Source organism: Nostoc sp. UCD121 (assembly GCF_014222285.1).
Lineage (GTDB): Bacteria > Cyanobacteriota > Cyanobacteriia > Cyanobacteriales > Nostocaceae > Nostoc.
In genome coordinates this window covers 1-57,671 of record NZ_JACKZS010000023.1, presented here as the reverse complement: position 1 = coordinate 57,671, position 57,671 = coordinate 1, and the positions used below count along the sequence as shown (strand labels likewise).

At 42.0% G+C, this 57,671-nt stretch carries 52 protein-coding genes and 3 pseudogenes; 42 read left to right on the top strand and 13 right to left on the bottom strand.

All coding sequences use genetic code 11. From position 1 onward, the window contains the following. The first annotated feature begins 306 nt into the window (after positions 1–306). From GNF10_RS07820 to GNF10_RS07805, 4 genes are all read left to right on the top strand, one after another. Positions 307–876: a photosystem I assembly protein Ycf4 gene (locus GNF10_RS07820; protein WP_185581327.1), complete on the top strand. Its 570-nt coding sequence runs from the start codon at positions 307–309 to the stop codon at positions 874–876. A gap of 128 nt (positions 877–1,004) precedes the next feature. Continuing rightward, a complete protein-coding gene (locus GNF10_RS07815; protein ID WP_185581326.1) occupies positions 1,005–1,790 on the top strand; it encodes a peptidylprolyl isomerase in 786 nt (261 codons plus the stop codon). Between the two features lie 82 nt (positions 1,791–1,872). Continuing rightward, positions 1,873–3,012: a beta-ketoacyl-ACP synthase gene (locus GNF10_RS07810; protein ID WP_185581325.1), complete on the top strand. Its 1,140-nt coding sequence runs from the start codon at positions 1,873–1,875 to the stop codon at positions 3,010–3,012. A 145-nt stretch (positions 3,013–3,157) separates the two neighbouring features. Beyond that, positions 3,158–4,447 carry a Glu/Leu/Phe/Val dehydrogenase gene (locus tag GNF10_RS07805; protein ID WP_185581324.1) on the top strand — a complete coding sequence of 430 codons (1,290 nt, stop codon included), beginning with the start codon at positions 3,158–3,160 and terminating at the stop codon, positions 4,445–4,447. A 170-nt stretch (positions 4,448–4,617) separates the two neighbouring features. On the opposite strand, the gene GNF10_RS07800 is transcribed toward GNF10_RS07805, so the two are convergent. Further along, a complete protein-coding gene (locus tag GNF10_RS07800; protein WP_185581323.1) occupies positions 4,618–5,739 on the bottom strand; it encodes a Gfo/Idh/MocA family protein in 1,122 nt (373 codons plus the stop codon). A 99-nt stretch (positions 5,740–5,838) separates the two neighbouring features. After that, a complete protein-coding gene (locus GNF10_RS07795; RefSeq protein ID WP_185581322.1) occupies positions 5,839–6,327 on the bottom strand; it encodes a hemerythrin domain-containing protein in 489 nt (162 codons plus the stop codon). A gap of 177 nt (positions 6,328–6,504) precedes the next feature. Between GNF10_RS07795 and GNF10_RS38410 the strand changes: the two genes are divergently transcribed. The 9 genes and pseudogenes from GNF10_RS38410 to minE all read left to right on the top strand — a co-directional run bounded on the left by GNF10_RS38410 (position 6,505) and on the right by minE (position 12,635). Next, on the top strand, positions 6,505–6,636 hold the full coding sequence (locus tag GNF10_RS38410; protein ID WP_260446284.1) for a hypothetical protein: 132 nt from the start codon (positions 6,505–6,507) through the stop codon (positions 6,634–6,636). Positions 6,637–6,720: 84 nt separating this feature from the next. Next, positions 6,721–6,888: a hypothetical protein gene (locus GNF10_RS07790; RefSeq protein ID WP_185592009.1), complete on the top strand. Its 168-nt coding sequence runs from the start codon at positions 6,721–6,723 to the stop codon at positions 6,886–6,888. 127 nt (positions 6,889–7,015) lie between these two features. Continuing rightward, a pseudogene (locus GNF10_RS07785) lies at positions 7,016–7,499 on the top strand (DUF29 domain-containing protein). Between the two features lie 187 nt (positions 7,500–7,686). Continuing rightward, positions 7,687–8,349: a hypothetical protein gene (locus tag GNF10_RS07780; RefSeq protein ID WP_185581021.1), complete on the top strand. Its 663-nt coding sequence runs from the start codon at positions 7,687–7,689 to the stop codon at positions 8,347–8,349. 4 nt (positions 8,350–8,353) lie between these two features. Then, on the top strand, positions 8,354–8,506 hold the full coding sequence (locus GNF10_RS07775) for a hypothetical protein (RefSeq protein ID WP_185592007.1): 153 nt from the start codon (positions 8,354–8,356) through the stop codon (positions 8,504–8,506). Between the two features lie 44 nt (positions 8,507–8,550). Beyond that, entirely contained in the window at positions 8,551–9,873 is a 1,323-nt protein-coding gene (locus tag GNF10_RS07770) for a four-carbon acid sugar kinase family protein (RefSeq protein ID WP_185581022.1), read from the top strand. A 254-nt stretch (positions 9,874–10,127) separates the two neighbouring features. Continuing rightward, positions 10,128–11,216 carry a septum site-determining protein MinC gene (gene minC, locus GNF10_RS07765; RefSeq protein WP_185581023.1) on the top strand — a complete coding sequence of 363 codons (1,089 nt, stop codon included), beginning with the start codon at positions 10,128–10,130 and terminating at the stop codon, positions 11,214–11,216. A gap of 285 nt (positions 11,217–11,501) precedes the next feature. Beyond that, a complete protein-coding gene (gene minD / locus GNF10_RS07760) occupies positions 11,502–12,308 on the top strand; it encodes a septum site-determining protein MinD (protein WP_012410009.1) in 807 nt (268 codons plus the stop codon). 36 nt (positions 12,309–12,344) lie between these two features. Next, positions 12,345–12,635 carry a cell division topological specificity factor MinE gene (gene minE / locus GNF10_RS07755; protein ID WP_012410010.1) on the top strand — a complete coding sequence of 97 codons (291 nt, stop codon included), beginning with the start codon at positions 12,345–12,347 and terminating at the stop codon, positions 12,633–12,635. Positions 12,636–12,836: 201 nt separating this feature from the next. Here minE and GNF10_RS07750 read toward each other — a convergent pair whose 3' ends face one another. Further along, positions 12,837–14,159 (bottom strand): hypothetical protein, encoded by a 1,323-nt coding sequence (locus GNF10_RS07750; protein WP_185581024.1) that lies wholly within the window; start codon positions 14,157–14,159, stop codon positions 12,837–12,839. 859 nt (positions 14,160–15,018) lie between these two features. Between GNF10_RS07750 and fmt the strand changes: the two genes are divergently transcribed. After that, complete coding sequence (gene fmt / locus GNF10_RS07745) at positions 15,019–16,020, top strand: methionyl-tRNA formyltransferase (RefSeq protein ID WP_185581025.1); 1,002 nt, start codon at positions 15,019–15,021, stop codon at positions 16,018–16,020. A gap of 49 nt (positions 16,021–16,069) precedes the next feature. Here the strand turns inward: fmt and GNF10_RS07740 are convergent, their stop codons facing one another. Both GNF10_RS07740 and GNF10_RS07735 read right to left on the bottom strand, forming a co-directional pair. Next, positions 16,070–16,435 carry a DUF6464 family protein gene (locus tag GNF10_RS07740; RefSeq protein WP_179073908.1) on the bottom strand — a complete coding sequence of 122 codons (366 nt, stop codon included), beginning with the start codon at positions 16,433–16,435 and terminating at the stop codon, positions 16,070–16,072. 106 nt (positions 16,436–16,541) lie between these two features. Next, positions 16,542–18,053 carry an FAD-dependent oxidoreductase gene (locus tag GNF10_RS07735; RefSeq protein ID WP_185581026.1) on the bottom strand — a complete coding sequence of 504 codons (1,512 nt, stop codon included), beginning with the start codon at positions 18,051–18,053 and terminating at the stop codon, positions 16,542–16,544. Positions 18,054–18,234: 181 nt separating this feature from the next. On the opposite strand from GNF10_RS07735, the gene GNF10_RS07730 reads away from it, so the two are divergent. Continuing rightward, on the top strand, positions 18,235–19,137 hold the full coding sequence (locus GNF10_RS07730; RefSeq protein WP_185581027.1) for a class I SAM-dependent methyltransferase: 903 nt from the start codon (positions 18,235–18,237) through the stop codon (positions 19,135–19,137). Positions 19,138–19,396: 259 nt separating this feature from the next. On the opposite strand, the gene GNF10_RS07725 is transcribed toward GNF10_RS07730, so the two are convergent. After that, positions 19,397–20,497 (bottom strand): calcium-binding protein, encoded by a 1,101-nt coding sequence (locus GNF10_RS07725; RefSeq protein ID WP_185581028.1) that lies wholly within the window; start codon positions 20,495–20,497, stop codon positions 19,397–19,399. Between the two features lie 283 nt (positions 20,498–20,780). Here GNF10_RS07725 and modB point away from each other — a divergent pair, with 283 nt between their 5' ends. Further along, the gene (modB, locus tag GNF10_RS07720) at positions 20,781–22,604 is read left to right on the top strand and encodes a molybdate ABC transporter permease subunit (protein WP_185581029.1); all 1,824 of its coding nucleotides are present in this window, start codon (positions 20,781–20,783) and stop codon (positions 22,602–22,604) included. A 121-nt stretch (positions 22,605–22,725) separates the two neighbouring features. Here the strand turns inward: modB and GNF10_RS07715 are convergent, their stop codons facing one another. After that, a complete protein-coding gene (locus GNF10_RS07715; protein WP_185581030.1) occupies positions 22,726–23,097 on the bottom strand; it encodes a four-helix bundle copper-binding protein in 372 nt (123 codons plus the stop codon). A gap of 650 nt (positions 23,098–23,747) precedes the next feature. Further along, complete coding sequence (locus tag GNF10_RS07710; RefSeq protein WP_185581714.1) at positions 23,748–24,812, bottom strand: YheT family hydrolase; 1,065 nt, start codon at positions 24,810–24,812, stop codon at positions 23,748–23,750. A 156-nt stretch (positions 24,813–24,968) separates the two neighbouring features. Between GNF10_RS07710 and GNF10_RS07705 the strand changes: the two genes are divergently transcribed. The 13 genes and pseudogenes from GNF10_RS07705 (at position 24,969) to GNF10_RS07645 (ending at position 35,134) form a co-directional block, all read left to right on the top strand. Then, positions 24,969–25,712, top strand: coding sequence for a response regulator transcription factor (locus tag GNF10_RS07705; RefSeq protein WP_094331110.1), 744 nt, complete (start codon positions 24,969–24,971; stop codon positions 25,710–25,712). Positions 25,713–27,104: 1,392 nt separating this feature from the next. Next, positions 27,105–27,326, top strand: a pseudogene (locus GNF10_RS07700) (SulP family inorganic anion transporter); the annotation flags it as partial. 125 nt (positions 27,327–27,451) lie between these two features. Next, positions 27,452–28,579 carry a sodium-dependent bicarbonate transport family permease gene (locus GNF10_RS07695; RefSeq protein ID WP_185585628.1) on the top strand — a complete coding sequence of 376 codons (1,128 nt, stop codon included), beginning with the start codon at positions 27,452–27,454 and terminating at the stop codon, positions 28,577–28,579. An 85-nt stretch (positions 28,580–28,664) separates the two neighbouring features. Then, the gene (locus GNF10_RS07690) at positions 28,665–28,997 is read left to right on the top strand and encodes a hypothetical protein (RefSeq protein WP_109011849.1); all 333 of its coding nucleotides are present in this window, start codon (positions 28,665–28,667) and stop codon (positions 28,995–28,997) included. Between the two features lie 18 nt (positions 28,998–29,015). Further along, positions 29,016–29,150 (top strand): annotated as a pseudogene (locus GNF10_RS07685) (SulP family inorganic anion transporter); the annotation flags it as partial. A 248-nt stretch (positions 29,151–29,398) separates the two neighbouring features. Then, the gene (locus GNF10_RS07680; protein ID WP_185585627.1) at positions 29,399–30,814 is read left to right on the top strand and encodes a cation:proton antiporter; all 1,416 of its coding nucleotides are present in this window, start codon (positions 29,399–29,401) and stop codon (positions 30,812–30,814) included. A 424-nt stretch (positions 30,815–31,238) separates the two neighbouring features. Continuing rightward, positions 31,239–31,574 (top strand): cation:proton antiporter subunit C, encoded by a 336-nt coding sequence (locus GNF10_RS07675; protein ID WP_185585626.1) that lies wholly within the window; start codon positions 31,239–31,241, stop codon positions 31,572–31,574. Beyond that, positions 31,571–33,010 carry a cation:proton antiporter gene (locus GNF10_RS07670; RefSeq protein WP_185585625.1) on the top strand — a complete coding sequence of 480 codons (1,440 nt, stop codon included), beginning with the start codon at positions 31,571–31,573 and terminating at the stop codon, positions 33,008–33,010. The genes GNF10_RS07675 and GNF10_RS07670 overlap by 4 nt, the downstream gene beginning before the upstream one ends. Then, on the top strand, positions 32,995–33,384 hold the full coding sequence (locus tag GNF10_RS07665; protein ID WP_185585624.1) for a Na+/H+ antiporter subunit E: 390 nt from the start codon (positions 32,995–32,997) through the stop codon (positions 33,382–33,384). The genes GNF10_RS07670 and GNF10_RS07665 overlap by 16 nt, the downstream gene beginning before the upstream one ends. Then, positions 33,381–33,638, top strand: a complete 258-nt coding sequence (locus tag GNF10_RS07660; protein ID WP_185585623.1) for a hypothetical protein — start codon at positions 33,381–33,383, stop codon at positions 33,636–33,638. The genes GNF10_RS07665 and GNF10_RS07660 overlap by 4 nt, the downstream gene beginning before the upstream one ends. Next, positions 33,635–33,913, top strand: coding sequence for a monovalent cation/H(+) antiporter subunit G (locus GNF10_RS07655; RefSeq protein WP_185585622.1), 279 nt, complete (start codon positions 33,635–33,637; stop codon positions 33,911–33,913). The genes GNF10_RS07660 and GNF10_RS07655 overlap by 4 nt, the downstream gene beginning before the upstream one ends. Beyond that, positions 33,906–34,475 carry a DUF4040 domain-containing protein gene (locus tag GNF10_RS07650; protein ID WP_185585629.1) on the top strand — a complete coding sequence of 190 codons (570 nt, stop codon included), beginning with the start codon at positions 33,906–33,908 and terminating at the stop codon, positions 34,473–34,475. The genes GNF10_RS07655 and GNF10_RS07650 overlap by 8 nt, the downstream gene beginning before the upstream one ends. After that, positions 34,472–35,134: a Na(+)/H(+) antiporter subunit B gene (locus tag GNF10_RS07645; RefSeq protein WP_185585621.1), complete on the top strand. Its 663-nt coding sequence runs from the start codon at positions 34,472–34,474 to the stop codon at positions 35,132–35,134. The genes GNF10_RS07650 and GNF10_RS07645 overlap by 4 nt, the downstream gene beginning before the upstream one ends. 222 nt (positions 35,135–35,356) lie before the next feature. Here the strand turns inward: GNF10_RS07645 and GNF10_RS07640 are convergent, their stop codons facing one another. Further along, positions 35,357–36,148: an S-adenosyl-l-methionine hydroxide adenosyltransferase family protein gene (locus GNF10_RS07640; RefSeq protein WP_185585620.1), complete on the bottom strand. Its 792-nt coding sequence runs from the start codon at positions 36,146–36,148 to the stop codon at positions 35,357–35,359. A 285-nt stretch (positions 36,149–36,433) separates the two neighbouring features. On the opposite strand from GNF10_RS07640, the gene GNF10_RS07635 reads away from it, so the two are divergent. From GNF10_RS07635 to GNF10_RS07625, 3 genes are all read left to right on the top strand, one after another. Next, positions 36,434–37,339, top strand: a complete 906-nt coding sequence (locus tag GNF10_RS07635) for a hypothetical protein (protein WP_185585619.1) — start codon at positions 36,434–36,436, stop codon at positions 37,337–37,339. A gap of 14 nt (positions 37,340–37,353) precedes the next feature. After that, the gene (locus GNF10_RS07630; protein WP_185585618.1) at positions 37,354–39,300 is read left to right on the top strand and encodes an Hsp70 family protein; all 1,947 of its coding nucleotides are present in this window, start codon (positions 37,354–37,356) and stop codon (positions 39,298–39,300) included. 283 nt (positions 39,301–39,583) lie between these two features. After that, positions 39,584–40,408, top strand: coding sequence for a zinc-dependent peptidase (locus tag GNF10_RS07625; RefSeq protein ID WP_185585617.1), 825 nt, complete (start codon positions 39,584–39,586; stop codon positions 40,406–40,408). A gap of 171 nt (positions 40,409–40,579) precedes the next feature. Here the strand turns inward: GNF10_RS07625 and GNF10_RS07620 are convergent, their stop codons facing one another. Next, on the bottom strand, positions 40,580–41,035 hold the full coding sequence (locus tag GNF10_RS07620; RefSeq protein WP_185585616.1) for an EVE domain-containing protein: 456 nt from the start codon (positions 41,033–41,035) through the stop codon (positions 40,580–40,582). Between the two features lie 134 nt (positions 41,036–41,169). After that, on the bottom strand, positions 41,170–41,814 hold the full coding sequence (locus GNF10_RS07615) for a class I SAM-dependent methyltransferase (RefSeq protein WP_185585615.1): 645 nt from the start codon (positions 41,812–41,814) through the stop codon (positions 41,170–41,172). A 137-nt stretch (positions 41,815–41,951) separates the two neighbouring features. Between GNF10_RS07615 and GNF10_RS07610 the strand changes: the two genes are divergently transcribed. The 6 genes from GNF10_RS07610 to GNF10_RS07585 all read left to right on the top strand — a co-directional run bounded on the left by GNF10_RS07610 (position 41,952) and on the right by GNF10_RS07585 (position 49,398). Further along, positions 41,952–43,610, top strand: coding sequence for a glycosyltransferase family 39 protein (locus GNF10_RS07610; RefSeq protein ID WP_185585614.1), 1,659 nt, complete (start codon positions 41,952–41,954; stop codon positions 43,608–43,610). A 74-nt stretch (positions 43,611–43,684) separates the two neighbouring features. Then, on the top strand, positions 43,685–44,152 hold the full coding sequence (locus GNF10_RS07605) for a MarR family winged helix-turn-helix transcriptional regulator (protein ID WP_185585613.1): 468 nt from the start codon (positions 43,685–43,687) through the stop codon (positions 44,150–44,152). Positions 44,153–44,309: 157 nt separating this feature from the next. After that, a complete protein-coding gene (locus GNF10_RS07600; protein ID WP_185585612.1) occupies positions 44,310–45,758 on the top strand; it encodes an HlyD family secretion protein in 1,449 nt (482 codons plus the stop codon). A 119-nt stretch (positions 45,759–45,877) separates the two neighbouring features. Further along, positions 45,878–47,137 (top strand): MFS transporter, encoded by a 1,260-nt coding sequence (locus tag GNF10_RS07595; protein ID WP_185585611.1) that lies wholly within the window; start codon positions 45,878–45,880, stop codon positions 47,135–47,137. Positions 47,138–47,205: 68 nt separating this feature from the next. After that, positions 47,206–48,786, top strand: coding sequence for a DHA2 family efflux MFS transporter permease subunit (locus GNF10_RS07590; RefSeq protein WP_185585610.1), 1,581 nt, complete (start codon positions 47,206–47,208; stop codon positions 48,784–48,786). Between the two features lie 48 nt (positions 48,787–48,834). Then, positions 48,835–49,398, top strand: a complete 564-nt coding sequence (locus tag GNF10_RS07585) for a Uma2 family endonuclease (protein ID WP_185585609.1) — start codon at positions 48,835–48,837, stop codon at positions 49,396–49,398. 34 nt (positions 49,399–49,432) lie between these two features. On the opposite strand, the gene GNF10_RS07580 is transcribed toward GNF10_RS07585, so the two are convergent. Beyond that, the gene (locus tag GNF10_RS07580; protein ID WP_185585608.1) at positions 49,433–50,659 is read right to left on the bottom strand and encodes a lipopolysaccharide assembly protein LapB; all 1,227 of its coding nucleotides are present in this window, start codon (positions 50,657–50,659) and stop codon (positions 49,433–49,435) included. A gap of 797 nt (positions 50,660–51,456) precedes the next feature. Between GNF10_RS07580 and GNF10_RS07575 the strand changes: the two genes are divergently transcribed. The 4 genes from GNF10_RS07575 to GNF10_RS07560 are packed head-to-tail and all read left to right on the top strand — an operon-like array spanning position 51,457 to position 56,938. Next, the gene (locus GNF10_RS07575; RefSeq protein WP_260445941.1) at positions 51,457–52,950 is read left to right on the top strand and encodes a CHASE3 domain-containing protein; all 1,494 of its coding nucleotides are present in this window, start codon (positions 51,457–51,459) and stop codon (positions 52,948–52,950) included. A 20-nt stretch (positions 52,951–52,970) separates the two neighbouring features. Next, entirely contained in the window at positions 52,971–53,399 is a 429-nt protein-coding gene (locus GNF10_RS07570) for a response regulator (RefSeq protein ID WP_185580748.1), read from the top strand. A gap of 5 nt (positions 53,400–53,404) precedes the next feature. Beyond that, positions 53,405–54,448: a sensor histidine kinase gene (locus GNF10_RS07565; protein ID WP_260445940.1), complete on the top strand. Its 1,044-nt coding sequence runs from the start codon at positions 53,405–53,407 to the stop codon at positions 54,446–54,448. A gap of 21 nt (positions 54,449–54,469) precedes the next feature. Beyond that, entirely contained in the window at positions 54,470–56,938 is a 2,469-nt protein-coding gene (locus GNF10_RS07560; RefSeq protein ID WP_185580747.1) for an EAL domain-containing protein, read from the top strand. 187 nt (positions 56,939–57,125) lie between these two features. On the opposite strand, the gene GNF10_RS07555 is transcribed toward GNF10_RS07560, so the two are convergent. Continuing rightward, positions 57,126–57,590 (bottom strand): hypothetical protein, encoded by a 465-nt coding sequence (locus GNF10_RS07555; protein ID WP_185580746.1) that lies wholly within the window; start codon positions 57,588–57,590, stop codon positions 57,126–57,128. Positions 57,591–57,671: the final 81 nt, after the last annotated feature.

Below are 57,671 nucleotides of genomic sequence, written 5' to 3'. Positions count from 1 at the left end.
TCTGCCTTTCTTCGGTAACTCATTCCCAGGAGTTCAAAAAGAGGCAGGGGAAGGGAAGAAAGAATTTTTATCCGCCAGTGAGTAAAGAAATCAGATAACGTCCCCTCACAAATAAATTATATGGGTCGCAGGAGGCAGGAGCGTATCTGAGTTTTTGTCAACAATGTTTGGTAAAATAATCAAGCAGCAGACCCTCTAAAGTGTTCTTTAGTTGAATGACTAGCCTTCAATTTAGTCAAGTTCTGTCTAGTAGCATTCAGTGTGCGAGTATTTCACAGCGAGTATCTCACAGGCAATTGTAGTTCAATGACGACATCAACAACGATTAACAAAGGCGATCGCCTCCTGCATCAAAATGTTCTCGGTTCTCGTCGGTTCAGTAACTACTGGTGGGCAACTATCGTTACCTTGGGAGCAAGCGGCTTTTTACTGGCTGGGATATCTAGCTACTTAAAAGTTAATTTACTCATAGTTTCCGATCCAACTAAACTAGTATTTGTCCCCCAAGGATTGGTGATGGGGTTATATGGTACTGCTGGCTTGCTATTAGCCACATACCTATGGCTAGTGATTTTATGGGATGTGGGTGGCGGCTACAACGAATTTAATCAGGAAACTGGCACAATCAAAATCTTCCGTTGGGGTTTTCCCGGCAAAAACCGCCAAATTGAGATTGATAGCCGCATAGAAGATGTGCAATCTGTACGAATAGCCGTTAAGGAAGGTCTTAATCCTCTTCGCGCACTTTATCTACGCATTAAGGGGCGGCGAGATATTCCCTTAACACGGGTTGGACAACCCTTATCTTTAAGAGAGTTGGAAACAGAAGGTGCGAAGTTAGCCCGCTTTTTGGGAGTATCGTTAGAAGGGCTTTAAGAGATTAGGGTAGAGGATAAAGGTTACAGGGTACAGATTATTCAGTATCACCTGTTAACTGTCACCTCTCCTCTAATCCCAATTCCCCTGAAAACGATAAGATACTCTGGTTAAATCAGTAACTGGCAATGCGGTTAAAAATTTCACAATTTTTGCTTTCTCTTGTGCTTATCAGTGCTGTGATGCTTGGAGGATGTTCAACACAGCAGGTAGCTTCTAATACCTCTCCTCCAACCTCGACAGCTACCTCGACTACCCAGACGACTACTGAAGCAACATCTGTATCTCAAACTAGTAGTGAGAGTATTCCTGGAATAACTGGTTTACCACGTCTTGAAGGCAAGGCTACTGTGGTAATGACGGTTAAAGGTTCGCCCATTACTATCGAAGTAGACGGCACTGATGCCCCCATTACAGCTGGTAACTTTGTAGATTTAGTTCAAAAGGGTGTTTACGATGGTTTAGCTTTCCATCGAGTTGTACGCGAACCCCAACCGTTTGTAGTTCAAGGGGGCGATCCCCAAAGCAAAGACCCGAAAGTTCCAGCAGATCAGCTGGGAACCGGTAGCTATATTGACTCAAAAACGGGTAATGCTCGCTATATACCTTTAGAAGTTAAGCCAAAAGGTTCGGATACTCCGCTTTACAATAAACCATTTGATGCTACTGCTCAACCCGTTAAATTGCCCCATAAACAGGGTGCAGTAGCGATGGCGCGATCGCAAGCACCAGATTCGGCTTCTGCTCAGTTTTACTTTGCGTTGGCGGATCTAGCCTTCTTGGATGGTAACTACGCCGTGTTTGGCAATGTCACTCAAGGCTTGGATGTAGTGAACAAAATTCAGCAAGGCGATCGCATTGACTCTGCTAAAGTCACCCAAGGGGCTGAAAATCTGAAAATAGCAGGGCAGTAGGAAGAGAGCAGGGGGAGCAGGGGAGGCACAGGAAGCAGGGGGAGAATAACTCCTAACTTTTAACTCCTAACTCCTAAATTTAGTGAAAGTTCTTGTCACTGGTATTGGTCTTGTTTCCGCCTTGGGTGGAAGTTTAGAGGATAGTTGGAAAAATCTGATCGCAGGTAAATCTGGAATTAGGTTACATCAGCCATTTCCAGAAATAAAACCACTTCCTCTAGGTTTAATTGCTCAACAACCATCTGAGTTGACAATGTTAACTCAGATGGTTGTTGCTTCTGCTTTGCAAGATGCTGGGTTAGTTCCACCTTTAGCTGATTGTGCTGTAGTCATTGGATCGAGCCGCTCTTATCAAGCATCTTGGGAGAGGTTGGCGCGGCAAATGTATAAAGATGCGAAAAATTTGCCCGTTTCTGATTTTGGAAATTGGTTAGAGATATTACCTCATATCAATGCGATCGCCGCTGCAAGACAAATCGGTGCAACAGGTATGGTTTTGGCACCGATGGCAGCTTGTGCAACTGGAATTTGGTCTATCGCCCAAGCAGCTTTACTTATACAAACTGGGCAATGTCAACAGGCTATCGCAGGCGCAGTAGAAGCACCGATTACACCCCTAACTTTAGCTGGGTTTCAGCAAATGGGTGCTTTGGCGAAAACTGGGGCTTATCCCTTTGATTTGCAGCGAGAAGGCTTAGTTTTGGGCGAAGGCGCAGCTGTGTTTGTCTTAGAATCCGCAGAGTTGGCAAAGCAGCGTCAAGCAAAAGTTTATGGTGAAATTCTCGGTTTCGGCTTAACTAACGACGCATATCATAGTAATTCACCGGAACCAGAAGGGAAAAGTGCGATCGCAGCTATCAAAAAATGTCTAGAACGTAGTTGTCTGACACCAAGCGATATTGATTACATTCATGCTCATGGCACAGCAACCCAGCTAAATGATCAGATGGAGAGTATGGTAATCCGGCGTTTGTTTCCCCAAGGCGTGGCAGTTAGTTCGACCAAAGGAAGCACAGGTCATACATTAGGAGCATCAGGAGCATTAGGCGTAGCTTTTTCTCTCATGGCATTAAAGCATCAAATATTACCGCCTTGTGTAGGATTGCAGCAGCCGGAATTTGATTTAGAAATCGTTACAGCAACACGTCTAAGTAAAATTAGGCAGGTTTTATGTTTGAGTTTTGGCTTTGGTGGACAGAATGTAGCGATCGCATTAGCTTAGTCGCCATAAAACTTTTTATATAGCAGAATATAAAATATAAAACTGTAACAAAAACTACAAAATTTCCCGTTTTCCCAAAAAAAGGATAAGCTAGTTACAGAATGATATCCGGTTCCTAAAGATACCGTGATTAGGAGAAAATTTTATGATTTCAAAATCACTACTACCGCTAGAACCTGCTTCTCCAGCGCATATATGTCCATTTGACCAAGCCTGTAGTTACTTAGAAGCGGCAGCTAAAGAATTAAATTTAAATCAGGGTTTGCTGGAAATCCTCAGCCACCCGCGTAAGGTTGTCACAGTTTCCATTCCTGTGAAACTAGATAATGGCGAAATACAGGTTCTCGCTGGACATCGTGTACAGCACTCCGATGTTTTAGGCCCCTACAAAGGCGGAATTCGTTACCATCCGGCTGTGACATTGCGCGAAGTATCGGCTTTGGCAATGCTGATGACCTGGAAATGTGCATTATTAGGTATTCCTTATGGTGGTGGGAAGGGTGGCATTCCTATAGATCCAAAACGCTACAGCGTTGGCGAATTAGAGCGAATCAGCCGTCGTTATATCAGCGAGTTGATTAAAGATATTGGGCCTTCCGTAGATATCCCTGCGCCAGACATGGGTACTTCTGCCCGTGAAATGGCTTGGATGATGGACACTTACTCTGTAAATGTTGGTCATGCTGTACCAGGAGTTGTGACTGGTAAACCGCTTTCCATTGGTGGTTCGCTGGGACGGGAAATGGCAACTGGACGTGGCACGATGATTATTGTGCGTGAGGCGCTAGCAGATCAAGGTAAATCCTTAGTAGGAGTGCGAGTAGCTATTCAGGGTTTTGGTAATGTCGGTGGTGCCGCAGCTGAATTACTCCATCAAGCAGGCGCGAAAATTATTGCTGTTTCAACAGGTGCTGGAGGAATATTTTCTGAAGCTGGTCTTGATATTCCCGCATTGAAAATCTACGCTGCTGAAAATCGCAAGAGTATTTTAGGTTTCCCACAATCTGTACCAATTAGCAATGCAGATTTATTAACTTTACCCTGCGATGTCTTAATACCAGCAGCTTTAGAAAACCAGATAACTGGAGAAAATGTGAATCAGGTGCAAGCGCAAATTGTCGCAGAAGCAGCTAACGGGCCAGTTACTCTTGAGGCTAACTTGGCCTTAGAAGCGCGGGGTGTGACAGTACTACCAGACATCTTGGCAAATGCTGGTGGTGTGGTAGTCAGTTATTTGGAGTGGGTACAGGGCCTTTCTTATGTATTTTGGGATGAGGAACGTGTCAACCGCGAAATGGAGCATTTGATGGTGCAAGCCTACCGCAAGGTAATTCAGCAGTCTAATAAGCGGCAAATTTCTTTAAGATTAGCAGCTTACACTTTAGGGGTGGGTAGAGTTGCCCAGGCGCTGACTGATAGAGGTCTTTATCCTTAATATTTAGGAAGATACAAAGTTTTAAATTGAATAGACCAGATGTGTAGGGGTGTAAGATTATATTGTGCCCCTACAATTACATCGCGATCGCTGCAATATAACTTCATTCAAGATACATGGTTAAGAGCGTAGAGCTAGCTTTACGCTCTTAACAATGTATCTATTATTATTTACGACTCACCAGAAGGGGAAGCAGCATGAATTAATTCTGGCTTCTTCTCAGCAGGAGGAAGTTCAATAGCTTGGGTTGAATTAGGGCGTTCATGGCGATTACGAGTTTCTATCTGCACAGGTTTACCCATCTCAATTGACTGGTAAAGTGCTTGAATGATAGAAACATCAATCAACCCTTCTGTCCCAGATGGTTCTGGGTCTTTATCTTGCAGAATACAATCAGAGAAGTAGGTAAATTCAGCTGCTAGTTGGTCATGATCCTCAAAGGTACGCTCTTGAGTTTCACCATTAATTGTCAGGTAATGCTTGATTTCTCCCTGCCAAGGATAGGCAGGTTTTACTCGCAAATCTCCTTTAGTACCTACAACCTGGTAGGTTGAAACATTTGCCCCTCCAAAACTACAGATAAATGTTGCCAATCGCTCGTTAGGAAAACGCAAAGTGACACTAGTCATTTCTTCCACTTCGCTGAAACGTTGTTCTCCCTTGTTGGCAGCTACAGCAAATACTTCAATTGGTTCATCTTGAAATAGATAACGTACAGCATTAATGCAGTAAATGCCGATATCATAGAGCGTGCCACCACCAGTTATATTTCGTAAACGAATATTGCCTTCTTCTACTTGTTGACTAAAAACCGAATTGAAAATACGTGGTTCACCAATTTGCTTCGAGCGGATAATCTCGACTGCTTGTAAATTTGCTTCTTCTAAATGTAAGCGATAGGCAATCATCAGCTTCACATTATTATCATTGGCAGCTTTAATCATTGCCTCGCATTCTTCTTCTGTCACTGCCATTGGCTTTTCACACAATACATGAATTGCCTGATTAGCAGCCCTCACAGTGTAGTCACAATGTAAATGATTGGGTAACGCAATATAAACTGCATCAATCTCGCCGCTTGCCAAACAGTCCTCATACTCCTCATAGGAGTAAGTATGCTCTATTCCATACTTTTTACTCAGTTCTTCGCTTTTAGTGGGGTCATCTGAAACCAGTGCCACTAATTCTGAGTTTTCGGCGTGGCCAAAGGAAGGCAAGGCAGCTTCTTGGGCAAACCAACCTAAACCAACAACCGCGTAACGAATTTTGCGTTTACCATTTGTAGAAGTCATTTTTCTTCTCTCTGAATAAAGGAATATTTTGTTTAATGAACCAATTACGTTGGAATTAGGGCTAATTGGTTATACAAGTACTGAGAATAAAATACGTTCCTACATTGCTAATGCAGCTTCTACATTTGACACCAACTTATCTTTAGTTTCCTGAAACTCCTGACCCAATTCAGTTAGCTCTTTATCACTCATACATTCGCGCACAGCATTAAAAATTTCGCTTTCTTCTTCTTGTACATGATGCTCTAATGTTTCCTTCAATTCGAGCATTTTTTCTTTAAACTCAGGATTGGTAGGTTTAAGCGCCTTAATCTCTTCTAAAATAAATGAAACTTCTTCATGCTCTTCTTCAGCTTCTTCAACATATTGTTCAGTTTCTTCGTATTCTCGCAAAGCTGGGTAGAAAACTAATTCTTCAGTTCTTGCATGTAATATCACTGCTATATAGATTTTATTGAATTGCTCAACTAATTTTGCACCCTTAGATTTTTCTGCTTCTGCAAGAAGATTCTCAACTTGACGATGCTCTGCTTCAATTAATGCCAAAATATCTGTTGATTTTTCTTTATTAGCTTTAGTTTTAGCCATTTCCTTTCCCCTTATTAATTATAGATTTATAGAGTTGAGAATTTGGAGGTTGATGAATGGGAACTCGTATATTCTCAATGAATTGATAAATTAAAACCTCATTCTTTCAGTAAGCTTTACTTTAGACTTAAGGAATATTTCCGGTATTGAAACCTAACTGAAATTCATAACCTCAGCATGATGGATACTGAGTATGTAGCGTTAGCAGCCCAAAGCTATGACCCAAACCTTAAATGCAAGTTGGAAATTTTCACACCTTTATTTGGTGCAGTCTCACAAAGAAGTGGTGTGAGTCCTCAACATAACTAAGTTTCGCTTGTCTTTGATGTTACAACAGAAATAACAAGTAAATACTTAGTATATATGGCAACCGACCTCCAAAAATAGGGATTATTGCTTCTGCGTCAAGCGCTTGATAACTCCACAGCCAACTTTCGTTCTGGACAATGGGAAGCTATTGAAGAATTACTTGAGGAGTTGAATAAAGGTAGGGTAAGAAAAATTAACAGACCAATAGCTTTTGTAGTCAATCAACCAACAACTCAAATTTCTTTATTATGATAGTGCCACGGGAAATATTTTTATTTTTATCAGAAATTATATGCAGTTATTAGTATTGAAAAACTGAATCACGATTGATCTATAAAACACACAGTATTTTTACAAAGAATAGGAGTTAACCGAGTGTATGGTGATACAAATACAACCAACAAGTAAGGCTTTATACGACCAAGATTATTACCTTTGGATCAGGAAAACGATCAACCAACTTCGCGCTGGTCAGTTTTCATCTGTAGATTTAGATAATTTGTTATAAGAATTAGAAACTATGGGTAGAAGAGAGAAGCGAACAATTGAAAGTTTATTAACTAAGCTTCTTGAACATCTACTAAAACTCAAGTTTTGGGATAAGGAACGAGAACGGAATCAAGGATATTGGAAAGGGGAAATCAGGGCTTTTCGTAGATAGATTAAAAAAGCTCTCAAAGATAGTCCTAGCTTAAAACCTTACATTTTAGAAATATTTGATGAATGTTATCAAGATGCAAGGAAAGAAGCAAGCAATGCCTACGGCGGTAAACTACGCTCTCAACCTCCCATCGATACATTCCCTGTTACGCTTATTGGCTCTTTAGAACAAATTTTAGATGAAACACTGGTTTCCTGAGTAGAAGTGGTGCGCTTAAAGGCGATCGCCTACACCCGTACTGCATTGTATCCAAAAATGCTTTTCAGATTTAGCTAATGGCGTTGCACAATCTGCTTTTTATCATAACTATACGTAACCATCCATTGCTTATCTACCAAAGCCGATTAAAATAAATACGCAACTTGGGCTTCCATAGGAGTTATCCAGCCGTGCAGCCGGACTTAATAGGCTTGGAAATTAGTAAGGGGGAATTGAGACGTTTGACTGGATTCGATCCAGAAGACGTTTTTCGCCCCTCTGTTTTGCGAGATAGCAAAAAGCGATTAGGGTTTTTTATCAATGAAATGCTGGTGACGCTAGCGCTAACCCCGATAATTGTGGGGTTTATTTACGCATTTATTATTTTGCCGACAATTGGATCTTCAATTAAATTCGGAATTCTTTTACTAATTTTAGTGCCAATGCCGATATTAGTAGGGCGATGGCTGTGGCGACAGTTAACCTGTCCTGAAGGACTGACAATACTTTTAGATGAAGTTGATAAATATCATGACTTGGTTGCTGCTATAGATATTAATGACCAATTGGCAGCATCAGGAAACGTGGAAAGCAGTTTCCATGACCGAGATCAAGTAATCGCGGCCCTGCAACTAATTAGAGAAGATTTAGTCCGCGCTCTGAAAACGGAACGAATTTTGCGGGATAATAAAAAATTGCTTGCTAATAATCAAGAGTTATTTGTGAATAATTTAGCCAGTCTGCAAGCTTTACAAGTTAGTAGTCAAGCAGGCGAATATGCCCAACTGCTAAATCAATCATTGCAAATTGCAATCGATGTGCAAGCAGAAATCAGAAAATTGCACAAAGGCTAAGTGGATGTTTGTCAACCTTGGGCGACTAGAAGTCGTGGCTACACAGACTTGTGTTGAGCAGAGTCGAAATACAAAACCTGCCTCCGCAGGTTATAAAACCATTGATTTTGCATTAGTCTACGGAGGTGGACAATGCTTGTATAGTAGCGACTTCTAGTCGCCTAATACTTTTAAAAAATCCTCTCAGTAAAGATTACTTAAATGAGCAACAAACCCAAAATAATTGTCCTGGATGATGACCCTACGGGTTCTCAAACAGTCCACAGCTGCTTGCTGCTAATGCACTGGGATGTGGACACTTTACGCAGTGGGTTACAGGACGATTCGCCGATTTTCTTTGTACTGACTAACACTAGATCACTAACACCAGAGTCAGCTACATCTGTCACCAAAGAAGTTTGCCAAAATCTGAAAATCGCTTTGAATGCTGAAGGAATTGACGATTTTTTGATTGTTAGCCGTTCTGATTCTACCTTGCGGGGGCATTATCCCATCGAAACTGATGCGATCGCACAAGAAATCGGCCCTTTTGATGCTCATTTTCTTGTCCCAGCTTTTTTTGAGGGTGGACGCATCACCCGCGATAGCGTGCATTACTTGATGATTGGCGGTGTACCTACCCCAGTCCATGAAACCGAATTTGCCCGTGATTCAGTCTTCAGCTACCATCACAGTTACTTACCCAAGTATGTTGAAGAAAAGACTCAAGGACGAATTAGTGCTGAAGCTGTAGAAAGGTTTCTCCTAGCTGATATTCGCGCAGGTAGTTTAGAACGCTTGTTACAACTGAGTGGTAATCAGTGCGCTGTCGTTGATGGTGAAACTCAAGACGATCTCAACCGCTTTGCAGTAGATATATTAGCAGCAGCAAGTCAAGGGAAACGCTTTCTGTTTCGTAGTGGCGCAAGTATTTTAACGGCTTTAGCCGCTTTACCACCCCAACCCATTGCAGCCGAAAACATGGCGCAATACGTGCGCCAAGGCAAACCAGGTGCTGTAATTGTTGGTTCCCATGTGAAAAAGACCACTCAGCAGTTAGAGGCGCTATTACAAATAGAGGGAACAGTGGGAATTGAGGTAAATGTCGCGCGATTACTTGATGATGCAAATCAATCTGCGGTTATGCTAACTGAAATCAAAGAAAGTACACAGGCGGCACACGAAGCGGGTAAAACACCAGTAGTTTATACTAGCCGTCAGGAACTGAGCTTTAAAGATGTCAACACCCGATTGGAGTTTGGGACAAAAGTTTCAAGTTTATTGATGGATATTGTGCGGGGTTTACCATCCGATATAGGATTCTTAATCAGCAAGGGTGGCATTACCTCAAACGATGTCTTGAGTAATGGACTAACCCTAACTTCAGCCCGCTTACTCGGTCAAATTTTAGCTGGTTGTTCAATGGTGTTAACCCCATGCGATCATCCCCAGTTTCCTGATTTGCCTGTGGTGCTGTTTCCAGGTAACGTTGGTGATGCTGATGCCTTGGGGACAGTTTATCAGAGGTTGACTAAACAATCTTGAGTGTTGCGTGAAGATGATGATAATTCCAAACTACTCCCTTTCTGCTAGAAGATAATTTTTTTTTACGTAGATGCGGCTAAGGGAGTACCCACAGGGTATCGCAATGAACACAAAGTGAAGATACAAGTAATCTTATGACGGAAAGGGAGTAATCTATGCTCCGCACTTTCTGGTCTGATCATGTTGTTAGATTTTCCAACTGATCTAATATTGGTAATGATTCGGAGTGTCCCTTGTCTTTTGGCTAGTACTGCATGACTTCTGATTCTGCAATTCCCAATCTAAAGTCAAATTCTGCACTTCCTAATGCAGAATTAAACTCTATCCTTTCGGAGGTAGAGGTAAATCCTACTGTTTCTGATGTAGAGTCAGATCCTATCCCCCCTGATGCGGAGTTAAGATCCGTCCTCCTTTATTTAAAATCAAATACTATCGTTGGGGATCTAGAGTCTAATCCTGCTAACCCAGACTTAGAGTCTAATCCTACTAACTCAGATGTAGAGCCAAATCCTGCTAACCCAGATGTAGAGTCTAAGACTGATGTCGCATCAGATTTTATCTTGACTGATTCAAATCCCAATGAGTCAGCAATATCAGGGTATCGCGTAAATGATAATACTCAAGTCCAGTTAAGGAGTAAGGAGGGACGACTGTTATTAATTTTGCCCCCGGAATCTCAAGTATCTGCTTCAGAACTGAGTTGGTCTGATATTTGGCAACAAATCAGGCAACGTTTGAATGCAGGCGATCGCTTCCGGATAGCAAATACACCCGTACATCTAATGGCACAAGACCGCCTAGTAGATGCCAGGCAACTTCAAGAACTCGCCGAGGCTTTAACTGAAGTCCAACTGCGACTAATCTCTGTATCAACGAGTCGCCGACAAACTGCGATCGCAGCCGTCACATCCGGGTATTCTGTAGAACAATTGCAGCCTGTAACTTCCCTGAATACAGGGTCAGAAGCTACAGCTACACCCCAGGCAGATGCCCTCTATCTAGAAACAACAGTCCGCTCTGGAGTAGAAATTCGTCATCCTGGTACAGTAATTATCTTGGGAGATGTAAACCCAGGTGGTATTGTAATTGCAGATGGAGATATTATCATCTGGGGTCGTTTACGTGGAATTGCTCATGCTGGGGCTGGAGGCAATCGTGAGTGTCTGATAATGGCTTTGCAAATGGAACCTACCCAATTGCGGATCGCAGATGCTGTAGCTAGGGCACCAGAAAAATTACCGACGCAATTTTCTCCAGAAGTGGCACATATTATGCCCCAAGGGATTCGCATCGCTAGGGCTAGTGATTTTTCTAGAAACCAATTTACTAAGAGCAATCAGTAGCCCTGAATATTTACTTAAAAGATGAAGAATATGAAGGATGAAATATAGCGGTTTTCATGTAGATGGAATACACTACTCTAATGCCTTTCCCCTAGCAAAGTGTATTTAACACGACTGAGCAAAGACGCGGATCGGCTTGTCATAAGACATCGCAATAAAAAAATATTCATCCTCGCCCGAATCAGGGAGATCAGATATTTCTTCATACTTGATACGATACTTCATACTTTATACTGCAATTTACGGTTTTATATTTCCTGAACCCTCATTGACCGCATTTCTATCATGACTCGCATTATAGTGATTACCTCCGGTAAAGGAGGAGTGGGTAAAACCACAGTTTCAGCAAATCTGGGCATGGCTTTAGCCAAAATGGGTCGTCAAGTTGCCTTGGTTGATGCGGATTTTGGTCTGAGAAATTTGGATTTACTGCTAGGGCTGGAGAACCGCATTGTCTATACTGCGGTGGAAGTCTTGGCCAGAGAGTGTCGCTTAGAACAAGCCTTGGTGAAAGATAAACGCCAACCCAATCTTGTACTCCTACCGGCAGCCCAAAATCGCTCCAAAGATGCAGTCACACCGGAACAGATGAAGTTACTGGTCAATGCCCTAGCGCAAAAGTATCAGTACGTGATCATTGATAGCCCCGCCGGTATTGAAAATGGGTTTAAAAATGCGATCGGCCCTGCCAAAGAAGCGCTAGTTGTCAGCACGCCAGAAATTTCCTCAGTTCGTGATGCCGATCGGGTAGTGGGGTTACTTGAAGCACAAGGTATCAAGCGTGTTCATTTAATAATTAACCGCATCAGACCCGCAATGGTGCAGGCAAATGATATGATGTCAGTGCAAGATGTTCAGGAACTTCTCGCCATTCCCCTGATCGGGGTAATCCCTGACGACGAGCGTGTTATTGTATCTACCAATCGCGGCGAACCCTTAGTGTTAGCGGAAAATCCCTCTTTAGCCGCCACAGCCTTTGAGAACATTGCTCGTAGATTAGAAGGGGAAAGTGTCGAATTTCTGGAGATCGACTCATCCCAAGACAGCATCTTCGCCCGTCTACGAAGGTTGTTGTGGACAAAGATTGTTTAACTTACTTTTCTAGTCTCCGCGCCAGACCTATTCGTAATGATTGAACTTCTAGAAAAACTTTTTTCTCGCGGCCCTGATAGCAGTCGAACTCAAGTTAAACGTCGGCTGCAATTGGTGATTGCTCACGATCGCGCTGATTTAGATCCTCAAACGTTGGAAAAAATGCGGAAAGAAATCCTAGATGTAGTCTGTCGCTATGTCGAAATTGAGACAGAGGGCTTGGAGTTCTCCTTAGAAAGCAACCAACGAACAACAGCTTTAATTGCTAATTTGCCCATCCGCCGGGTGAAAGGTGCCATACCTGAATGGGAAAGGGGTGATAAATAAGTTTTAATAGTTTTAGTCTTAAATATTTTTATTGCAATTGTAACGAGTTGTCCCAAGTTTTAGATTAAATAAACTCCTATATTGACATTGACATATTTGGGTGGGTGTCAATATAGGAGTTTTGAGTATAGAAAGTACCAATAAAAAATCTCCCGTTGTCCATCGGTGATGATAACGGGAGTAGATAAATTATTCTATAAACTATCGGTAAGCCACTTGTGGCCCTGCCCAAATCTCTGTAACCTTTTTACCAAAAGTAATCGGCTGATCTTCGTCTGTTGTGGGTACAGTCTTGCCATCATTAGCAACTTGCATTAGTGGCCAGTTTTCATCACCCAATTCACCTGCACGGAATAGTACATGATCCGGTTGCTTTTTACTCCAACCTAACAAGACGGCAATTTTCTCATGCTCATCTTGCTCATTAGCAGGAGCAACTATATTAGCGTGATTTTTTTGCCGATCCCAAATCACTGCACTATCAGTAGAATCGCCTGTGTTAAATATCCCTTCAAACTTGCGTGCTAAAAAGCGATCGCCTTTTTCCGACCAGCTAACCGGAACTAATACCCCAATTTGACCGTTTGGATTAACCTCTTCTGACGAAGAACCCTTTAGAGCTTTTACTTTTAATAAAGGATCGCTAACTGGAGTAGTTGAAGCCATTACCCACAACTTCTTCGTGTGCATATCTTGGACAAACAGAACGCTGGTAACACGGCTGTTGTACATTTCGGGTTTTACTTCTAGTTGCACCCGACTATAAACAGCATATTTACCATCTGGAGAAACCACGGGTACGCTACGGTAGTGACGAACTCCAGAACCACCGTTGGAACCAATTGCTTCTTGAGTCGCCGTAATCCATTTCCAAGGAATAGGATGAGGACTACCTATGGGATCTATTTGTTCTGCTTGAGACTCATCACGTGGTTCAGAAACAGGTATTTCTGTTGCTGTAGTTGGTTGTGACTCTCTAAGAATTGGTGCTATTTGAGTTGCTGTCAATGATTTAGTAAAAGACTTTTCTCTAGAGAGAGATTTTTCTTGTCCTTTCAAAGACTTGATATTAGCAGCTTTGAGTTTTTGTACTAAATTAAGCTGACTAACAGGAACATCTGTTAATGGTGCAAGTTCAACTGCTGCCAAAGTATCAGGAACAGTTAAATCGTTGTTTAACCCATAATTATCTGCTTGAGCAAAAGACTCGATTTTATCTGATGGTAATACTTGCGGTTCCTGGACAGCAGGACTTTGTGTGGGTACAGAGTCAAATTCTTCTGTTAAAGAGCCGATTTGATCTGTTTTCGATATTTCAGCTATCTCAGGTTCCCCAACTACAGCTATTTCCTTTGATATAGAGTCAGAATCTCCAGTCTTCGAAGTTAGTTTAGCTACTTCGGATTTTACAGGGAACGAGTGAGCCGATGCCCCTAGCAAGGGTGCGATCAGTATCACAACGACAACGTAATTGAGAAATGGTTGCGCGCGGAACCATCCTGACAGCAAAAGGGGTTTAAGCATTTGTAGACTCTCTAGAGGGGCGGTTGCTATGTGAGAAGCAATACCTATGCAGCAATGGGGCAGGCAGTAATTATATGTATAACAAGAAACTAAAAACTTTGACGAGATATTTCCTTCAAAGTTTGCTGAGTTTTACAAAAATTAAGTATCATTGTCTACACCTTTTCTTACTCAGGTACTGAATGTTTTTTGGCAAAAGTATGCGAGTATAGTAAATACGCTGATAACTCAGTAATTACTACACGATCTATAATCCTGCTGTTGACATACCCGACAATACCAAAAAGATATATTAGTCAAGGGGTATTCAATTTATAGTTGAGGCGATAACGCTGGCAACAAAAAATGAGATAACTTAAATTATTGGGGATCGTACTAGTTTTAGCTAGTACACAATCAACAAGTCAGGTTACACACTAAATATAACAGCGCAAACCCTCACAATGGTAAACGTGAGGTGTTATTTGAAAAGCTGGGGAAGCAGACGCATAATAAATCATACTCAGAAAATACTGCTGTCAGCAACCCAAATTTAGAAATTGCAATCTAAACTACAAAAGAGCTAGACGCAATAGTTTTTTACAAACCCAACTGTATTTAATGCCAATTTGGGGTAAACGTTCGGGAACACAACAAAACTAACTTGGTAGATGCTCTAGCGGCTCGTAACGAGACACCACTAAACGATGAGGGTTTCCTAAAGGCAATGCAGCCTATACTAGCTGTTACACTTGTCAAGTTAACTATTTAAGTTAATCAAACAGCCTTTTGGTTTCACTCGATACGAAAATATTGTACCACCAAACAGCCGATATTATTTACCATTAACTAATGACTTACGATTAACAAATAATTATTAATGAAAATTGTATTTTTTGGTACACCACAGTTTGCTGTACCCACGTTGGAAAAGTTATTGAATCATTCAAAATTTGACGTGTTGGCAGTTGTCACTCAACCAGATAAACGCCGGGAACGGGGAAATAAACTTACTCCTTCACCTGTAAAGGCGATCGCCACTGCCCGAGGCTTACCAGTATGGCAGCCAGAAAAAGTAAAAAAAGATACTAAGACTTTAGCCAAGCTCAAAGAATTAGACGCAGATGTATTTGTTGTTGTCGCTTATGGACAGATTTTATCGTCAAAAATCTTAAAGATGCCAAAGTTAGGCTGTATTAATGTGCATGGATCGATTTTACCTAAATATCGGGGTGCAGCGCCGATTCAGTGGTGTTTGTATAATGGTGAGAAGGAAACGGGGATCACAACCATGTTAATGGATGTGGGGATGGATACCGGGCCAATGCTAGAAATAGCCACTACACCCATCGGATTACTGGATAATACTCAAGACTTAGCCGAAAGACTAGCTGCGATCGGTGGGGATTTGTTGGTGGAAACTCTGTTGAAGTTGGAACGCCAGGAAATTCAACCAATTCCCCAAGATAATTTAGCAGCTACTTATGCACCTCTGATTCAAAAAGAAGATTATGGTTTGGATTGGTCAAAAAGCGCAATCCAATTACACAATCAAATTAGAGGCTTTTACCCCAACTGCACGGCTACCTTTCGTAACAACTTGTTGAAAATTACCGCTTCGGCTCCTCTTAGTTTTGTAGGCGATCGCATCCCACCAGGATTACAAGAATTAATTCCTAAATTGCCTGATTTGTCAAATGTATCAGACAAACCGGGAGTTGTAGTGAACATTACTAAAGGCATTGGAGCGATCGTCCAAACTGGGGAAGGTTTGTTGCTGTTGCGAGAGGTTCAGCTAGCTGGGAAACGCCCCCAGTCGGGATGGGATTTTGTTAATGGTACCCGCTTAACTGTGGGAGAAGTTTTTGGTGCGGGTAGTTGAGGGAAAATAACTCTTAACTCCTGTACAGACGCGATTAATCGTGTCTCTCCTAGCTCTTAACTTCTAACTTTTCATAAAAGCGGCAAGACTCGCAAGGGCCCTCTGGGTTGACTGCACAGCGAATGAGTTCTGAATGAGCATTGTAAGAACAGGTGGCATCGCCAACTACCCAGCGTCCACCTACCAAACTTTTTTCAGATGGTCGTTTAGCCGACTGCACGTAAATAGCAATATTATGTAAGCGGTAGCGTCCAGCTTTGAGTTGGTATTTATGGCGGCGTTCTAAAACCGCATAAGTTTTACCTTCAAAATCGAGATAGTTTCCGGGTTGGGGTGTCCAATCAAGTTGCACTTTACCGAGTGACTCACGCGGGTGCGTCAGAATCACCTCGGTTTGTAAAGAGTCTGGCTCCATAAGCTTATGTGATTTGGTTTACATTAGAAGAATGGTATAGCATAGCTTTCTTTAGCTTACCGAATTTAGATTACAATTAATGACTAACTCTTCGTGCCCCTAAAGATTACGGCAACCAAAAGTCAGGTAGGATAGATTTACCGAAGTCACGTAGAGTTTGGTTGAGCGATCGCGCCACTTGGATATGTGCTTCATCCTCTTCTACAGCTAAAATCTCGGCTGGCTGACCTTCTCCCAAATAAGACACCACCAAATTCGCCGCCTCCAAACCAGTAACATAAGCCTTTTCTTGTGACCAAGAACCATGACGGTTCACAATCCAATCCCCGCTCATAAACACATTCTCAAAACTTGTCTTCGCAGGCAACATATAACGATAGCTACCAGGTGCAAAGTGAGTCACCGCCTGAGATAGCCGAATTACACTACTATCAACGATCTTTGCCTCCCGAAAGGCCGGTACACAAGTTGCTAAATAACCCTGAACTATTGCTAAAATCTCCTCATCACTCAAACCGAGAAACTGATTTGCGTGATAAAAGTCAGCTTCAATTACCGTTCCTGGCTGATCCCGATATTCATCATGTAAGGCATTCAAATCAAAAAACGTCCAACCTGTACTTGCGTCGAATCCAAAACAAGCATTAGAGGGACGGGGAATATCAATTTTGCGGTCAAACCATAGCCGCGTTGCTAAAACATCAATCCCTCCTAAATTGCTCAAATTACGGAATTCTTCATGACTTTGTAAACTAAGGCTAGTTGAGACAATTTTCTTCATCCCCGTGATCCCAACTGCAAAAATCACGGCATCTGCTTCAATTACTTCATCACCGCAAACCACACCCTTCGCCCGATGATTGCTATCAACAATTAAGTCTGTAACTCGGCGCTTGGGTAGCACTCGCGCACCAGCTTTTTCAATCTGTTCTACCCAAGGACGAAATATCTTTTCTCCAACAGTTCCCCGACACCAAACTACATCAAAATCAGGTTGATGAGCCAGAATAAAAAAGTAAAGCATTCCTAAAGTTGCTGCGGCCGAACATTGTTCACCAGGGGCAAACAAGCCGACTAATAACATTGGTTCAAAAGCCTCGCGGTAAAGTCGTGCAGAAACATTAAAGTTTTTGAACAATTCTCTAGCAGTTACAAAGTCATAGCGCCGCCAAGCATCATCAGAATTGTCAAAATCAACAACAGCATACAGTAAAGGCAGGGCGCTCAGACGGTCAATTAGTGGCAATCGTTTAAACTGAGTATATAGAAAAGTTCCTAGTGGGGATGGGAGTCGTGGTAAGTCTTGAAAAATCGGTGATTCAACTTCCAAGCCTGCTGGCGAATATTGCGAAGAACGAGTCCAAGTAGTAAAAGGATTAATTTCTAATTGATTGATGAGGGAAAAAATATTTTTATAAGGATACCAAAAGCCATGAATGCCAGCTTCAACAGATTTTCCGGCAGCTGTTTGCCAGCCTGCTACCAATCCACCCGGATAAGGGCCTGCTTCTAGAAGGGTAACATCATAGCCTTGTTTAGCTAAATGGTAGGTTGCTCCTAAACCAGCCCAACCAGCGCCTACAACTACCACTCGTTTTTGTTGCGATCCTTCTACCATCCCAGCCTCCGATTGTTGCTGTCCATCAACTAATGTATACGAACTTGTGTTCTGATCGGATGACAGGTTGTTACTATAGGGGTTTTCTTTGGGATGCAGTTCAGTAAAAATGCCTTGCGGTTAATGCTGAGTTAAGAGTATAACAGAAAACAGACTTGACTATTCATGAGGAATAATCCTAATGACTCAATTAGCAAATACAAAATTCAGTTTAAATGACTTTGAATTACGAGATGGTATTTATTTTCCTAGCGATTATGAACAATTAAATAATACTCAACATAAAAAAACATGGGACGCAATTGGTAAAACATATTATGGTTCCCAAAAAATTGAAAAACTTGCAGATACGTCTCCCATAAAACAAGATTACACTTTGCTAACTGGTACGCCTGGAGGTACTTGGAATAAATTTCCTTTGAATAAATCTGTTGGTTCTATTCTAGAGATTGGCTCTGGTTATGGCCGCGCACCTTTACATCTCTCGAAAGCGAAAAATCTGAGATGCGAAAAATATTATGGTATTGATATTTCTGAACCTTTATTGCGGCGGTTAATCAAGGTTAAACAAGAATATAATTTTTTCCCGGAAGCTGAATTTAACTTGATTTGCACTTCTGCTGAAATTTTGCCTTTAGAAGATAATTCTATAGATTTAGTAATTTCTAACTGTGTCTTTATGCACATACCAGATGCACAATTAAGAAGCTTGTTAGCTGACATATCTCGCGTACTAAAACCTGGCGGAATTTTTGTTTTTAATCATTCCTTCCACAACAAAGCTTGTCCTTCTCATATTATCCACAATTTTATCAGAAGGCTAAACCCATTTGTCAGAAATCCAGTTTATCTCAAGCAATATTCTGCTGCTGAAATAAATGAAATGTTAATGACTGCTGGCATCCAAACTAAGTGTCCAGAATACATTGTGGAACCAACGGCAGAATATGCAATTTTGCCGGAAACTATTAAGGGAATTCCAGTACCTTTTGCTAATGCTATTAACAGAAGTCTTAAACCCTCAGATGCTTTAAAAGAAACCTTGGCTTATGGTTTTAGTGCCTACAGCACGAAACTGGATTAATTCAGAAACTCTTTTATTGAGTGAAAGTTTGTAGTCAGTAGCCCTAATGGAATCTTATCTGATTTGTGAAAATTAGCGATCGCTAATATCCCCGACTTATTACCAGAAGTTGGGGATCTGACTTTTCACACCATCTAGAAAGCTTCTCTTTAAACCTCTATTCTTGTAGTAGACAAGCTTTGGATTTTCTCCTTTCCTTACTAGGGAAGGGCGTTAGGGGGTTAGATTTGGCGCACATGACGTGAAAAGTCAGATTCACTTAGGCAATAAAGTCTAAAGCGGTAGATACATTTATAGTATCTTGCACAACAGCAATTAAATCACCATTTCTGTAGATGAGGGTATCTAAAGCTGCCGCACCACTGAAGTTGGTTTTTGTAAGACTGTAGTTATTGATACTACCACCAATCCTAATCTTGTCACCTTCCGATCGCTGGAAGTCTGTGATTAAGGCATATCCACTGCCCAAATAATCAATGTTGGTGCTAAAAGATCCATTAAAACCAAGGCTGAATGTATCCGCCCCAGTACCGCCAGTATACCTGTCGATTTCGCCGCTATTACCGCCATAGCCATTGAGGAAATCATTGCCTGTACCACCAATGAGTGTGTCATTGCCACCTCCTCCGTAGAGCAGATCGTTACCATCTTCACCGCTCAAGTAGTCATTACCTCCAGGAGTACCGCTACCATTGGTGATTTCGTCGCCGAAGAGTGCGTCATTACCTTTTCCGCCATAGAGGAAATCATTACCAGCCCCACCAAGTAGGTTGTCATCACCATCACCACCGAAGATATAATCGTTGCCGCCTTTGCCCTCAAGGTTATCGTTTCCTCCCAAACCACTCAGAACGTTTGAGTAATCATTTCCTATAATCTTATTGTTGAGGCTGTTGCCGGTGCCAGAGGAAGCAGTATTGGCATACAACAATGTTAAATTCTCCAGGTTTGCCCCTAGAGTGTAGCTAGAATAGGATAGAACGGTATCAGTTCCCTCGTTAGTATATTCAGTAATAGTGTCAGCCGTATCACCTGTTTGTGCAGAAATCAGGTAAGTATCATTGCCTGTTCCGCCAAGTAAAATATCAGTGCCTGCTCCACCCCATATAAAGTCATCGCCTGCTTCACCAAAAATAACATCATTGCCATCGTCTCCGTAGAGAGTATCTTTGCCTCCGCGACCCAGGATAGTGTCCTTACCATTGCCGCCGGAAACCAAATCATTTCCCTCTCCAGCATCGATGATGTCGTCTCCGCCTTTGCCATTAATATTATCGTTGCCTGCATAACCAAAAATGGAGATATCAGCTAATTCAGTACCGATTAGAGTGTCATTGCCAGAAGTGCCGTAGATAGACATAAATAATCTCCTTTTGGTATTTATTCTTAAGACTTACGCAAGTATCATACTTTTTACGTCTAGGTTGTTCAGAGCAGAGTTTTTGTCTTTGCTCTAGATTCCATAACAAAAAATACGTCTGCTAGCTGGGTTAGTCAAAACATAACTGTTTCTCCAAGATGAATATTTTGTTTTTCGGATTTTCTTCATTGTTTGTAATCTAATTTACGAAGTTTTACCAACTTTTCAAGATTAAAGTTGGTAAATTAGGGATTAGTTGAGCTAATTTTTTCCCTACGCAACTATGCCATTGGATTTATCGCCTCTTTGGATATCACTCAAAACTTCATTACTTGCCACATTTATCACCTTCTTTTTAGGTATTGCTGCTGCCTACTGGATGCTGGGATATCGCGGCAAAGGTAAATCGTTGATTGAAGGTATCTTTATTGCGCCACTGATTTTACCGCCTACAGTTGTCGGTTTTTTGCTGCTGCTATTTTTTGGCAAAAATGGCCCTGTAGGGAAACTCATGCAGACTTTTGATTTCAGCATCGTTTTTACTTGGTATGGGGCCGCGATCGCAGCTACGGTAGTTTCTTTCCCATTAATGTATAAAACTGCACTGGGAGCCTTTGAACAAATAGATGGCAATTTACTGCGAGTAGCTAGAACCCTTGGTGCAACCGAAACTACAATCTTTTGGCGCATCAGTTTACCCTTAGCACTACCTGGCATTGTCGCCGCCACAATGCTCGCTTTTGCGCGTGCTTTGGGAGAATTCGGCGCAACATTGATGCTAGCTGGTAATATTCCCGGACAAACGCAGACAATCCCAATGGCAATTTATTTTGCTGTGGAAGCGGGAGCAATGAATGAGGCGTGGTTTTGGGCGATCGCAATTATGGTGATTTCTCTATCTGGAATAATTGCAGTCAACTTCTGGCAAGAATTGAGGGAAAAGAAGGAGGCAGGGAGCGGGGGGCAGGCTTGCCGTGAGCGTAGCCGAACGGGAGCAGGGGGAGAAATTTTTTATAGCCCGCAATCTAGCTTTGAATCTGGTGGATTGTTAGTCAATATTGAAAAAATACTTCCTAGCTTTGATTTAAAAGTTGCTTTTACTACTGATGAGCAACCCTTGGGATTATTGGGGGGTTCTGGTGCAGGTAAAAGTATGATTTTGCGCTGCCTTGCGGGGATAGAAACGCCCTCTAGTGGACGCATAGTTTTAAATGGCAGAGTCTTGTTTGACTCAGAACAAGGAATTAATTTACCCAGCCGCGATCGCCGCATTGGTTTTTTGGTGCAGAATTATGCTCTATTTCCGCATTTGAGTGTGGCGCAAAATATTGCTTTCGGCTTGCCTAAAAAACTATCTGCTGGAAGTATTAGAGTACAGGTAGAGGAGCAACTTATAGCAATGCAGTTGCAAGGATTAGGCGATCGCTATCCACACCAACTTTCTGGAGGCCAACAACAACGGGTAGCCTTAGCAAGAGCATTAGCAAGTCAACCGGAAGCATTACTTTTAGATGAGCCGTTCTCGGCGCTTGACACCCATCTGCGTAGTCAATTAGAGCAGCAAATGACTGAAACTCTAGCAGACTACCAAGGTGTGACTCTATTTGTCACCCATAATATGGAAGAAGCTTATCGGATTTGTCCGAATCTATTGGTATTGGAGCATGGTAGAGCCGTTCATCATGGCAGCAAATACGATATTTTCCAGCATCCTGCTACCGTTAGTGTCGCTCAACTTACTGGATGTAAAAACTTCTCCCGCGCTATTTTCCAATCATCACAACAGGTGGAAGCAATTGATTGGGGTTGTACTCTTCAACTCATTGAACCAGTCACGAGCGAATTATCCCACATCGGTATTCGTGCCCATCAGTTCATTTTTACCAATGACTCATCACAGGAGAATACCTTTCCCTGTTGGATAGTGCGAACAAGTGAAACGCCCCATCGAATGACATTATTTCTCAAACTACATTCTGCTGGCAAGAATTCTCAAGATTACCATCTGCAAGCTGAAGTCTTCAAAGAAAAATGGGTGACGATGAAAGATCAACCGTTTCCTTGGTATGTGCGTTTAGATCCTCTGCGCTTGATTTTGATGGAATGAACGCAGAAATATATGGGACGTGGAAAATTATTCAAAATCATCTTACTTCAAGCGCCCAGACCCCAAAGAGTCTGAGCGCTTGAATATTAGGTTGCAGAGAAACTTCTGCTAGTTAGGGAAATTAAGCAGGCATCATCTGCATACTTCTGCAATACTCTGCACACTTACGGCAAGCAGCAGCACATTCCATCATTTTCATGTCATCGCTCATCATCTCACACGCCATTGCAGTGCGATCGCACATTTCGGCGCAGAGCATACAAGTGCGTTCCATGAACTCAGAACCACTCATCATCATATTCATGCACATCATGCACATTTCAGAGCAATCGCGCATCATGCTCATCATGCTCATCATGTCCTTGTTCATCTGCATACCACCTTTGGCCATGCAGTAAGTCATGGTTTCCATGCACATTTTATGACAGTCCATACAAACTTCCATACAAGCTTGCATTTCGGCAGTCATGGTTTCAGTCATCATCATCATCATAGGAAATACCTCTTGATTCTTTGATGCATAAATAGTGCCCTTGTAAGGACTACTCACAACGTTAATCCTATCCTTTGAAAGAGTCAATGGGAGTTTTTTGTCCAGAATTTATAAGCCTACTATCCCGATATAATTACCGGAAATTTGGGCAAATCCTACAGAAGTTTGGTGCTGTTTTTTGGGCTATTCTTACACATTAAGGCTTAGAAACTCTCGTTGTGGAGTGGGGTTTTATGGAGCAAGTCAACTTTTCTATCAGTAAGCAAAAGTTAGAGCTATAATCTTTAAAACTAATGTCATGATTTATTGACAAATGATTTTTTAGAAACATTTATTAATTTATATTAAGCCAGTATTTATTAGCTCTAATGAAGACTTTTTGTCTTTTCATCGACTTCATTTCAATGACAAAATCTTAGTATTAAGTAAGCCGATCTAAATGAAAGAAAAATGTGTGAAGAAAGGTAAAGAAAGCTCAAACTCTTTTTCCCTTGCCCCTGTCTTATCCCACTGATAATTATTCACTCCGAGCTACAGCAGTTTGCAGCTAAATGAGGTACAGAACCAAGGATTCACAAATCAAATTATTCTTCTGCCTCCTGCCTCAAAACCAGTGACTTTGTACCTTATGCAAAAGAAAACTGCTGTACTTATCCTTTGCGCTGTTGCTCCAACCATTGTAAAATCCGATTCCATGCCCACCAAGGATCGGAGTCTTGTACTTGACGCTGGCACTCTTTGCTGCTCAAATAGCCAACATGACCACCGTACTGAGTGAGCAATAAATCTATTGCGGAATTGCGATCGCAAGCTTCTTGTAATTCCGGTATGATAGCTGGGTCAAAAAGTGGGTCATCAGCAGCATATAAAATCAAAGTCGGTTTTGAGATTTGCGGCAATATTTGTAAAGCACTACTAGCTTGGTAATAAGCTTCTACAGAAGAAAAACCTAATCGGTTAATTACCAGTTCGTTATCAAAACCCCAAATACTATTCGCCCGTTCAATCGCTTCTGGGTCAATGCTTCCAGGATGAGCATCATGAATTCGCCATGCTAGTTTTTTTAAATTCTGGGCAATCCCCGCTTCCAAATATCTGCCAAAGGGTTTTGTAACTAGATAAGATAGCGATCGCTCCGAATCCAAACTAGGACAAATCACCATACCACCGCCAATATCGCTGTCTTCTAGTCCTAAATCTTCATATTCCCTAATCACCTCACCAGCCACCTTCACTGCCCATAGTGCCAATTGCCCTCCCAAAGAAAACCCTGTAAACCAAAATTTACCAGGACATCCCATTGCCTTAGCTGCGGCGGCGATGCGAACAAAATCTTCCCCTTCGTACAAACCATCAGAAGTCAGAGTCGGCGACAATTCGGCAGTTTTCCCGTGGGCCCGCCAATCAAACAACACAACAGCGTATCCTTGAGCATAAGCTTTACGCCCTAGCACCCTCAAAAACCATTCTGTTTTTAACTCTCCAGTAATGCCGTAAGTGCCGATAATCGTGCTATGGGCATTTTCCGGTATGGCAACCAAGCCAAAAATTGGCACACCTTGGCCACCAACAAAAATTTTCTCGTGATAAGACGGTTCTGGGTCTTTAGTAGTACTTTGCCAGTGACGTTTTCCCCACAAAGCAGTGTATACAGTCATCATCACACCGTTTTGTAAAAACCAAGACGGATTGTAGGGGGGAGCATAACACATCATAGACTATAAGATTTCGTGTAATTGAGTCTTGATTTCACAGTCATTTAATCTTAATATTTATGTAAGATTTAAAAACTTTTTTAGAATCGTTTCAAAAATCTTTGTATCTATCAAAGGTTGTTAATTATCCTTAATAAGTAGTAATAATTTTTAAGAATGCCGAGGATTCTTGTCATAGACGATGACCCAGCGATTTCAGAACTAGTTGCCGTCAACTTGGAAATGGCTGGCTACGATGTTAGTCAAGCTGAAGACGGCATCAAAGGTCAAGCGCTGGCTCTCCAGCTTCAACCAGACTTGATCATGCTCGATTTAATGTTGCCCAGAGTGGATGGGTTTACAGTTTGCCAACGCCTGCGCCGCGACGATCGCACCTCTGAGATTCCCGTGTTAATGTTGACGGCTTTGAGCCAAACTCAGGACAAGGTAGAAGGCTTTAATGCTGGCGCAGATGACTACCTCACCAAGCCTTTTGAAGTTGAAGAACTGCTGGCACGGGTGCGGGCACTTTTGCGACGTACTGACCGCATTCCCCAAGCCGCAAAGCATAGTGAGATTCTGAACTATGGATCATTGACCCTCGTTCCCGAAAGATTTGAGGCAATATGGTTCAATGACACGGTGAAATTGACTCACTTGGAATTTGAGCTACTTCACTGCTTACTACAACGCCACGGTCAAACAGTTTCTCCTAGCGAAATCCTCAGAGAAGTTTGGGGCTACGATCCTGATGATGACATAGAAACGATTCGAGTCCATATTCGCCACTTGAGAACCAAGCTAGAACCAGATCCCCGCCACCCCCGCTATATCAAGACAGTGTATGGAGCCGGATACTGTCTTGAATTACCCGGTATCCCTCCATCAAACGAAGGGGCTTCAGTAACAGTCGTTGAATGAAATCAGCTAAATTCACTTAAACCTTGCCATAACTTAGGCAAGAACTCTCTGTAACTCTTATACCTTACCGTTTAGTTAAGGTTATTAGTGAAGTGTGTAGAGACGTTGCATTGCAACGTCTCTACAAATCTATTTTTTGGAAATCCCCTCAAACAACTTAAGAAAAAGACCTTTCCCTGATTTGACTTGTGTATTAAAATTTTTTGCTGCCTTTGACAAGGTTCGCTACCACTGTCAGCAACTTATTTGGCTCTATACATCTAAATCAGCAACGCCAATAAATCTACTTAAATTACCATGCAACAAAAAACATAATTCCAATAATAATATAAGCAAATTTTTTATAGTTCATGGAGTACTGATGGTTACAGTAACAGTACCAGGATAACAGGTCAAAATCGACCCAAGCGCCGGGGCTGCGATCGCTAGTTATACAATGTCCCCAAATCACCGATAATAAGCAGTTTGTAGTCGGGACTTCAGTCCCCAAAATCAGGACTAAAGTCTTTACTACGAACCTATAAGCACGTAAGCTCTAGACCCAAATTTTCGGTAAAACTAGATGACAAACAGCTTATCACATAGGTATTGACAAAATGACATTTACTGATATTAATGAAATCAGTCATCCAAATTATGGAAGTAGGGGCTAACCTGAGTAGTTCACTTTGTCACTTACAGCAACTCTTGAATACTTTGCGATGCATTATGACTAGTGATTCATCGCATTAATTTTGAGGGATAAGAGAACGAACCGCATACTCCAACGGAGAAGCAAGCTACGCGCAGCGTCTCGTTAGAGAAGGACGCAAAGAACGCGTTCGCGCAGCGTTTCACAGAGAAGTTAAGAGTTAAAGAAGAGAAATTAAAGGTGATTTACCTATCATATTTAATGGGACAGACCACTAGGCGTATCAGTCTTGGGCTTGTTGGCAGATTGCTTAACCAAAAAGTTTTTGCAATAACAATTAATATAAATTTACATATTGTATTGATTAGTGCAATCAAAGATTAGTCAACAAGCATAGCCTTTTATCTATGAAAGCAATTTAATATTTATTTAATATTGAAGCTTGTAAATAAGCAAGATTGACATATAAGGCTGTAAGCTATTATTGAGTCGCATTAAACTTGACAATAACTAAAAATTGCAATTTTTGTAAGCTTTTCTAGTCAAATTTTTGAACCATCTTTGTCCTAAGCCTTCTCTATTGAAGATTCGTATTTAGCGACTCGCCATATAGAAAGGCAATATAGCCTGCTGCTTTGCAAAGAATTAAAGTTTTCTTTGCGTGATTTCTCATGGCAATAAAACATGAAATGTACTCAAAGTAGCTGGCAATTTTTACAATGCAAAATAAATTTTGCATTTTTTGTAACCAAAGCCCCAGTATGTCATTGACTAATACGATCAACTTTAGAAACTTACAAGGCGATTTATTCGGTGGTTTAACTGCTGCGATCGTTTCGTTACCTCTAGCGCTAGCATTCGGTGTTGCTTCCGGCGCTGGGCCTGTAGCTGGTCTTTATGGTGCAGTTTGCGTCGGCTTTTTCGCAGCCTTATTTGGTGGGACACCAACCCTAATTTCTGAGCCAACCGGGCCAACGACCGTAAGCCCTCTCTACAGGTTCTTGTGCAGCACCTGTGCTATAGGAGTCAAGCACATCAGTCTTTTTTAAAGTTCATTTAGTTCATTTATTGTAATACTCCTCATCAGAGGAAGCGCAAGGAGGTATTCGTGGATTTTTTGTCCCTTTTTCTAATGGACTTCATTCAGCAATTGCAGTCCCCAACACTAGGCTTTTTGATTGGTGGGATGGTCATTGCTGCCCTTGGTAGCGAATTGGTAATTCCAGAGGCGATTTGTACGATCATTGTCTTCATGCTGCTCACCAAAATTGGTCTGAACGGTGGTATTGCGATCCGCAATTCCAACCTGGCGGATATGGTGTTACCCGCAGCGTTTGCTGTAATATCAGGGATTCTGATTGTATTCATCGCCCGCTATACATTGGCCAAGCTGCCGAAGGTCAAAACCGTGGATGCGATTGCGACTGGGGGTTTGTTTGGTGCCGTGAGTGGCTCTACCATGGCAGCCGCCTTGACGCTACTGGAAGAACAAAAAATTTCATACGAGGCATGGTCTGGCGCACTCTATCCATTCATGGATATCCCAGCGCTCGTAACTGCGATTGTTATAGCCAACATTTACATCAACAAGAAGAAGTATAAAGAAGCAGCCTACTCTATTGGGCAGCAGTCTTTCAGCCAGCAGCGCGTTGCGGCTGGCGATTATCCCGATCAAAAAGATTATCCTAGCAGCCGGCAGGAGTATCTCAGTCAGCAGAAGGGTGCTGCGGATAATCGGGTCAAGATATGGCCAATTATCGAGGAAAGCCTCCGGGGCCCTGCCTTATCGGCAATGTTGTTAGGTCTCGCTCTTGGCCTGTTCACCAGGCCGGAAAGTGTCTATAAAGGCTTCTACGATCCCGCCTTTCGCGGCTTGCTTTCGATCTTGATGCTGGTCATGGGGATGGAGGCTTGGTCGAGAATTGGCGAACTGCGTAAGGTAGCCCAATGGTACGTTGTGTATAGTGTGGTGGCACCGTTTTTGCATGGGCTAATCGCCTTCGGTCTCGGCATGATTGCCCACTACGCCACGGGATTCAGCATGGGCGGCGTTGTGATCCTGGCTATTATCGCTTCCTCTAGTTCAGACATCTCAGGGCCGCCTACGTTGCGAGCCGGTATCCCTTCAGCTAATCCCTCCGCCTATATAGGCGCGTCCACAGCGGTCGGTACGCCAGTTGCGATCGGCTTGTGTATACCGTTCTTCATCGGTCTCGCCCAGGCGATCGGCGGCTAATCCCAGACGGGTCGAGGTCTGTCAGATATCCCTTGAACGGGCAGACCAAGTAGATCAATGTACATAATTTAAGGAAGTAACCAACATGTCCAAGCGTGCCAACAAGCTCGTCATCGTCACGGAAAAGATTCTGCTGAAAAAGGTCGCCAAGATCATTGATGAAGCCGGGGCGACTGGTTATACGGTGGTGGATACTGGCGGTAAAGGCAGTCGCAACGTGCGCTCTACGGGTAAACCCAACACTGCCGACACCGATTCAAATGTAAAGTTCGAGGTACTCACCGAAAATCGGGAGATGGCAGAGAAGATTGCGGATCAGGTCGCAATCAAGTTTTTTACCGATTATGCGGGCATTATCTATATCTGTGAAGCAGAGGTACTGTACGGGAGAACTTTCTGTGGGCCAGAGGGCTGTTGAATCGAGACGACGCGCCACCAAATCTTTTTTGGGATATTTAAGTTGGGTAAATACATTACCCTCATGCCTTACAGCGTGATTTCTGGGTTTATGTCTGGGATTGGCGTGATTCTGATTATTTTGCAGATTGCTCCTTTTGTCGGACAGGCAAACTCTACAAGTTTGGCATTTCGAGGTTTGTACCAGAGCATTACATGTTTGTAGATCGTATAGATGCACTTAAACAAGCCGTTGCTTTAGTTAATCCTCATGCAACTGATGCTAATAATCCTGGCGTTGGTACTTACACTGACACCTATTCGTAAGTTGTAATTCGTAATTCGTAATTGTATTATGAATTACAAAATATAGATTGCAATTTTTAATTGGCTCCAAAATGAATCAGAAACACAAGCAAAAACATGATTTTTTCAGAACCAATACTTAATTCGTTTACCTGGTTAAATTTTCTCACCGGAGCTTTCCAGTCTCCTTTACTAGCAACAACTAATGAGGCGGAATATGCTCCTATTGTGCTGACTGGAGTATTGCTAAGTTTAGTAGTCATTTATCTGGCTAGTAAAATTGGTGGTGAATTATTTAGAATGATGGACTTGCCACCTGTATTAGGAGAATTAGTTGGTGGGGTGCTTGTGGGTGCTTCTGCTCTCCATTTGGTAGTGTTTCCCGACAGTGGAGCAGCTGGTAGCGACTCCATTATCATGACTATCCTGCAATTCATTAATAACCTCAGTCCTGATGCAGTCACATCAATCTTTCAAAGCCAGAGCGAAGTTGTTTCTGTGCTTGCTGAACTAGGTGTGATCATTCTGTTATTTGAAATTGGTCTAGAATCAGACTTAAAAGAATTACAAAAAGTTGGTTATCAAGCAACAATTGTTGCTTGTGTTGGGGTAGCTGTTCCTTTTGCGGCTGGTACGGCGGGGTTGATTTTATTGTTTCATGCGCCAGTAATTCCAGCGATTTTTGCAGGTGCAGCGCTCACAGCTACTAGTATTGGCATTACCTCGAAAGTTTTGTCAGAAATTGGGCAGTTGAAATCTCGTGAAGGTCAGATTATTGTCGGTGCAGCTGTAATTGATGACATTTTAGGCATCATTGTATTGGCAGTAGTTGCAAGTCTTGCTAAAACTGGTGAGGTTGATATTTTCAACGTCATTTATTTAATTGTCAGCGCTACAGTCTTTCTCATTGGCTCCATTTTATTAGGGAAATATTTCAATCAGAGTTTTGTTGCCATTGCTGAGAAATTGCAAACGCGAGGCAACTTAATTATTCCAGCATTTATCTTTGCCTTTTTCATGGCTTTTTTGGGTAGTGCCATTCATTTAGAAGCTATCTTAGGCGCATTTGCGGCTGGTTTAGTTTTGGATGAAACGGATAAACGCAAAGAGCTAGATGAGCAGGTTAAACCTGTTGCTGATATGCTAGTGCCAGTTTTCTTTGTGACAGTTGGCGCGAAAGTTGATTTAGGCGTTCTTAATCCTTTAGTTCCAGGAAATCGAGAAGGATTAATTATTGCTACCTTCTTAATTGCGATCGCAATTATCGGTAAAGTTGTCACAGGTTGGGCGGTTTTTGGTCAACCTGGAATTAATCGGTTAGCCGTTGGTGTGGGGATGATTCCCCGTGGCGAAGTTGGGTTAGTGTTTGCCGCCATTGGTGCAGCTAGTGGTACTCTTGATAAACCATTGCAAGCTGCGATCGTTATTATGGTGATTTTGACAACCTTCTTAGCACCGCCTTTATTGCGGTTTGCATTTAAACAATCGCCAGAAGAAAAAGAATCTTTAGAGAAAGCCAATGTAATAGGCTAGCGTCGCAAGGCGGAAGTCAAAAGTCAAAAGTTTTGTATATCAAGGCTTTTGCAGGTTTTAAAATAGTAGCTTGATTTCCGCCATGCTGTGTTGTACCAATTCTGTATGAATAGAAGATGCGCTAAACCATATTGAAGTACAAGAAATAAGAAAGAGAAACGAACCGCAAAGGACGCAAAGGACACAAAGAAAGAAGTTAAAAGGGTTTGGCGCAGCCTCACAAAGAAATGGTATTAGTAGTCTGTCTCATTAATTCTAATAAGTGAATCAAATTTCAATTTCTCTTCTTCCTTTGCGCTCTTTGCGTCCTTTGCGGTTCGTAGAACTAATGGGACAGACCACTAGTTACTTTTACCTTTAAACACAAGAGAGACGAATTTTATTTTCTCTTTTACCTTCAATCCTTATCCAACAGGCAATTTCCGTGTTAGAAGCGTGCATATTCGCAACAATATTTTGCGGATTTTTCGGCATCATCCTTAAAAAGAACCTCGTTATGAAGATCATCTCTATGGATGTCATGAGTACGGGGGTTATCGCCTATTATGTGCTGATTGCATCACGAGATGGCTTATTCACACCAATTATTTCCAACGTCAAAAATGTCAGATACGCCGACCCGGTTCCCCAGGCGGTCATATTGACGGCGATTGTGATCGGATTTTCGATTCAGGCGTTAATGCTGGTCGGCGTTATGAAGTTGGCACGAGATAATCCGACTTTGGAAAGCAACGAAATCGAGAAGAATAACACGCCATGAGTAACATTACGATCGCATGGATTGCACTACCGTTGTTTTTGGGGTTCGTCATTTATCTACTCCCCAAACTTGACAAATACCTCGCGCTGTTTGTAGCTTTGGCTTCCGCAGGATATGCGTTGCAACTATTTGTCACCCAATCGTCACTGACACTACAGTTACTAGATAATTTTGGTGTTATTTTAACAGTCGATCAATTAAGCGGCTACTTTATCTTAACTAATGCGCTGGTGACAGCAGCAGTCATCCTCTACTGTTGGCACAGCGATAAAACAGCTTTTTTTTACGCACAACTGATCATTTTGCATGGTAGTATCAATGCCGCGTTTGCTTCTTCAGATTTAATCAGCTTATACGTGGCGTTAGAGGTAAGTGGTATTGCTGCGTTTCTGTTGATTAGCTATCCCCGAACTGACCGCTCGATTTGGGTTGGGTTGCGCTATCTGTTTATCAGCAACGTGGCAATGCTTTTTTATCTGGTTGGTGGGGTGTTGGTCTATCAGGCGCATCATTCCTTTAGTTTTGAAGGTTTGCGCGTAGCACCCCCAGAGGCCCTTGCCCTGATTTTTTTGGGACTATTGACAAAAGGAGGAGTTTTTGTATCAGGATTATGGTTGCCCTTGACTCACTCCGAATCGGAAACGCCAGTATCGGCGATGCTGTCGGGAGTTGTGGTAAAAGCTGGTGTTTATCCATTGGTGCGGTGTGCGCTGATGGTGGAAGAGATTGACCCAATTGTGAGAATCTTCGGAGTTGGGACGGCGCTTCTGGGAGTGTTTTATGCAGTCTTTGAAAAAGATACTAAGCGGATGCTAGCGTTTCACACGGTTTCGCAATTGGGCTTTATCCTCGCTGCGCCGGCCGTGGGTGGTTTTTATGCGCTGACACACGGATTGGTTAAATCGGCGCTTTTTCTAATTGCGGGGGCTTTACCGAGTCGCAATTTCAAAGAACTGCAACATCAAGCGATCGCTACCCCAATCTGGATTGCCTTAGTTATAGCTAGCTTCTCGATCTCTGGTTTTCCCTTGCTGTCTGGCTTTGGGGCGAAGGTATTGACGACAAAGAATTTGCTGCCTTGGCAAGCGATCGCTATGAATATTGCCGCCCTCGGAACAGCAATATCCTTTGCCAAATTCATATTTCTGCCGCGTGGGGGAAAAGGTGAGGTAAAGCCTGGTTTCTGGGCAGCCATCATTCTGTTAATCGGTGGGCTATTTCTAGCTAATATTGCGTATTACGAGGCGTACACCGTTGAGAATATCATCAAACCCCTCGCAACTATCGGCATTGGATGGTTGGCGTATTTACTAATTTTTAAACATTCAGTACTCAAGCTGCCGCGTGTCCTTGAACAATTTGACCATTTGATCGGTGTCATGAGTCTGATTTTAATCCTATTGTTCTGGAAGGGATTTGCATGGTTGGGTATTTAAATCTAATATTGCGACTGACTATTTGGTTTTTGCTCACTGCCGATTTCAGTGTGGCGAATATCATCATTGGCATCAGCATCGCACTTCTATTGCCGGGTGGTAAAACAGCTAAACAATCATTAAAAGATTGGCTGCGTGTGCTGGGTGAAATTATGGTGGCGATTCCGCAGGCGTATATTGAAGCATTTCAACTCATCCTCCGCCCCCATAAATACGAAGAGATAACGATGGAACAAGTTAAACCAGGACGTACACCAGGGCTTGTATTCCTAGATATCTTCCTAATTACCTTTACGCCAAAGACCATTGTTTTGAAATACCACGAAGCAGGCTGGTACGAAGTACATTGGGTGCGACGGAGGAGAAAAGTATGATCCTGAATCTGGTATTGATTGCCATGATTTTGGCAATGCTCATCCCCATGTATGAGGCATGGCAAGATGATGATATTTGGCAAAAAATGCTTGCATTTGCCAGTTTTGCCACCAAAACTTCAATCATGATCCTGGTGGTATCCGTCTTCCGTGATGATTGGATGATTGGTGTTGTCGGGGTCATCATCCTAAGTGTGGGAAATGCTGGCTTAATGTTGCTGGCTCATGTAATCAAACGAATGAATGAAGTATGATTGACTTTTTCAGTTATATATGCATAGGCTTAGGACTTTTCTTCTGGTTTTGGGGAACCTTTCCTCTGTTGGGCAAGCGATCGCTATTATTCAAACTCCATAGTCTTTCGGTTGCAGACACCCTTGGCTCGATGAGTATCATTATCGGGCTGCTCTTAAAGATACCCAGCGAATGGCCGCTACTTATCCTCGCTCTCATCTCCTTGGCCATCTGGAATACAGTGCTGGGGTATGTATTGGCTTACTGTTCTAGTAGCGAGGGTAACTATGAATGATAGCTATCTCTATATCATCATCGCCCTGTTGCCGTTGGCTGCGTGTATGGTGGTATTTCAGGTCAATCCATACCATGCGCTGGTAATTCGCGGCATATTGGGAGCGGTGGCGGCAATGGTATATGCGGTTTTAGGAGCGCCAGATGTTGCTTTAACCGAAGCATTAGTGGGTACTATGCTGGCAATTACGCTTTACGCGGTGGCAGTGCGTTCATCCCTGGTGATGCGTCTTGGCTTGGTCAAAGACGAGGCAGATGACGAAGAGCATTTTGGGCAACTGATGGATGACTTACGCACAATTTTTCGTAAACGCCAGATGCGTCTAGAACTTGTTCCCTACCCAAATACCCAAGCTTTGCAACGGGCGCTGATGGATAAAGAAGTCCATGCGACCTGTGTCAGACGAGAACAAGACCAGGCAACCAGTGAGGACGAAAAACAATTTTATCACACCGCCATTAGGGTAAAACGCATCTATGAGATCATGCAAACCGAACTTGCATCACCAGCGACAATCCTGAGTTATGTAAGTACACCAGCTGAAGGGGAGAAGCATAAATGAAATGGATCTACATTGCAGCAGGGATAGCGCTGTTTGTAAAAATGCTCGTCTTGCCAAATTCAGCGCCAGTCGTACCGGATTTCTCTATTGTTGAATCGATTGTTAAAGATGGTGGCATACCCAATGCGGTAACAGTGATCATTCTCAGGAATCGGTTGTATGACACTATCTTCGAGGTGGTGGTATTTACGATCGCAATTATGGGAGTTAATTTTCTGCTAGCGAATGAACAGCCGTCCTGTGCAATCTATAGTTTCACAGATAAACCATCCATTGTGCTGGCGCGTTTGGGAGCAACTATTTCCGCGTTGGTAAGTATAGAACTAGCGATTCGGGGGCATCTCAGCCCTGGCGGTGGTTTTGCGGCTGGAGTCGCAGGTGGAACTGCGATCGGGTTGATTGCCATTACCTCATCACCAGAGTGGATGCAAGGGATTTACCAGCGCTACCACGCCGCTACATGGGAGAAGGTTTCGGTTCTTGTTTTCATTGTACTGGCGGCTATAACTCTGACTGGAGTGGAGTTACCGCACGGGGAAATGGGCGCACTTTTGAGTGGGGGGATTGTCCCCTTGTTGAATATTCTGGTTGCAGTCAAAGTCGCGTTAGGGTCGTGGGCGGTGATTTTGGTTTTTATTCGTTATCGGGGATTGTTGTAAAAGATAATTTAGGATTTTTTCTCAGCGCTGCGCCAGTTGCTACCCTGCGGGAACGCTAAGAGCGAACAAGTCGGGGAACCCGCCCAACGCACTGGCTTCTCTGTGCCTCTGTGGTTTAAAATAATTTTTTGAACCACAGAGGCGCAGAGGGCACAGAGTAAAGAGTTTAAAGAGGAATTTATTTTTTGTACCTTATCTTTGTGGGAACTGCTATATCTAAAATTAGGCAATTCGAGTTACTTGCTGATTCACGCGGGGACGACCAAAACGTTCCCAAGCACTCCCTCCTCGCAGAAACAATTCTAAAAAGCGCAATGGTTCTCCTGAATCGCCTCTTGACCAACCGGAACTACCAGGAGCAAAGGCTAAAGTCCCTTCAGACACTTTGAAGCTGCCATCAGAATACACTGCATCACTCACCACATCTCCAATTCGGATCACGATCTTGCTTTGAGGCTCCAAGTTGAGTGTATGCGCCCCAATAGTAGTTTTGATGTTGCCGTAGCCATCAATCCAAGCGATTCGATCCGGTGGAACATCTGGGATTTGCTCACTCTTAAAGCTATCTCCCAGAAGGCTAAAATCTTCATTCATAATGGCAGCCGCCGCCGGAGGAAACACATCCCGTGAGCGAAACTGGGAACCACCACGAGAAACGTTGACCACTCGCAACTCCTTTGTATGGTCTTTGATAAAGGAGAGGGTGTAACCTGCATTTACACCCACTACTTTTACACCATTGGATAAAAGAGCATAAGTTAGTCCTTCACCTTCATTGTCTCGACGGGCTTCAGGATCATCCTGACGAGGGGCGCAATTGTGATAAATTAGGCGATCGCTAGGGCCAGGGTTAAGCCCTAGTTGGGCAATCCAGAATCCCGTTGCCAATGTACTGAATGCTGGAACCGAAAGCAAATGAATTTGGGCATGGGGAAAAGCTATCAGTAAACGTTGTGTGACTTCTGTAAATGCCGGATCTCCTGTACCGTAGTCTGCAATGACGCAAATAAACATTCTGCTCCTCCTTCTGATGGGTAGTAATTTGCAATCAACCTAATTCATAATTCAAAATTAAATCCCCGATGTAACATAATTATGAATTATGAATTATTCGGTCATGATGTGATTAGGGACTGACAAAAAATAAATTATCCAAAATTATTTGTAAATTTATAGGGGCGCAAGGTCTTACGCTTCTACGATTGGATCTTTTTTAACTGCAAGTCCCTTACAGGTTGAAATAAGCAGTTGTCTGTTCATTTCACTCCTATTAATAACGTTAAAGTCTTAGTCAACGCAATGAAAACAATCACCTCACTTTTTAGCGAAGAACGCAACCAACTCCAGACAGATATTGATAACACAACTAACATTGAGGAGATAGTTAAGTTGGTTCACAATCGACTTGATAATCTCGAAAGAATTTACATTGAAAAGCTTAATTTAGCTCAAGTTCGTCTAGCTTCCTTTTTCCTAGATACCCTGCGGCAGTCCATCGCCACTCTTGCTGCGGCTAACTATTCTCAAATTGCTCCAATAGAACAAAAGCAATTTACTAACCCAAGTACAAACCTTTTTTCCAGCAGATTAATCCTAAAACTGCTAAAGGGACTAATTTATATAGGCATCTTAGGTTCGTTGTTCTCCTTAACTAAAACTAGCCCAGGTGCATGGATGGCTATCTTACTAACCTCTATACTTCTAGGGGTAGAAGTTATGCTTCAACTTGAGTTAAAAAGCCAGCAAAATTCTATGTCTTCAGAGTTATTGGAATTACCTAAACCTCTGCTCCGGGTTGATAGCAAAATATTTTTAGAGCATCTTGGCGATGCTCTTAACACTATCGACCTAGCAGTAGCTAGAGTAGAAGAATGGAATAAACATGAAGGCGACTTAGCAATAGAACAACTGCCAGAGCTATTAAATTTTCTGCAAAGGCTAATGGGCGCATCAAAACTTGATAAACCCCAAATGGCTTATGAACTTGCAAAACTTCTGCCACAGATTTTAATGTCTCAGGGAATTAACGCTCAAATTTACCGACCAAATGACCCTCACAGCGATCGCAATTATTTTGACTTCGAGCCAAGTATCGACCCCGATACCAAAGATCATGTAACTCTAACTCCGGCTCTGTTAAAAGGCGATCGCTTGATTCGGCGCGGTAGGGTAATTGAGCCAGCATATTCCTCTGCTAGAGAATAATAGACAATAAGGGTATGGAAATTTTAGAAACAATCGGTTTTGATTTGGGGCACGGTGAAACGGCTGTAGCTAAAGCTGTAGTGGAAAGCATCGACCCCCCCCAGATGCTGGAAATTAATAACAAGAAGAACCAAATTACAGCCCTTGGTTGGCATCCTAAACTCGGTTATCTTGTCGGCGAACAAGCATTAATTCAAGCTGGCGTTACCCAACTCACAATTTCTTTCAAGCAAAAACCCAACAGCGATCCTAAATATCGGGAAACAATTAGCACTTTTGTAGCAACCTACTACCGCCTTTTGAAAGAAAGTAAACAACTTGAAGGTGGAGAAGGTAGCTATTTTTACATTGGTTGCCCTTCAGGATGGTCAATTAGCGATCGCACCGAATACCAAAAGCTACTTCAAGAAGCTGGTATTCCCCAACTAAATGTTGTACCGGAATCACGGGCTGCTTTTATGCAAGCCAAAGAAGCCGGGAAACTGGAGTATGACAAACTTGTTGCATCGGTGCTAATTGTCGATATTGGTTCTTCAACCACAGATTTTACTCTGGTTAAGAGTTTAGAAGAGATACCCATAGATTTCGGGAGTAATACTTTAGGTGCATCCTTAATTGACAAAGCTATTTTTGCCCGGACTCTCGCCAACCACGAGCAAAAAGCATTACTCGAAAAAGTATTTAAGGAATATCCACATCACCAAGCTCGTTGTGAACTTGCTTGTCGCAAAGCTAAAGAAGATTATTTTTCTAATGAACAGCTATACAGCGATCCTGAATCCTTTGCGCGTGGCTTCGAGTCGATTAACGAACAGATTTATTTTATTCCCCAAGTCAATAAATTGATGATGGAGGAAATTTTAAACCAGCCCTTACCGGAACTGGGGCATCATAGTTGGGTGCGATCGTTTAGCGACTCTTTAACCGAAGCCAAAGAAAAGCTAGAAAAACTTGGAATCGTGCCGAAACTTTTGCTGATGACTGGGGGTGCATCTCGCATGAAGTTTACGCACTTGCTTTGTCAGGAAATGTTTCCCGAACCAGAAACGCTGCTTCGCCCCGATCCAGAACCGGAACGGTGTATTGCACTGGGATTAGCACGAGTAGGACGATGGGATTTGCGTGCTGCTGCTTTTAAGGAAGAAGTCAACAAACTATTTACCTCGAATACGCTTAAAGGTTTGATTGAAAGGCATATCCCGGAGTTAATCGAATCATTAACTAAGCCTTTGACAGATGGCTTGATTATCAACGCAGTTAAACCAGCTTTAAAAGATTGGCAAAAAAACAAAATACGGACTTTAGCCGATTTGGAAACATCTTTGATCGGTCGAGCAGAACAGTGGCTCAAAAGCGATGCCTCCGGCAACGTCTCCGACGAACGCGCTGTGCAGATAATTAATCATCAATGCGCTTATTGGTTTAGCAATAAAATCCAACCAGATTTAGCCGCACAAACCGATCCAATATGTCGAAAGTTTCAGATACCTAGAAGCAGCTTAAGGTTCCAGGATAGCATTGACCCAAATTTTGTTAACCCAGAGCTACGAATTGGAGATGCTATTTTGGCTGAGACAGTGGGCTTTATTGTCAATGTAGTAATTGGTGGAGGCACTGTAGCTAGCATCATCACTCTCATTCTAACAGGACATTTAACCTGGCCTATTGCCTTAGTATATGGGGCTTCGGTGATGGCGGCAGGAATGGAGCTAAATCGTAAGAGTGTTCAAGAAGTAATCAAGACAAATGTAGATGTACCTAGTTGGGTTCGTTCTAGTTTTTTGAGTGACAAAAAAATCGAGGATATGTGTGAGCAAATAAAGCCTGAGTTAGAGAAAGTTCTTCAAGAACAATTGACAGCAGATCAAGAGGCTTTTGATAAATTGATTAGTAAAGTTGAGCAAGAGCTTCAAAAAACCCTTTCTACCAAAGTTCAATCTTGCATAATTCTGATCCAATAGCGGTAAATATAGTTTTTATAATCTCAGCGCTCTCTGCGTTTCTGCGGTTTGGAATTTATTTAACCGCAGAGGCACAGAGAACACAGAGAGAAGAGATTAAAGAAGAAGTTATAGACTAAAATTTCTGGCATTTGTTGGGTTTTACTTCGTACCACTGTGGGGAAGCAAGCTACAACTCAACTACAATTATCATTAATTGAATTTGATTATTTTACAACAAAAAAAAGAGGTTAACTTAGAAATATAAGTCAGGGGCTTAAATATATAAATTACTTAAAAGTCAATGATTCAAACAATAATTACTTTTCTCATAATTGGGCTAATTATCACAGGTATTTTAATCAATCCTATTCTAGTAAAAAAGCGAAGAAACCGCCTTAAACACCGTCCTTTTCCCCCACTATGGAATGCAATTATTGAGAACAATCTTCCTATTTATCTCTGTCTCTCTCCCGATGAAATTAGACGACTTCAGGGACATATTCAAGTATTTTTAGCAGAAAAGCAATTTATTGGCTGTAGAGGATTACAGGTGACGGAGGAAATGAAACTGACCATTGCATCTGTAGCCTGTTTACTTTTATTAAATGAACGTGGGCAATATTTCCCTAGACTTCGTTCAATTCTGGTTTATCCCAATGCTTATTTTGTTAAAGAAACGACTCCCATCGGAAATTATGTTGTTGAAGAAAGGCGTGTGGCCAGACTAGGGGAATCGTGGACAAATGACCAAGTAGTACTGTCTTGGGAACAGGTGAAACAAGATACTAATAACTGGAGGGATGGACGTAACGTTGTGCTTCATGAATTCGCCCATCAGTTGGATCAAGAAGATGGTAAAGCTGAAGGAGTTCCCATACTGCAAAGCAAATCAGACTATACTATTTGGGCAAAGGTGATGACAGAAGCATATCAGCAACTTTGTAATGATGTTCTCCAAGGTGCAAAGACGGTAATGGATAGCTATGGTGCAACGAATCCCGCAGAATTTTTTGCCGTAGCAACTGAGACATTCTTTGAGAAACCGCACCAATTGTTGTCTAAGCATCCGGCACTTTATGAGCAATTGCAACGTTACTATCAATTAGATCCTGTGCAATGGGCGTAAAGTAAGTAGGTAAGTAGGTAAGAAGAAATCACATTATATTCAGTTAATCAACCTTCCTTCAAAAATGTTAGTAGTTGGGACTTTAGTCCTGATTTCGTTCGTGTAGAGAGGACTAAAGTCCTCACTACAAACCTTGAATTTTACAGTGAATTGTAAGTTAGTAATTTTCAACTATGAGCTTTTCATCGCCAGAATCTTCAAAGCCACTGCTTCAGGGACAGGCATCACTGATAACCGATTTCCTTGTCTCACCAACATTAAGTCTTCGGCGCTAAACTTTTCTTTGAGTATTGATAGCAAGATAGGGTTAGAAAAAGTCTCAACGAATTCTACTACAACTGTTTGCCACCGAGGTGATTCGGAAGTTGATTTCGGGTCGTAGTATTTACTTTCTGGCTCAAACTGACTTGGGTCAGCAATATCTTTTTTCACTACACGCATTAACCCAGCAATATTAGGAGGATTAGTATTGGAATGATAAAAAAAAGCTAAGTCTCCTTCATCCATAAGGCGCAAAAAGTTACGAGCTTGATAGTTGCGAACACCGTCCCAGATAGTCTCTTTTTGCTGTTGAAGGTCAGCAATACTATAGGCTTCTGGTTCTGATTTCATTAGCCAATAATTCATCTACAAAAATTATCTATGTACAAAAGCATTTTAATTTTAAGCAGGTAACTAAGTTCGTAGTAAGGACTTTAGTCCTTATTTTTTAAGCACTAAAGTGCTTACTACAAACCCTCTTGCACTAGTGAATATTTGGCTTAACTACGATAAGCTATAACGGCATAAAATGGATCTCCTCCAGCTGCGCCCAACCACTGAAATAAATTCGGTAATGTTGACTTATGAACTATAACTTCTGCGGTTGTAAATCCTGGAACTGAGGCGAAGTAGGCTTTGACTAATTCCACTCGCTGTGCTTCTGAAGCTTCCCGCCAAGCTTGAATCGCCTTTTCAAAAAACATCCGGTTAGAAAAGCTGATAATTGCGACACCACCAGGTTTCAGGATGCGGTGAATTTCAGAAAATATTGCTTCTGGATATTGCATATACTGCACAGATACGCAATTGAGAACAGCATCAAAATCTCCATCTGGTAAAGGTAGCTGCGGATTTTCGTTAAGATTTTGTACAAAATAATGATTTAAGCGGGTATTTCGTGCTAGTTCCTCAGCGTTGAGTCCATGTCCTTCCACATGGTCAAACTGCATCTCTTCTGGTAGATGAGACACCCAACTGCTCATCATATCAAGAATGCGGGTGTTGGGTTTAAGGCGATCGCGATATAAATCCGTTAGCTGTTGAATAAATCCTTCATCGACATGGGTAACAAAGCGGGGATAGGCATAGAACAGCTTATCGTCTTTGTCGTCTAATTTCTGGCGTTGATTCGGTCTTAATTGCATAAATCTCTGTTTTGGAGTACTTTTTTCAAAAAATGCCGCAATTTCAGGTATTGTTCAAAAAACACTATGTAGCATATTTTAATAACAGCAAGATACATAGACGAGTCTAAATAGCAGTATTCAATTTTATCAATTTAATGTTTTATAAATTACATATCTTGCGGCATATTTGGCGGCAAACGCATCTGGTGGGATTATTACCCTATTTGAGTTTGTTACTTTGGATACTTCCCTTATTATTATTTACTTCTGGGCACAATAGCCTGATGGCACATGATGAGGCGCTTTACGCTTCGCGGGCGCGTCTGATGTTTGATTCTGGTAATTGGATAACTCCTTGGACAACGGCACATCATAAAACCCCTGGCCCTTATTGGTTAATTGCCAGCTTCTACAAGCTGTTTGGTATGAGTGATACTAGTGCGCGTCTTCCTAGTATGATTGCTAGTATTTTGAGCTTATGGCTTGTGTATGAAATCGGCAAAATTATGCTGGGCAAAAAATTAGCTTGGCTTGCTGCTGCTATTTTAAGTGTGGAATTTCTCTGGCTGCAATACTCTCGCTTAAGTACACCTGATATACTGATGGTTCTATTGGTACTTTTAGCTATTTTGTCTTTAATAAAAACAGAATCATATCCTAACTATCGCTATTTTTGGACTTTTATAGCTGGTTTAAGTTTAGGTTTAGGCTTCTTAGCTAGAAGCTTTATGATTTTTTTGCCAATCATCGCTTTATTCCCTTATTTAATTTGGGAACATCGCCGTCATCATCATCTTACTAACCCATTTTTATATTTAGGATTTTTTGTAGGTTTAATCCCTACCTCTGTTTGGCTGTATTTAAGCTGGCTGCACTACGGAAATCAGAGTTTTGAAGAGTTGCTCAAGTTTGTTATGCAGCTAGGTTCTGAAAATAATTATAAAAATGATCGGCTGTTTTATTTATGGAATATTCTTTTAAAAGCATTTCCTTGGGCTTTTTTCGGACTTTTAGGTTTATTTTTAACTGTACGTCGTCCTATTCCTCGTTATCAGTTAATATTAGTTTGCTTTCCACTTATCCTATTTTGTGAGCTTAGTCTTTTTAGCACTCGCCTCCCTCATTATAGTCTTTGCCTTTATCCATTTATAGCTTTGTTTGCATCTGTGGGTTTAACCTGGTTAGGTAGTATTTACCAGACAGGAATTACCCCCCCATTACCTCTTGAAAAAGATAAAATAAATATATTAAGCTTTTTTGGCAAAAAAAATCTTCCTCGAAATCTCAGTTATGGCTTTGGTGGGTTCGGTGTTTTACTTGTTATAGCGAGTATTGGCATTTTTAGTTGGGGGAGTTTTGATTTTCGCAAGTATGCAACTATTGGCTTGGTTATGGGCTTGGGTTGGTTAATTTTACCTGTAGTGTGGATTAGTCGTTACCACCTTGGCAAGAAGTTTCTCACAGCGCGTTATTGGATTGCAGGTTGGTTAATTCCCTGTTGGCTAGCTTTGGCCACGATTGGTAGCATAGGTCTGTTAAGTGACTATAACCATGTTTTGAAAACTTTTTTACAACAAACTGCGATCGCCTCAACTCTCCAATCTCATCCTACTTACTACGTGGAAATAGACCAGAAAACCCAAGTATTATTGGAGTTCTATCTTCCTATCCATGCCCAGCAAGTAGCCTCTATTTCGCAAATACCAGCTTTGAGCTATGCTTGGATCTATACTGACCAATCCCCTAAATTATCTAGACCTTACCGTATTCTCGGCACTGTCAAAGAGTACCAGTTGATCCAATTTCTTCCCTAAGATAGATGCAAAGCACCTATTGCTAAAAAATTGTGATTTATATATAATATTACGTACACTAAGTATTTTGCTAAATGGTTTCTACATCTAATCATTCCTCAGCTTTAGAGTCGTGGCAGCAAAATCTGGCACCATATAATTTGGGCTACAGAATCAAATTAGTTTCACAATTGCTCAGTCGCAAGTTTACAGATAAGCTAGAACCCTTTGGACTTACACCATTTCACTGGTTGGTGTTGTGCTGTTTGTGGCAAGAAGATGGTTTACCTACTTCTAGTATTGGAGACAAACTCAAGCAAGTGGGAGGGACTTTAACAGGTGTGCTAGATCGGATGGAAGAACGCGGTTTGGTGCGTCGAGAACGCGATACTCACGATCGCCGCATCTGGCGGATCTGGCTAACAGATGCAGGTAAAGAACTAGAAACTATTTTACCCCCAATCGCCGCCGCAGTGCGGGATGAAGCAATGGATGGTATTTCTTTTGCTGACCGAGAACTGTTTTCCCAAATCTTAAATCGGGCGATCGCTAACCTCTCCTAAAGATAGTTTCACAATCACCCGACCGGGGGAGGTGCTGTAAAGATTTGTTTTGAGATAATATTACGCATACTAAGGAAATAAGATTTTTTTCAAAAAATACTACGCATTCTAAATAAACGACTATCAATCAAATCATCGAACAAGCGAGTTAAGAATCATGAAAACCAATACATTTAACGGACGCAAGGAAAACAAAACCATAGTTATAGAAAAAGAATTGATTCCTAATTCAGAGACTTTAGAAGCTGTAACCGCCGAAGCGCCTGTTGTAACTCCTGAGATCGAGAAAGAAGTTCCAACGAAGCGGAAAAAACCGACTGGTTTGATTTTGGCAGGATTAGGCGTGGGTGCGATCGTCGCAGGTACTTTTGGTTATAACTATTGGCAATACGCCTCCACCCACCAGGAAACAGACAACGCCACCGTTGCCGGAAACATTCACCAAGTTAGTAGCCGCATTCCCGGAACTGTAAGTCAGGTGCTTGTGAATGACAACCAATTGGTGCAACCGGGACAATTGTTAGTGAAGTTAGATCCAAGAGACTATGAAAGTAAGGTACAGCAAGCAGGAGCAGCCTTAGAAAATGCTCGTGGACAAGCCCAAGCCGCCCAAGCAAATATTGCTTTAACTTCACAAACCACCACTGGTAAGACAACTCAAGCGCAGGGAGATGTTAGCGGTGCGGTAGCAGCAATTTCTACAGCCCAAGCAGCAGTACAAGAAGCCCAAGCTGGGATACCAGCAGCACAGGCTGAAGTTAGACTAGCCGAAGCTGGGATTCCCGCCGCCCAAGCGCAGGTAGCGCAAGCAAATGCAAATTTGGAAAATGCCCAAGCAGATTACAATCGCTACAACCAGTTGTATCAATCAGGTGCGATCGCTCGTCAGCAGCTAGACACAGCCAAGGCCGCTTTTAATGTGGCTACGGCGCAAAGAAACGCCGCCGTTCAGGGAGTAGAACAAGCCCAAGCCAAATTAGCCTCTGCGAGAGTTGGTGTTGCTAAAGCCCAGTCTCAACTAGCACAGGCGCAAGAAAATGTCACCAACGCCCAAGCGAAATTGGCAGCATCTAAGGGAGGATTGCAACAAGCTACCGCAGGCGGACAAGATACAACAGTCAAACGTAGCCAATACGAAGCGGCAAAAGCTGCGATCGCGCAATCAGAAGCATCGCTCAAAGACGCGCAACTGCAACTATCTTACGCCAATGTTACCGCTCCCAGTGCCGGAAGAGTCGGTAGAAAAAATGTGGAAGTTGGCAACCGAGTTGCAGTAGGAACACCATTAATGGCGATCGTGGATAACGAGTATTGGGTAATTGCGAACTTTAAAGAAACCCAATTAGAAAAGATGCGCCCAGGAGAGACAGCAGAAATCAAGCTAGATGCCTTCCCTCATCATACCTTTGTCGGTCGTGTTGAAAGTCTTTCGCCAGCCTCCGGCGCTCAGTTTGCCTTATTACCACCAGATAACGCTACAGGTAACTTTACCAAAGTTGTCCAACGCATCCCAGTTAAAGTAGTTTTTGATCAAAAGAGCATTCAAGGATACGAATCGCGGATTACTCCGGGGATGTCTGCGGAAGTAGCTGTGGAAGTCAAGTAATACCAAGTTGCCTGCAAACCTCTTTCTTGTTATGACATTCTCCTACATCTATAGAGAGGCGTACAAAGATGAGGTGAAATGATATTTGTGAGAGCAGATTGGTATAAAACAAACCTGACATGAAAAAATCGTTACTACCTGCTTTAAGGTCAAAAAACTACCAGTTATTTTTTGCCGGGCAAGGTATTTCCCTAATTGGGACATGGATGACGCAACTTGCGACGATTTGGCTAGTTTACAGCTTGACAAATTCACCATTAATGCTAGGAGTTGTGGGATTTTCGAGTCAAATTCCTAGCTTTTTTTTAGCTCCCTTTGGTGGAGTATTTGTAGATCGATTTTCTCGATATCGTACCTTAATTGGTACACAAATCTTAGCGATGATTCAATCGTTAACATTAGCAGTACTGGCACTGACTGGTGTGATTGAGGTATGGCACATCATCGCCTTGAGTTTATGTCAAGGATTTATTAACGCCTTAGATGCGCCAGCCCGCCAAGCATTTGTTCCAGAACTGGTTGAACGTAGAGAAGATTTAGCCAATGCGATCGCTATCAACTCTACCATGATCAACGGTGCTAGATTGATTGGCCCTGCGATCGGAGGTTTACTAATTGCTAGAGTTGGAACTGGCTATTGTTTTTTAATAGACGGTTTAAGCTACATTGCTGTACTCGCCGCTTTATTGGCAATGAAAGTTAAGCCTTGGAAAAATGTGGTGACAGACGGGAATCCCTTACAAAAAGTCAAAGAGGGATTTGTATATGCCTTTAGTTTTCCACCCATTCGCTCGATTTTGTTGCTATCAGCTTTAGTCAGCCTCATGGGGCTGCAAAACACTATTCTTGTACCAGTTATTGCAGAACAAGTACTCAAAGGTGGTGCAGAGAGTTTGGGGTTTTTGATGGCTGCATCTGGGGTTGGAGCTTTAACTGGTGGAATTTATCTAGCTACACGCCAAACAATCTTAGGAATTGGTAAATTGATTGCTTTAGCTCCAGCAATTTTAGGAGTTGGTCTAATTGCCTTTTCTTTATCTCGATATTTACCACTTTCTTTATTTACAATGTTATTTGTCGGCTTAGGTACAATTCTCCAGATTGCTGCTAGCAACACATTTTTACAAACAATTGTTGAAGATGACAAACGTGGACGATTGATGAGCTTATACACAATGTCATTTTTAGGTATGATTCCCGTAGGCAACTTGTTAGGAGGTGTGTTAGCCAGTCGTATTGGCGCACCCAACACTTTAATTATTGATGGTATAGCTTGTATTTTAGGTTCTATAATTTTTAGCAGACAGTTGCCTGCTTTAAGGAAAATAATGCTTCCAATTTATGAGCAGAAGGGCATTGTAATGACTAATAAATCTTAAAATATAAGCTGTAAAAAGCAAACTTTAATAATAATTCTGTTGCTTAATCTTGAAACTGGAACAACACTATGGCTAATACAGGTGTAATTCGTCAGCAAGCACCACCAGAACGCGTACCGCTAAGAACCTGGATTGGTGTATTAGCCAGTATGCTTGGTGCATTTATGGCGGTATTAGATATTCAAATAACTAATGCTTCACTGCAAGATATTCAAGCAAGTTTAGGAGCAACTTTAGAAGAAGGCTCTTGGATTTCTACCGCTTATTTAGTAGCAGAGATTGTGGTAATTCCTTTAACAGGATGGTTATCGCGGGTGTTTTCTCTGCAACGTTATCTGTTAGTGAATACTGCACTATTTATTTTCTTTTCTATATGCTGCGCTTGGTCGTGGAATCTTAATTCCATGATTTTATTTCGCGCCTTACAAGGTTTTAGTGGAGGAGTCTTAATTCCCACTGCTATGACAGTTGTATTAACGACTTTACCTCAATCTAAGCAATCAGTTGGGCTGGCTGCTTTTGGGTTTAGTGCAGTTTTTGCACCTTCAATTGGCCCCACATTAGGAGGTTGGTTAACAGAAAATTTTGGTTGGGAATACAACTTTTATATAAATGTAATTCCAGGGGCATTGATGCTAGCTGGAGTTTGGTACGGAATTAGGCAAGAAAAACCCCAAATTAATTTACTGAAACAAGGTGATTGGTGGGGAATTATTGCAATGGCTATTGGGTTAGGTTCCCTGCAAATTGTTTTAGAAGAAGGTAGCCGCAAAGATTGGTTTAGCTCAGCGCTGATTCTGCGCTTAAGTGTGATCGCAGTAATTTTTCTGGCGATATTTTTCTTTATAGAATTAACTCGTAAGCAACCATTTATTAATTTACGACTTTTGTTTAGGCGGAACTTTGGTTTAGCCAGTATTGTTAATGTGTCGCTAGGGGTTGGATTGTATGGTTCAATTTATATTTTACCGTTGTATCTTGCCCAAATTCAAAAATACAATGCGCTACAAATTGGTGAAGTATTAATTTGGGCTGGTATTCCTCAACTTTTTATTATTCCACTCATCCCCAAATTGATGCAACGCATTGATGTAAGGTTAATGGTAGCTGTTGGCGTAACGTTGTTTTCCATCAGTGCATTTATGAACTCTGGAATGACTAATGAAACTGGATTAGATCAGTTACGCTGGTCGCAATTTGTGCGTGCAATGGGACAACCCTTAATTATGGTGCCCCTAACTTCGATTGCCACTGCTGGATTGAGTCCACAAGAAGCAGGTTCAGCAAGTGGTTTATTTAATATGATGCGGAATATGGGCGGTTCTATAGGAATTGCATCTTTAGCTACTTTATTAACTAACAGAGAGCAATTTCACTCAAATAGATTGGGTGATGGGATATCTTTATATAACCCAGAAACTCAACAGCGAATTGACCAAATGACACAGTATTTTGTCAGCAAAGGAGCAGATTTGAGTACAGCACAAAATCAAGCGATCGCATCCATATCTAATATAGTCCGCCGGGAAGCTTATGTAATGGCTTTTAACGATTGTTTCTATTTTATTGGCATTGCATTATTACTCAGTGGACTCGCCGTTTTATTCTTCAAAAAGGTGAAGCCAAATGGTAATGCTGCAGCTCATTAAATTTGTTGTATGGGTTAAAATATTTGATAAAACTACTAAGGTACTAAAATGGTCATCAGCCAAAGTGAGTACTATATCTCTCCAGAAGAATATCTAGAAGGTGAGAAAGTAAGTGAAATCAAACACGAGTATATTGATGGACAAGTCTACGCGATGGCAGGGGCAAGTGATGCTCATGTCACAGTTAGCATGAATGTATCTATGCTTTTACGAAACCATCTCCGGGGTAGTGGATGCCGTGTCTATATGTTGGACATGAAAGCACAGATTGATGTCATCAACCGTTATTTCTATCCTGATGTCATGGTGACTTGTGACACACGAGATAGAGAATGTGAATATTTTAAATCTTATCCTTGCCTAATTATCGAAGTGCTTTCTGAGTCAACAGAAGGCTATGATAGAGGCAAGAAATTCGCTAGTTATCGACACTTAGAATCACTACAAGAATATGTGCTAATTTCACCAGACCGAATGAGTGTAGAATGCTTCCGCCGCAATGAGCAAGGACAGTGGGTACTTTATCCTTATGAACAAGAACAAGAAGTGCATTTAGCTAGCGTTGATTTTCGGTGTGCGATCGCAGAAATATATGAAGATGTATTAAGCTGAAAAGCATCTAAGTTGAATATCAATTACATAGGTATTACCGATTAGATGATACTTTTTCAATTTGCTTAGTAAAGTATGCTTCTTCATGTTTTAGTTGTTGTGCTATTTCCAATCCTTTTTTAAAAGCTGTTAATGCTTGAGGAAAATCTTTCTGTTCTAGATACAATTGCCCAATTTGGTCATAAGCTTGCATTATCCCGTAAAAGTTGGCAGATTGTGTCTGTATCTGTACAAGAATTTGGCTAGCCTGCAAAGCCTCGTCTATTTGTCCTTGAGAACGGTACAGTGCAATTAACTTCTGCAAAGCGTCGCCAGCACGAACATACTCGCGTAATTGCCAAGCAGTGGTATAAGCTTCTTGATAATTTTGAAAAGCTTCTAGCAGTAAATTAGGATCTTTCTTGGCTAGAGATTCGTAATTTGCAGCGATCGCTAGCTTTAATTCTGGGATTTCAGTAAGATTATTTTCACTAGTGTAAATTTCAACTAGTTTATTAAGTACATTCAATGACTGCTGCGGTTGTTGTGTCTGCTCGTAAATGTAAGCCAGCCGTTGCAGATATGTCACCTCGCTTACACGTTCGCTTTGAGAAGTAGCTAAACTCAATAATTCCTCGTAGACTGGGGCGGCTTTGGTATAATCAAACCAACTTAAATGTAGTTCCCCAATTGTCTTAAGCATTTCTACCACTGCTGCTGGATCTTTTTGCTGCCGCACCACCAACAAAACTTGGTCGTAAGCTTCTACAGCTAGTTTAATAGATCGCACATTTTGGTAAGCTTGGGCTAGCGATCGCCATAATTCCAGATCAACTTGGGCAGTTGTTTTCTGAGATTGCACCTGCTTTTGAATTGCTTGTAATCGCTGCGTAATATATTGTACTTCTTCCCCATCATTTTGCTTCCAAGCGATCGCCCCGACTCGTGATAGTGCTTGCACCTCTGCGAACGAACCTAAAAAGCGTCGCAAGCGAAGTTCCCGGTTCCAAATTTCAAACGCCGCCACCTGATCTCCTGCTTGCAGTTTCGCTGCTGCTTGTTGGTTTAAGGCATCTAGTGCTGGTTCTAAGTTTTGCTGTTCTTGGAGAGTTAACGGCTGTTTATCCTTGGGCAAACGTGGTAGCAATGGATCGGGTGTGGTAATTTCTAAGGGGCTAGGAGGAAATTTATCCGGTGGTTTGGGCTTTTTAGTCTGTGCCAGCGTTAAGGAGTTGCTAAAGAGTATAGCGGTAGTAACAATCACAATTAAGCGCCTGAGCATGGGTACTTTACCTTGCCTTGAGTTAGTTACATGAGGTAATTTCCCCATACCCTATTATTTTTACCTTATTTCAGCAATTCCGAAGCGTAATACTAATTCACGAAAACTCTGATACATACAGATAGATTTGTCGTAGAGGCATAGCAAGCCCATGCTTTGAAATATGGACTTGCTATGCCCTTGTTCCCCTAGATTACTTTATGTCTCTATCTAATCCACGTATCTTACAAGTCAATTCAATATCAAGCTAATACAATCAAAAACTATTAAGTATAATTACAGATGCAATTATCACATTTAGACGATCTATGCAAGCAAAAATCTATTGAATCTGGCTAAGGAAATATACTGAAATATTGAACAAAATTTCTTATTTGCCTTCTTATGAGTCAGAAAATATACGCTCACAATAATTCACTAATATAGATATCCTTTATTAGAGCTAGTTTGCTCTAAAAGTTAAAAAATTTGGTATTATTTAGCACGACTATGATGAGTAGTACCGTGAAAAACCTTTGGCATTGCTGAATAAGAAGTATGAATCAAAAGGTAGAGACGCTATATATCGCGTCTCTGTATGGGTTTTGATATTAAACAAAATCATTTTCATACTTCTTATTCAACAAGCCAAAGGTTTTTCATGGATATTGTTTGCTGGAACGAAGATATAGCCGCTTGAGCTGGGGCGCGGTGATGCTCTAATGCCAGTATATAGCGACTGTTAACCGTCTAAAGAGCTGGCTCATCGTTTTTACTACTTTAGTCAACAGCTACTTTTTCAATTAGGAAGGTAAAAAATGAAATGGGCTATTTACAAAAAGAATACGGGCAGTTTTGTAATAGCAGTAGCAATTATGACTGGTATCGGCGTAGTTTCGTATCTGAGTTTGCTTCAGTATAGAGAAAACGCTCAATGGGTAACACATACACGCGAGGTACTTGAAAAGACAAAAGAAATAATGTCACAGATCAAGGATGCAGAAACTGGACAACGGGGCTATCTTCTTACGGGCAAAAAACGGTATCTCGAACCCTATCGCATAGCAACTGACGAGATTGTTCAGAAACTTAAGGCTCTGCGCCAATTGACTACGGATAACCCCAATCAACAACGGCGGCTCGATCGCCTTGAACCCTTGATTGCCAAAAAACTGGTTTTGATTGAACAGGCGATTAACGCAAGGAGCAAAGATTTAGAGTCCGCACTGCAAATAGTTCAGACAGATCGGGGTCAGCAAATCATGGAGGACATCCGAATGCTCACTACAGCTATGGAGAATGAAGAAAATGAGTTGTTGAAACAGAGGTCAATAGAGGCGAACGCCAGCGCTCATCAAACAACTGTGCTAACTATTTTTGGCAGTATTGTAGCTTCTGTTATCGTCGGTTTAGCAGCCACGATCACCAATCAGGAACTCGTCAAACGCAAGCGGATGGAAAATTCTCTGCAAAAGGCTCGTGATGAATTAGAAATAGAGGTTAACAAACGGACTGCCGAACTGAGAAACACTAACGAAGAATTGCAAACTGAAATTAATGAGCGTAAAAAGGCAGAGTCAGAGATTCTGCGGCTGAATGTCCAGCTTGAGCAGCGAGTTGCAGAACGCACAGCACAACTCGAAGCCACTAATAAAGAGATGGAAGCATTTAGTTATTCTGTATCTCACGATCTGCGGGCCCCCTTGCGGAGTATCGATGGTTTTAGTCAAGCACTACTAGAAGATTATGGTGACAAGCTAGACACACTAGGCCAAAACTACCTCCAGCGAGTGCGTGCAGCCACCCAGCGAATGGCACAACTGATCGACGATTTATTGAATCTGTCACGATTGACGCGCAGTGAGATGCGTTCCGAAAAGGTTGATCTAAGCGCACTGGTGGAGGCGATCGCTACAGAGTTGCACAAAACCCAACCAGAACGCCAAGTAGAGTTTGTCATAGCCCCGGGATTGGTTACTAATGGTGATGCTCATCTGTTACGGATAGTCCTAGGAAACCTGCTGGGTAATGCGTGGAAGTTTACAGGAAAACATCAAAAAGCCCGCATAGAATTTGGGCTTTTGCAGCAAGATGACACCCATGTGTATTTTGTCCGTGATGATGGCACAGGCTTCGATATGGCCTATGTTGAGAAACTTTTCGGTGCTTTTCAGCGCCTGCACGCCATGACTGAGTTTGAAGGCACTGGCATCGGATTAGCTACTGTGCAAAGGATTATTCACCGTCATGGTGGCCGTGTCTGGGCTGAAAGCGCAGTGGAACAAGGCGCAACATTTTACTTCACCCTTTAACTATAAGGAAAACATACAACATGATTCTATTAGTAGAAGACAATCCTGACGATGAGGCGTTAACCTTACGGGCACTGAAGAAAAACAACATTATGAACGAGGTGGTAGTGGCACATGATGGGGTAGAAGCTCTAGATTATCTCTTTGGTAAAGGTATTTACGTTGAACGCGATATGAGCGTTATGCCACATCTCATCCTGTTGGATTTGAAGTTGCCTAAAATGGATGGCTTGGAAGTTTTGCGACACCTGCGGGCTGACGAAAGGACAAAAATTCTTCCCGTCGTCATTCTCACTTCGTCCAAGGAGGAGCAAGACTTAATCAATGGTTATAGCTTAGGTGCCAACAGCTATGTTCGGAAACCAGTAGACTTTTCCCAATTCAGTGAAGCAGTTCGACAACTAGGGTTGTACTGGTTTGTCTTAAACGAATCACCACCAAGAGTATAGTTTAGATGGGTATGGGTACACCTCTGCGCGTATTACTTGTTGAGGATTCAGAAGATGACGCTTTGTTGCTGCTACGTGAACTGCAACGTGGCGACTATGAAATAACCTTTGAAAGAGTTGATACACCCACAGCCATGAAAGCTGCGATCGCAGGACAAACATGGGATATTGTCATCTGTGATTATTCTATGCCCACCTTTAGCGCCCCTGCTGCATTAAAGCAGGTTAAGGAAAGTGGACTTGACCTGCCATTCATTATTGTCTCAGGGACTATTGGTGAAGATACCGCAGTAGCCGCCATGAAAGCTGGTGCCCATGACTACATTATCAAAGGCAATTTAGCACGGCTTATCCCTGCTGTTGCCCGCGAGTTGCGTGAGTCCCAGGTGAGACAGCAGCGTAAACAAGCAGAAGAGCAAATTAAAGCATCGCTTCAAGAAAAAGAGGTGCTATTGAAAGAAATTCATCACCGGGTAAAAAATAATTTGCAGATTATTTCTAGTCTGCTCAACCTGCAAGCAGAATATCTCAAGGACAATCAAGCCCTTGAGGTATTCAAAGATAGCCAGAACCGGATTGAATCAATGGCTTTGATCCACGAGAAACTATATCAATCTCAAGACTTGGCAAAGATTAATTTTGCTGACTATATTCAAGATTTAGTCAATAATTTATTTTATTCATACAACGTTAATTCTAGTGCTATTACCTTGAAAATGAACGTTGAAGAGGTTTTTCTAGCTATTGATGCAGCTATTCCTTGCGGGTTGATTATCAATGAACTTATTTCAAATTCCCTAAAATATGCTTTTCCCCAAAGAGAACCGGGAGAAATTTGTATTGACTTTTACTCCATAGAAGCAAATTTATTTACACTTATTATCAGTGATAATGGTGTCGGTTTTGCTAAAGATTTTGACTTTCAAGCTACAGAATCATTAGGACTGCGATTAGTAAAAGGTCTAACACATCAGCTTCAAGGCAATATCAATTTTGTCAGCTATAACGGAGTGAAGTATAACATTATATTTCCGGCTAAAAATATCTAATCTCATAATATAAATAAAATCATGAACTCAGTCAATATATTAGTTGTTGAAGATGAAATCATCGTGGCAATGGATATACAAAGTCGGCTAAGGAAATTTGGATACACTGTTCTGGGGCTTGCCGATTCTGGAGAAGAAGCAATTAGGAAAGCAGCAGATGATTCTCTAGATTTAGTTCTAATGGATATTCATCTCAAAGGAAAGATGGACGGTGTGGAGGCGGCTCAGATAATTCATAATATTTTTAATGTTCCAATAATATATCTGACTGCTAATGCAGATGAATCAACATTGGATCGAGCAAAGATAACAGAGCCGTTTGGCTACATTCTTAAGCCTTTTAAAGAAAAGGAATTAAAGTTCACTATTGAAATCACCCTTTCCAAACATCGAACAGAAAAAAAATTAAAACAGAATGAACAATGGCTGACTACTGTACTCAAAAGTATTGGCGATGCTGTGATTACTAGCGATGCATCTGGAACTGTGACTTTTATGAATCCTATCGCAGAAGAACTGACGGGTTGGAATTATTCAGATGCCTTTGGAAAAGAAGCAACAGAAATATTCAATATTGCTCATGAAGAAACTCGGATAATAATTGAAAGTCCGATAACGCAAGTCCTTCAATCGGGTGTTACTGTCGGTCTACCAGAACAAACTATACTTATTACTAGAAACGGTGCAGAAATCCCAATTGATGATAGTATTGCAGCGATTAAAGATGACAACGGTAACATTACGGGTGCAGTTCTTGTTTTTCAGGATATCACCGAGCGCAAGCAGATATTGGCGGCACTAGCGCGTCGCCAGCAAGAATTCAAAGCACTAGTTGAAAATGCACCCGATATTATTTCCAGATTTAACCCTCAATTACGCTACGTTTACGTTAATCCAGCTATTGAGAAGGTTACAGGGATATCAGCCGAAACATTTATTGGCAAGACAAACGCAGAGTTAAATCTACCGGAAGAATTTTGCCGGATATGCGATCGCAAGCTTGGGCAAGTTTTCCAAACTAAGCAAGAAACCGAGTTTGAATGCACTTTAGCGATCGCTGCCCAAACAAAACATTATCATACCCGTCTTGTGCCTGAATTGGCTAGCGATGGCTCTGTATACTTTGTCTTGAGTATTTCCCGCAATATTACTGCTCTAAAACTTGCGGAGGCGCAATTAATTCATGATGCTTTTCACGATATACTAACCAGTCTGCCAAACCGCGCCTTATTTATGGAACGGCTAGAACGGGCGCTGATGTTGGCAAAACGACGTGCAGATTATACATTTGCGGTTCTGTTTCTAGATTTAGATCGCTTCAAAGTTGTCAACGACAGTCTCGGTCACATGATTGGCGATCAACTACTAACTGCCCTTGCTCGCAGACTGGAAAACTGTGTACGTGCTGGAGACACAGTTGCCCGTCTTGGGGGAGATGAGTTTACAATTCTGCTTGATGATATCAACAACATCAATGACGCAATAGGCGTAGTGGAGCGGATACACGAAGCTTTGACATCTGCGTTCACACTCAGAGGATATGAGGTATTTACCACCGTCAGCATTGGCATCGTCGTGAGCAAGGGTAGTTACAACCTACCAGAGCAACTCCTGCGCGATGCTGACATTGCAATGTATCGCGCTAAAGCATTGGGTAAGGCACGCCATGAGATATTTGACTCAACCATGTACACCCAAATAACGAAGCTATTAGAGTTAGAGATGGATCTACGACGGGCAGTTGAACGTCAGGAGTTTCAGGTTTACTACCAGCCAATTGTTTTGTTAGAAACTTGCAAGATTATTGGCTTCGAGGCTCTCGTTCGCTGGCAACATCCGCAACACGGATTAGTTCCTCCAGACAGCTTTATTCCAATAGCAGAAGAAACTGGGTTGATTATCCCTATTGGTTATTGGGTATTGGGGGAGGCTTGTCGGCAGATGCATGCTTGGCAAATCCAATTTCCAACTGATCCACCTTTGACAATCAGTGTAAATCTTTCCACTAAACAGTTTTTACAACCCGATCTGATTGAGCAAATTAACCAAATTATGCAAGAGGCTGCCCTGGAAGCCAGTAATTTAAAGTTGGAGATTACTGAAAGCGTACTGATGCAAAATATTCAGTCAGCAACTTCTATGCTCTTGCAACTACAACAAATGAATATCCAATTACACTTAGATGATTTTGGCATAGGCTATTCATCGTTGAGTTACCTGCACCGCTTTCCGAGTAATGCTCTGAAGATTGATCGTTCTTTTATTACTAAGATTGGTGCTAATGGAGAAAACTTGGAGATTGTTCAGGCCATAATCACCCTAGCCGAGAGTCTAAATATAGATGTAATAGCTGAGGGCATAGAAACAGTAGAGCAACTGGCACAACTTAGAGCTATGAAATGCAAATACGCACAGGGATATTTTTTCTCCCAACCCCTGGATAGCAAGTCGATAGAAACATTAATTGTATCTGGCATTCAGCCGAGATAAGGATAGCGTTACTTACACCACTCTCAATATAGAAAATCACAAAGACGCGATAAATCGCCGTCTCTACAAAGGACTGATTATTGTAAAAACGGCGATTTATCGCGTCTCTTCCCTTTCCCCGTCTCAGTCGTGGTCTAAATACCTGAAAACTGCTGTAAGAATTCAAAATCACCGAAGTTCACGCTGGTCATTGACTCTCTTTTTGTCCTCTGGCTCGTTCCTGTGTCAAGCTATCAATTGCATCACCCAAAGCAGTAGTAAGGCTATTGCGGGTTTGGCCATGATTATCCTGCTCAGTTTTCAAAGCTTGCAAGAGGCGATCGCGTTCTTTGATTAGGGCGATGAGTTTAGTTTGTAACTCCTCCACAGATTTTAGTTGTTCTATCTCTTGCTGAATCGCTGTTAGTGATGTCCCAGCAGCCAGTGTCTCGACCTCAAGACCTCGGAGTTTATGCAAGTCTGCCTTGAGTGATGCGATCGCCTGTTGGGACAGTTGGGCATCTGTGCGGCGTTGTTCTGCTTCTGTGTTGTAAAGCTGTCGCCATTTTTGGGCACTTTCCCAAGCCGTATCGCGATCGCTCTGAAGTGCAGCCATCTGCTCTCTGAGTTCCTGGATTTCTGTCAACCACTGTTGTGTAAAATCTTGATTCATAAATTAAATAGTCATTTGTCATTTGTCATTGGTCATTTGTCATTTGTTATTCTCCCCTGCCTCCCCTGCTCCCCTGCTCCC

Excerpts from the sequence above, each read along its gene's own strand:
- GNF10_RS07680 (WP_185585627.1), top strand. The coding sequence starts at position 29,399 with ATGATTTTTTCAGAACCAATACTTAATTCGTTTACCTGGTTAAATTTT.
- GNF10_RS07800 (WP_185581323.1), bottom strand. The coding sequence starts at position 5,739 with ATGACTTCTACAAATGGTAAACGCAAAATTCGTTACGCGGTTGTTGGT.
- GNF10_RS07650 (WP_185585629.1), top strand. The coding sequence starts at position 33,906 with ATGAATGATAGCTATCTCTATATCATCATCGCCCTGTTGCCGTTGGCT.
- GNF10_RS07750 (WP_185581024.1), bottom strand. The coding sequence starts at position 14,159 with ATGCTTAAACCCCTTTTGCTGTCAGGATGGTTCCGCGCGCAACCATTT.
- minC (WP_185581023.1), top strand. The coding sequence starts at position 10,128 with ATGACTTCTGATTCTGCAATTCCCAATCTAAAGTCAAATTCTGCACTT.
- GNF10_RS07820 (WP_185581327.1), top strand. The coding sequence starts at position 307 with ATGACGACATCAACAACGATTAACAAAGGCGATCGCCTCCTGCATCAA.
- GNF10_RS07665 (WP_185585624.1), top strand. The coding sequence starts at position 32,995 with ATGGTTGGGTATTTAAATCTAATATTGCGACTGACTATTTGGTTTTTG.
- GNF10_RS07575 (WP_260445941.1), top strand. The coding sequence starts at position 51,457 with ATGAAATGGGCTATTTACAAAAAGAATACGGGCAGTTTTGTAATAGCA.
- GNF10_RS07815 (WP_185581326.1), top strand. The coding sequence starts at position 1,005 with ATGCGGTTAAAAATTTCACAATTTTTGCTTTCTCTTGTGCTTATCAGT.
- GNF10_RS07730 (WP_185581027.1), top strand. The coding sequence starts at position 18,235 with ATGACTCAATTAGCAAATACAAAATTCAGTTTAAATGACTTTGAATTA.
- GNF10_RS07795 (WP_185581322.1), bottom strand. The coding sequence starts at position 6,327 with ATGGCTAAAACTAAAGCTAATAAAGAAAAATCAACAGATATTTTGGCA.
- GNF10_RS38410 (WP_260446284.1), top strand. The coding sequence starts at position 6,505 with ATGATGGATACTGAGTATGTAGCGTTAGCAGCCCAAAGCTATGACCCA.
- fmt (WP_185581025.1), top strand. The coding sequence starts at position 15,019 with ATGAAAATTGTATTTTTTGGTACACCACAGTTTGCTGTACCCACGTTG.
- GNF10_RS07585 (WP_185585609.1), top strand. The coding sequence starts at position 48,835 with ATGGTCATCAGCCAAAGTGAGTACTATATCTCTCCAGAAGAATATCTA.
- GNF10_RS07610 (WP_185585614.1), top strand. The coding sequence starts at position 41,952 with ATGTTTTATAAATTACATATCTTGCGGCATATTTGGCGGCAAACGCAT.
- GNF10_RS07670 (WP_185585625.1), top strand. The coding sequence starts at position 31,571 with ATGAGTAACATTACGATCGCATGGATTGCACTACCGTTGTTTTTGGGG.
- GNF10_RS07740 (WP_179073908.1), bottom strand. The coding sequence starts at position 16,435 with ATGGAGCCAGACTCTTTACAAACCGAGGTGATTCTGACGCACCCGCGT.
- GNF10_RS07565 (WP_260445940.1), top strand. The coding sequence starts at position 53,405 with ATGGGTATGGGTACACCTCTGCGCGTATTACTTGTTGAGGATTCAGAA.
- GNF10_RS07805 (WP_185581324.1), top strand. The coding sequence starts at position 3,158 with ATGATTTCAAAATCACTACTACCGCTAGAACCTGCTTCTCCAGCGCAT.
- GNF10_RS07605 (WP_185585613.1), top strand. The coding sequence starts at position 43,685 with ATGGTTTCTACATCTAATCATTCCTCAGCTTTAGAGTCGTGGCAGCAA.
- GNF10_RS07625 (WP_185585617.1), top strand. The coding sequence starts at position 39,584 with ATGATTCAAACAATAATTACTTTTCTCATAATTGGGCTAATTATCACA.
- GNF10_RS07580 (WP_185585608.1), bottom strand. The coding sequence starts at position 50,659 with ATGCTCAGGCGCTTAATTGTGATTGTTACTACCGCTATACTCTTTAGC.
- GNF10_RS07620 (WP_185585616.1), bottom strand. The coding sequence starts at position 41,035 with ATGAATTATTGGCTAATGAAATCAGAACCAGAAGCCTATAGTATTGCT.
- GNF10_RS07735 (WP_185581026.1), bottom strand. The coding sequence starts at position 18,053 with ATGGTAGAAGGATCGCAACAAAAACGAGTGGTAGTTGTAGGCGCTGGT.
- GNF10_RS07645 (WP_185585621.1), top strand. The coding sequence starts at position 34,472 with ATGAAATGGATCTACATTGCAGCAGGGATAGCGCTGTTTGTAAAAATG.
- GNF10_RS07715 (WP_185581030.1), bottom strand. The coding sequence starts at position 23,097 with ATGATGATGATGATGACTGAAACCATGACTGCCGAAATGCAAGCTTGT.
- GNF10_RS07705 (WP_094331110.1), top strand. The coding sequence starts at position 24,969 with ATGCCGAGGATTCTTGTCATAGACGATGACCCAGCGATTTCAGAACTA.
- GNF10_RS07635 (WP_185585619.1), top strand. The coding sequence starts at position 36,434 with ATGAAAACAATCACCTCACTTTTTAGCGAAGAACGCAACCAACTCCAG.
- GNF10_RS07590 (WP_185585610.1), top strand. The coding sequence starts at position 47,206 with ATGGCTAATACAGGTGTAATTCGTCAGCAAGCACCACCAGAACGCGTA.
- GNF10_RS07775 (WP_185592007.1), top strand. The coding sequence starts at position 8,354 with ATGTTTGTCAACCTTGGGCGACTAGAAGTCGTGGCTACACAGACTTGT.
- GNF10_RS07615 (WP_185585615.1), bottom strand. The coding sequence starts at position 41,814 with ATGCAATTAAGACCGAATCAACGCCAGAAATTAGACGACAAAGACGAT.
- GNF10_RS07725 (WP_185581028.1), bottom strand. The coding sequence starts at position 20,497 with ATGTCTATCTACGGCACTTCTGGCAATGACACTCTAATCGGTACTGAA.
- GNF10_RS07600 (WP_185585612.1), top strand. The coding sequence starts at position 44,310 with ATGAAAACCAATACATTTAACGGACGCAAGGAAAACAAAACCATAGTT.
- minE (WP_012410010.1), top strand. The coding sequence starts at position 12,345 with ATGATTGAACTTCTAGAAAAACTTTTTTCTCGCGGCCCTGATAGCAGT.
- GNF10_RS07570 (WP_185580748.1), top strand. The coding sequence starts at position 52,971 with ATGATTCTATTAGTAGAAGACAATCCTGACGATGAGGCGTTAACCTTA.
- modB (WP_185581029.1), top strand. The coding sequence starts at position 20,781 with ATGCCATTGGATTTATCGCCTCTTTGGATATCACTCAAAACTTCATTA.
- GNF10_RS07560 (WP_185580747.1), top strand. The coding sequence starts at position 54,470 with ATGAACTCAGTCAATATATTAGTTGTTGAAGATGAAATCATCGTGGCA.
- GNF10_RS07555 (WP_185580746.1), bottom strand. The coding sequence starts at position 57,590 with ATGAATCAAGATTTTACACAACAGTGGTTGACAGAAATCCAGGAACTC.
- GNF10_RS07690 (WP_109011849.1), top strand. The coding sequence starts at position 28,665 with ATGTCCAAGCGTGCCAACAAGCTCGTCATCGTCACGGAAAAGATTCTG.
- GNF10_RS07710 (WP_185581714.1), bottom strand. The coding sequence starts at position 24,812 with ATGATGTGTTATGCTCCCCCCTACAATCCGTCTTGGTTTTTACAAAAC.
- GNF10_RS07655 (WP_185585622.1), top strand. The coding sequence starts at position 33,635 with ATGATTGACTTTTTCAGTTATATATGCATAGGCTTAGGACTTTTCTTC.
- GNF10_RS07595 (WP_185585611.1), top strand. The coding sequence starts at position 45,878 with ATGAAAAAATCGTTACTACCTGCTTTAAGGTCAAAAAACTACCAGTTA.
- minD (WP_012410009.1), top strand. The coding sequence starts at position 11,502 with ATGACTCGCATTATAGTGATTACCTCCGGTAAAGGAGGAGTGGGTAAA.
- GNF10_RS07630 (WP_185585618.1), top strand. The coding sequence starts at position 37,354 with ATGGAAATTTTAGAAACAATCGGTTTTGATTTGGGGCACGGTGAAACG.
- GNF10_RS07660 (WP_185585623.1), top strand. The coding sequence starts at position 33,381 with ATGATCCTGAATCTGGTATTGATTGCCATGATTTTGGCAATGCTCATC.
- GNF10_RS07640 (WP_185585620.1), bottom strand. The coding sequence starts at position 36,148 with ATGTTTATTTGCGTCATTGCAGACTACGGTACAGGAGATCCGGCATTT.
- GNF10_RS07770 (WP_185581022.1), top strand. The coding sequence starts at position 8,551 with ATGAGCAACAAACCCAAAATAATTGTCCTGGATGATGACCCTACGGGT.